The 57,671-nt window shown below is 46.9% G+C and carries 56 protein-coding genes, 3 tRNA genes and 2 pseudogenes (1 of these 61 running past the window's edge); 15 read left to right on the top strand and 46 right to left on the bottom strand.

Features of this window, described 5'->3' with window-relative positions; all coding sequences use genetic code 11:
* The 6 genes in view from C557_RS0120220 to C557_RS0120195 are tightly spaced (at most 45 nt apart) and all read right to left on the bottom strand, a layout consistent with a single transcriptional unit that may run on beyond the window.
* A protein-coding gene (locus tag C557_RS0120220) for a metallophosphoesterase family protein (RefSeq protein ID WP_018753679.1) crosses the window boundary here: on the bottom strand, positions 1-622 show its 5' portion. The gene continues 455 nt to the left of window position 1, outside the view; 622 of the gene's 1,077 nt are visible here — the first part of the coding sequence; the start codon lies at positions 620-622; its stop codon lies off the left edge, out of view.
* A gap of 6 nt (positions 623-628) precedes the next feature.
* Positions 629-952 (bottom strand): DMT family transporter, encoded by a 324-nt coding sequence (locus C557_RS0120215; RefSeq protein ID WP_018753678.1) that lies wholly within the window; start codon positions 950-952, stop codon positions 629-631.
* Positions 953-985: 33 nt separating this feature from the next.
* Positions 986-1,792, bottom strand: a complete 807-nt coding sequence (locus C557_RS0120210; protein WP_018753677.1) for an HAD family hydrolase — start codon at positions 1,790-1,792, stop codon at positions 986-988.
* Positions 1,767-3,128, bottom strand: a complete 1,362-nt coding sequence (locus C557_RS0120205; RefSeq protein ID WP_018753676.1) for an ABC transporter substrate-binding protein — start codon at positions 3,126-3,128, stop codon at positions 1,767-1,769. The genes C557_RS0120210 and C557_RS0120205 overlap by 26 nt, the downstream gene beginning before the upstream one ends.
* A gap of 45 nt (positions 3,129-3,173) precedes the next feature.
* Positions 3,174-4,016, bottom strand: a complete 843-nt coding sequence (locus C557_RS0120200; protein ID WP_018753675.1) for a carbohydrate ABC transporter permease — start codon at positions 4,014-4,016, stop codon at positions 3,174-3,176.
* Positions 4,017-4,041: 25 nt separating this feature from the next.
* Entirely contained in the window at positions 4,042-4,923 is an 882-nt protein-coding gene (locus tag C557_RS0120195) for a carbohydrate ABC transporter permease (RefSeq protein WP_018753674.1), read from the bottom strand.
* Positions 4,924-5,105: 182 nt separating this feature from the next.
* On the opposite strand from C557_RS0120195, the gene C557_RS0120190 reads away from it, so the two are divergent.
* The 4 genes from C557_RS0120190 to C557_RS0120175 all read left to right on the top strand — a co-directional run bounded on the left by C557_RS0120190 (position 5,106) and on the right by C557_RS0120175 (position 8,139).
* A complete protein-coding gene (locus tag C557_RS0120190; protein WP_018753673.1) occupies positions 5,106-5,675 on the top strand; it encodes a GbsR/MarR family transcriptional regulator in 570 nt (189 codons plus the stop codon).
* Between the two features lie 57 nt (positions 5,676-5,732).
* On the top strand, positions 5,733-6,500 hold the full coding sequence (locus C557_RS0120185; protein WP_018753672.1) for a polysaccharide deacetylase family protein: 768 nt from the start codon (positions 5,733-5,735) through the stop codon (positions 6,498-6,500).
* Between the two features lie 199 nt (positions 6,501-6,699).
* Complete coding sequence (locus C557_RS0120180; RefSeq protein WP_018753671.1) at positions 6,700-7,227, top strand: DoxX family protein; 528 nt, start codon at positions 6,700-6,702, stop codon at positions 7,225-7,227.
* A 231-nt stretch (positions 7,228-7,458) separates the two neighbouring features.
* A complete protein-coding gene (locus C557_RS0120175) occupies positions 7,459-8,139 on the top strand; it encodes a helix-turn-helix transcriptional regulator (RefSeq protein ID WP_018753670.1) in 681 nt (226 codons plus the stop codon).
* Positions 8,140-8,201: 62 nt separating this feature from the next.
* Here the strand turns inward: C557_RS0120175 and C557_RS0120170 are convergent, their stop codons facing one another.
* A complete protein-coding gene (locus tag C557_RS0120170) occupies positions 8,202-8,453 on the bottom strand; it encodes a YuzB family protein (protein ID WP_018753669.1) in 252 nt (83 codons plus the stop codon).
* Between the two features lie 193 nt (positions 8,454-8,646).
* On the opposite strand from C557_RS0120170, the gene C557_RS0120165 reads away from it, so the two are divergent.
* The gene (locus C557_RS0120165) at positions 8,647-9,264 is read left to right on the top strand and encodes a superoxide dismutase (protein ID WP_018753668.1); all 618 of its coding nucleotides are present in this window, start codon (positions 8,647-8,649) and stop codon (positions 9,262-9,264) included.
* Between the two features lie 49 nt (positions 9,265-9,313).
* Here C557_RS0120165 and C557_RS0120160 read toward each other — a convergent pair whose 3' ends face one another.
* Complete coding sequence (locus tag C557_RS0120160; protein WP_018753667.1) at positions 9,314-10,336, bottom strand: LacI family DNA-binding transcriptional regulator; 1,023 nt, start codon at positions 10,334-10,336, stop codon at positions 9,314-9,316.
* Between the two features lie 242 nt (positions 10,337-10,578).
* On the opposite strand from C557_RS0120160, the gene manA reads away from it, so the two are divergent.
* Entirely contained in the window at positions 10,579-11,523 is a 945-nt protein-coding gene (manA, locus tag C557_RS0120155; protein WP_018753666.1) for a mannose-6-phosphate isomerase, class I, read from the top strand.
* A 51-nt stretch (positions 11,524-11,574) separates the two neighbouring features.
* On the opposite strand, the gene C557_RS0120150 is transcribed toward manA, so the two are convergent.
* The 3 genes from C557_RS0120150 to C557_RS0120140 form a co-directional block, all read right to left on the bottom strand.
* On the bottom strand, positions 11,575-11,793 hold the full coding sequence (locus tag C557_RS0120150) for a DUF3006 domain-containing protein (protein ID WP_018753665.1): 219 nt from the start codon (positions 11,791-11,793) through the stop codon (positions 11,575-11,577).
* Between the two features lie 120 nt (positions 11,794-11,913).
* Complete coding sequence (locus tag C557_RS0120145; protein ID WP_018753664.1) at positions 11,914-12,864, bottom strand: ComEC/Rec2 family competence protein; 951 nt, start codon at positions 12,862-12,864, stop codon at positions 11,914-11,916.
* A 173-nt stretch (positions 12,865-13,037) separates the two neighbouring features.
* Positions 13,038-15,311 (bottom strand): Ig-like domain-containing protein, encoded by a 2,274-nt coding sequence (locus C557_RS0120140; RefSeq protein ID WP_020608493.1) that lies wholly within the window; start codon positions 15,309-15,311, stop codon positions 13,038-13,040.
* A gap of 402 nt (positions 15,312-15,713) precedes the next feature.
* On the opposite strand from C557_RS0120140, the gene C557_RS0120135 reads away from it, so the two are divergent.
* Entirely contained in the window at positions 15,714-17,228 is a 1,515-nt protein-coding gene (locus C557_RS0120135; RefSeq protein ID WP_240472996.1) for an FAD-dependent oxidoreductase, read from the top strand.
* Positions 17,229-17,342: 114 nt separating this feature from the next.
* On the opposite strand, the gene C557_RS0120130 is transcribed toward C557_RS0120135, so the two are convergent.
* The 3 genes from C557_RS0120130 to C557_RS0120120 form a co-directional block, all read right to left on the bottom strand.
* A tRNA-Leu gene (locus tag C557_RS0120130) sits at positions 17,343-17,428 on the bottom strand.
* A gap of 219 nt (positions 17,429-17,647) precedes the next feature.
* A complete protein-coding gene (locus C557_RS0120125) occupies positions 17,648-17,995 on the bottom strand; it encodes a YolD-like family protein (protein ID WP_018753662.1) in 348 nt (115 codons plus the stop codon).
* Positions 17,992-18,411 (bottom strand): DinB/UmuC family translesion DNA polymerase, encoded by a 420-nt coding sequence (locus C557_RS0120120; RefSeq protein WP_240472994.1) that lies wholly within the window; start codon positions 18,409-18,411, stop codon positions 17,992-17,994. Before C557_RS0120120 ends, C557_RS0120125 begins: the two co-directional genes overlap by 4 nt.
* 212 nt (positions 18,412-18,623) lie before the next feature.
* On the opposite strand from C557_RS0120120, the gene C557_RS0120115 reads away from it, so the two are divergent.
* From C557_RS0120115 to C557_RS0120100, 4 genes are all read left to right on the top strand, one after another.
* On the top strand, positions 18,624-19,883 hold the full coding sequence (locus tag C557_RS0120115) for a site-specific integrase (RefSeq protein WP_018753660.1): 1,260 nt from the start codon (positions 18,624-18,626) through the stop codon (positions 19,881-19,883).
* A 20-nt stretch (positions 19,884-19,903) separates the two neighbouring features.
* Complete coding sequence (locus C557_RS0120110; protein ID WP_018753659.1) at positions 19,904-21,745, top strand: helix-turn-helix domain-containing protein; 1,842 nt, start codon at positions 19,904-19,906, stop codon at positions 21,743-21,745.
* A gap of 109 nt (positions 21,746-21,854) precedes the next feature.
* Positions 21,855-23,486: a site-specific integrase gene (locus tag C557_RS0120105; RefSeq protein WP_018753658.1), complete on the top strand. Its 1,632-nt coding sequence runs from the start codon at positions 21,855-21,857 to the stop codon at positions 23,484-23,486.
* On the top strand, positions 23,483-24,073 hold the full coding sequence (locus tag C557_RS0120100) for a hypothetical protein (RefSeq protein WP_018753657.1): 591 nt from the start codon (positions 23,483-23,485) through the stop codon (positions 24,071-24,073). The genes C557_RS0120105 and C557_RS0120100 overlap by 4 nt, the downstream gene beginning before the upstream one ends.
* A gap of 474 nt (positions 24,074-24,547) precedes the next feature.
* Here C557_RS0120100 and C557_RS23855 read toward each other — a convergent pair whose 3' ends face one another.
* The 16 genes and pseudogenes from C557_RS23855 to C557_RS24745 all read right to left on the bottom strand — a co-directional run bounded on the left by C557_RS23855 (position 24,548) and on the right by C557_RS24745 (position 36,909).
* A complete protein-coding gene (locus C557_RS23855) occupies positions 24,548-25,033 on the bottom strand; it encodes a Mov34/MPN/PAD-1 family protein (protein ID WP_018753656.1) in 486 nt (161 codons plus the stop codon).
* The gene (locus C557_RS0120090) at positions 25,026-26,954 is read right to left on the bottom strand and encodes a ThiF family adenylyltransferase (protein WP_154656294.1); all 1,929 of its coding nucleotides are present in this window, start codon (positions 26,952-26,954) and stop codon (positions 25,026-25,028) included. Before C557_RS0120090 ends, C557_RS23855 begins: the two co-directional genes overlap by 8 nt.
* Entirely contained in the window at positions 26,839-27,945 is a 1,107-nt protein-coding gene (locus tag C557_RS0120085; RefSeq protein ID WP_018753654.1) for an SMODS domain-containing nucleotidyltransferase, read from the bottom strand. The genes C557_RS0120090 and C557_RS0120085 overlap by 116 nt, the downstream gene beginning before the upstream one ends.
* 13 nt (positions 27,946-27,958) lie before the next feature.
* On the bottom strand, positions 27,959-29,497 hold the full coding sequence (locus C557_RS0120080) for an SAVED domain-containing protein (protein WP_018753653.1): 1,539 nt from the start codon (positions 29,495-29,497) through the stop codon (positions 27,959-27,961).
* Between the two features lie 233 nt (positions 29,498-29,730).
* Positions 29,731-30,084 carry a hypothetical protein gene (locus C557_RS0120075; protein ID WP_018753652.1) on the bottom strand — a complete coding sequence of 118 codons (354 nt, stop codon included), beginning with the start codon at positions 30,082-30,084 and terminating at the stop codon, positions 29,731-29,733.
* 100 nt (positions 30,085-30,184) lie between these two features.
* Entirely contained in the window at positions 30,185-30,526 is a 342-nt protein-coding gene (locus C557_RS0120070; RefSeq protein ID WP_018753651.1) for a YolD-like family protein, read from the bottom strand.
* Positions 30,523-31,767, bottom strand: a complete 1,245-nt coding sequence (locus tag C557_RS0120065) for a DNA polymerase IV (RefSeq protein WP_018753650.1) — start codon at positions 31,765-31,767, stop codon at positions 30,523-30,525. Before C557_RS0120065 ends, C557_RS0120070 begins: the two co-directional genes overlap by 4 nt.
* On the bottom strand, positions 31,764-32,141 hold the full coding sequence (locus tag C557_RS0120060; RefSeq protein WP_018753649.1) for a YhjD family protein: 378 nt from the start codon (positions 32,139-32,141) through the stop codon (positions 31,764-31,766). The genes C557_RS0120065 and C557_RS0120060 overlap by 4 nt, the downstream gene beginning before the upstream one ends.
* A gap of 122 nt (positions 32,142-32,263) precedes the next feature.
* Positions 32,264-33,133 (bottom strand): DNA polymerase IV, encoded by an 870-nt coding sequence (locus C557_RS0120055; RefSeq protein ID WP_018753648.1) that lies wholly within the window; start codon positions 33,131-33,133, stop codon positions 32,264-32,266.
* Entirely contained in the window at positions 33,130-33,513 is a 384-nt protein-coding gene (locus C557_RS0120050; protein ID WP_018753647.1) for a YhjD family protein, read from the bottom strand. Before C557_RS0120050 ends, C557_RS0120055 begins: the two co-directional genes overlap by 4 nt.
* A gap of 729 nt (positions 33,514-34,242) precedes the next feature.
* The gene (locus tag C557_RS23850; protein ID WP_018753646.1) at positions 34,243-34,488 is read right to left on the bottom strand and encodes a phage terminase small subunit-related protein; all 246 of its coding nucleotides are present in this window, start codon (positions 34,486-34,488) and stop codon (positions 34,243-34,245) included.
* A gap of 85 nt (positions 34,489-34,573) precedes the next feature.
* A complete protein-coding gene (locus C557_RS25515; protein ID WP_018753645.1) occupies positions 34,574-34,897 on the bottom strand; it encodes a hypothetical protein in 324 nt (107 codons plus the stop codon).
* Positions 34,898-35,659: 762 nt separating this feature from the next.
* Positions 35,660-35,863, bottom strand: a complete 204-nt coding sequence (locus C557_RS0120030) for a hypothetical protein (RefSeq protein ID WP_018753644.1) — start codon at positions 35,861-35,863, stop codon at positions 35,660-35,662.
* Between the two features lie 2 nt (positions 35,864-35,865).
* Positions 35,866-36,052, bottom strand: a pseudogene (locus C557_RS25510) (PBSX family phage terminase large subunit); the annotation flags it as partial.
* A complete protein-coding gene (locus C557_RS24750) occupies positions 36,053-36,484 on the bottom strand; it encodes a hypothetical protein (protein WP_051082482.1) in 432 nt (143 codons plus the stop codon).
* 128 nt (positions 36,485-36,612) lie between these two features.
* On the bottom strand, positions 36,613-36,909 hold the full coding sequence (locus C557_RS24745) for a phage terminase small subunit-related protein (protein ID WP_240472993.1): 297 nt from the start codon (positions 36,907-36,909) through the stop codon (positions 36,613-36,615).
* Between the two features lie 159 nt (positions 36,910-37,068).
* On the opposite strand from C557_RS24745, the gene C557_RS23835 reads away from it, so the two are divergent.
* The 3 genes from C557_RS23835 to C557_RS25070 all read left to right on the top strand — a co-directional run bounded on the left by C557_RS23835 (position 37,069) and on the right by C557_RS25070 (position 38,793).
* Positions 37,069-37,242: a type II toxin-antitoxin system HicA family toxin gene (locus C557_RS23835; protein WP_018753642.1), complete on the top strand. Its 174-nt coding sequence runs from the start codon at positions 37,069-37,071 to the stop codon at positions 37,240-37,242.
* Positions 37,243-37,281: 39 nt separating this feature from the next.
* A complete protein-coding gene (locus C557_RS0120015) occupies positions 37,282-37,680 on the top strand; it encodes a type II toxin-antitoxin system HicB family antitoxin (protein WP_018753641.1) in 399 nt (132 codons plus the stop codon).
* Between the two features lie 939 nt (positions 37,681-38,619).
* On the top strand, positions 38,620-38,793 hold the full coding sequence (locus tag C557_RS25070; protein WP_018753639.1) for a hypothetical protein: 174 nt from the start codon (positions 38,620-38,622) through the stop codon (positions 38,791-38,793).
* 132 nt (positions 38,794-38,925) lie between these two features.
* Here the strand turns inward: C557_RS25070 and C557_RS0120000 are convergent.
* From C557_RS0120000 to C557_RS0119965, 8 genes are all read right to left on the bottom strand, one after another.
* A tRNA-Ile gene (locus C557_RS0120000) sits at positions 38,926-38,999 on the bottom strand.
* A 16-nt stretch (positions 39,000-39,015) separates the two neighbouring features.
* A tRNA-Met gene (locus tag C557_RS0119995) sits at positions 39,016-39,089 on the bottom strand.
* An 82-nt stretch (positions 39,090-39,171) separates the two neighbouring features.
* Positions 39,172-39,336 carry a hypothetical protein gene (locus C557_RS25065; protein WP_018753638.1) on the bottom strand — a complete coding sequence of 55 codons (165 nt, stop codon included), beginning with the start codon at positions 39,334-39,336 and terminating at the stop codon, positions 39,172-39,174.
* Positions 39,337-39,504: 168 nt separating this feature from the next.
* Positions 39,505-41,007: an ABC transporter substrate-binding protein gene (locus tag C557_RS0119985; RefSeq protein WP_018753637.1), complete on the bottom strand. Its 1,503-nt coding sequence runs from the start codon at positions 41,005-41,007 to the stop codon at positions 39,505-39,507.
* Positions 41,004-41,891: an ABC transporter ATP-binding protein gene (locus C557_RS0119980; protein ID WP_018753636.1), complete on the bottom strand. Its 888-nt coding sequence runs from the start codon at positions 41,889-41,891 to the stop codon at positions 41,004-41,006. The genes C557_RS0119985 and C557_RS0119980 overlap by 4 nt, the downstream gene beginning before the upstream one ends.
* Positions 41,892-41,893: 2 nt before the next feature.
* Positions 41,894-44,812 (bottom strand): ABC transporter permease, encoded by a 2,919-nt coding sequence (locus C557_RS0119975; protein ID WP_018753635.1) that lies wholly within the window; start codon positions 44,810-44,812, stop codon positions 41,894-41,896.
* Entirely contained in the window at positions 44,813-45,904 is a 1,092-nt protein-coding gene (locus C557_RS0119970) for an efflux RND transporter periplasmic adaptor subunit (RefSeq protein ID WP_018753634.1), read from the bottom strand. It lies immediately after the preceding gene.
* On the bottom strand, positions 45,867-46,706 hold the full coding sequence (locus C557_RS0119965; RefSeq protein ID WP_018753633.1) for an ABC transporter ATP-binding protein: 840 nt from the start codon (positions 46,704-46,706) through the stop codon (positions 45,867-45,869). Before C557_RS0119965 ends, C557_RS0119970 begins: the two co-directional genes overlap by 38 nt.
* A 217-nt stretch (positions 46,707-46,923) precedes the next feature.
* Here C557_RS0119965 and C557_RS0119960 point away from each other — a divergent pair, with 217 nt between their 5' ends.
* The gene (locus C557_RS0119960; protein WP_018753632.1) at positions 46,924-48,546 is read left to right on the top strand and encodes an S-layer homology domain-containing protein; all 1,623 of its coding nucleotides are present in this window, start codon (positions 46,924-46,926) and stop codon (positions 48,544-48,546) included.
* Positions 48,547-48,644: 98 nt separating this feature from the next.
* Here C557_RS0119960 and pyrE read toward each other — a convergent pair whose 3' ends face one another.
* The 8 genes and pseudogenes from pyrE to C557_RS25625 form a co-directional block, all read right to left on the bottom strand.
* Positions 48,645-49,292 carry an orotate phosphoribosyltransferase gene (pyrE, locus tag C557_RS0119955; RefSeq protein WP_018753631.1) on the bottom strand — a complete coding sequence of 216 codons (648 nt, stop codon included), beginning with the start codon at positions 49,290-49,292 and terminating at the stop codon, positions 48,645-48,647.
* Positions 49,289-50,041 carry an orotidine-5'-phosphate decarboxylase gene (gene pyrF / locus C557_RS0119950; RefSeq protein ID WP_040677390.1) on the bottom strand — a complete coding sequence of 251 codons (753 nt, stop codon included), beginning with the start codon at positions 50,039-50,041 and terminating at the stop codon, positions 49,289-49,291. Before pyrF ends, pyrE begins: the two co-directional genes overlap by 4 nt.
* Before the next feature lie 81 nt (positions 50,042-50,122).
* The gene (carB, locus tag C557_RS0119945; RefSeq protein ID WP_018753629.1) at positions 50,123-53,335 is read right to left on the bottom strand and encodes a carbamoyl-phosphate synthase large subunit; all 3,213 of its coding nucleotides are present in this window, start codon (positions 53,333-53,335) and stop codon (positions 50,123-50,125) included.
* A 4-nt stretch (positions 53,336-53,339) separates the two neighbouring features.
* A complete protein-coding gene (carA, locus tag C557_RS0119940) occupies positions 53,340-54,476 on the bottom strand; it encodes a glutamine-hydrolyzing carbamoyl-phosphate synthase small subunit (protein WP_018753628.1) in 1,137 nt (378 codons plus the stop codon).
* 54 nt (positions 54,477-54,530) lie between these two features.
* Entirely contained in the window at positions 54,531-55,817 is a 1,287-nt protein-coding gene (locus tag C557_RS0119935; protein WP_018753627.1) for a dihydroorotase, read from the bottom strand.
* A 75-nt stretch (positions 55,818-55,892) separates the two neighbouring features.
* Complete coding sequence (locus C557_RS0119930) at positions 55,893-56,804, bottom strand: aspartate carbamoyltransferase catalytic subunit (RefSeq protein ID WP_018753626.1); 912 nt, start codon at positions 56,802-56,804, stop codon at positions 55,893-55,895.
* A gap of 2 nt (positions 56,805-56,806) precedes the next feature.
* On the bottom strand, positions 56,807-57,352 hold the full coding sequence (gene pyrR / locus C557_RS0119925; RefSeq protein ID WP_018753625.1) for a bifunctional pyr operon transcriptional regulator/uracil phosphoribosyltransferase PyrR: 546 nt from the start codon (positions 57,350-57,352) through the stop codon (positions 56,807-56,809).
* A 130-nt stretch (positions 57,353-57,482) separates the two neighbouring features.
* Positions 57,483-57,671 (bottom strand): annotated as a pseudogene (locus C557_RS25625) (group II intron reverse transcriptase/maturase); the annotation flags it as partial.

The following is a 57,671-nucleotide window of genomic DNA, read 5'->3' as shown; positions in this document are numbered from 1 at the left end:
AGCCTTCCTCCGTCCCGAGGAAGATAAAATGATAGCCATTAACCCAGTGATCGTGGTAGATGCTCTCGGTATCCGTCTTCTCCAGGAAACGCTCCAAGCGTTCTTGCCAATGCTCCAGGCTGATATCCTCATTAACCTCCATGCCGACAACTTGCTGGAGAAAGTCGCCAAGTTGACCCTTCCATAAATCAGGATCGACTTCTGCCTGCTCTGAAGCACTAGCCCGTATTTCCTCCAGTCGCTCCTTCCAATTATCCAGCGTGATATCTTGTCCTTCCAGTCCAGACAAACGCAGAAACTGGTTAAGCCGTTCCTCCCAGTTGCCCAACCCCACATCATGATTGCCCATCGTCAGATATAGAGGAGGCAAAGAATCACCGTGCTCGGCCCAAATACGCTCCCATTCGGTATACTCTTCCGGCAGCCCATGATCGGTCACATCGCCAACATGCATGATTCCCGCGCTCCCCTGAGCCTGAACCTTCAAATCCTGCAAAGCACGAACCAAATTCATATTGTACGTATGATTCCGATCTGTTCGTACATGTGTATCGGTAATAATCTGGAAGGAAAGAAGCGGCCCTCCCCCCTGATTCGTACCTGTTTGACCTGGCATGTGCATTTCCCATCATCCTCCCTTGCTGCTTATATTTAACCCGATGACCCCCATGACAATCATGCCAATCCACAGCACCGAGGACAGTGACAGCTTCTCTTGAAACAAAAATCCACCAATCAGCGAGATCAACACGATCCCGACTCCCGACCATATCGCATACACAGTAGATACCTTCATATAACCCAGCGCAAAATTCAAGCAGGTGAAGCTGGCGCCATAAAAGATAAACATGAATATCGACGGCGTCAGGCGGGAAAAGCTATCCGACAGCTTCATTGATACTGTGCCGGATACCTCCAGCACAATCGCCAGAGCCAGGAATAACCATCCCATCTTGTTGTCCACCTTCCATTTTCACAAAACAAGCTATCCAAGCCTTAGCTCACCATATCCTTCGACCACGCTATGTGCTGCCGGATATCCCTTCTGTCCCGATACCCGTCCTTCATCCAGACCGATAGCTAATGCCGCTCCCGCAGCCCGGGCCATCTGCATATCTCCGTTCGTGTCACCGATGACAGCCGTGTGCTCCACCGCCAAGCCCATCTCCCGGCAGGCCAGTTCCACCATATCCGGATAAGGCTTGCCAAGGCGAACCAAATCAGCTCCGACCACTACATCAAAATAATCTCGTATCCCTAGCCAATCCAGATGCTTATTTGCCGCCTCCGTCTCGTCTGAAGTCACAATACCAAGCTTGATCCCACTTTGCCGACATGCTTCCAGAAATGACTGAACACCTGGCAGCAGACGGGCAACCCTTAGCCTTTCTAAGGCTTCGTCTGCTTCACAGCGGCACTGCTCAGCCAACATCTTGGCCTCTGCCCAGGATAACCCTGCCTTATAACCCTCCAGAGCCAGCAAAATCAAGAGATCATGGACCGTTCCCATCGATAATGGGCTATTACGATCATAACCGGAAATCTTGCCGTTCTCGTCATAATCAATCCCCCACATCCCGAGCAGATTGTCTGGAAGTACGGGGAGTCCTTGCAGATTAAGCGCGGTGGAGAAACGAGCGAGCAACTGCTCGCCCCAGCTCCCCCAGGTATAAATAAAATCCATCAGCGTGCCATCCTTGTCGAACAAAATCGCCTGAACTTCAGCCTCGCTACCCGGTGCGCTTAGCTTGATTGCGGGCAGCGACTTACTTATTGATCCGGTCAAGTTCACGCTGGGCCGTCTCCTTTGCTTCCTTCAGAGCTTCCGCGGCAGGCACATTGCTGATTTGAACCTTGTCCGCTGCAATGCTCAAGGCATCCTGAATCTTACCGCCCGTCGGGTCCTGGAACGGCTTGGAGGCATGAGTTGCCTGCTTGAGCGGAATAGTTGCTTGTGGATTTTGCTCACTGAAGGCTACAAATTCCGGATTGTCCAGTGCAGATTGACGTACTGCGATATAGCCTGTGTTCATCGACCAGAACGCTGTATTTTCCGCGCTCATGAAGAAGTTATACCATTTCATTGCCGCTTGCTGCTGCTCAGGGCTGGCCGCAGAGGGAATACCGGCCATGATCGCCTCAGCTACCGGCTTGCCTTCGCCAATCCCTTCCCAACCCGGTTGTTCCATTGCAGCAACAATTGAGAAGTCCAGATCGCCTTGGTCGCCGCTGGAGCCTGTATACCCTGCTGCTTGACCCTTCATGACGTCATCGATCGTTTTGTACCAATACTCCCAGCCTTGACCTCCGGAGTGAATCCGCATGATTTTATCCTCATGAATCCATTTGCGGAATAAATCCCAGGTCTCCACCCATTCGGCAGCGTCGATCAGCACCGTCTTCCCATCTTCACTAAGAATTGTTCCGCCCTTGCTATATACCGCATCGATCATATTGCCGGCGCCCCACATCGGCTCCCAGCCATAAAACGAGGTTTTGCCACCTTCCTTGACCGCCATTTTCTCAGCAGCGGCAGCCAGCCCTTCCCAGGTTTTCATATCATCTGGAGTCAGACCTTGCTTCTCAAGGGCATCCTTACGGTAGTACATGACCTGGGTTGTCCCATACATCGGAAGGAAGAATTGCTTGCCATCCACCTTGCCTTGCTCCAGGAATGTCGGTATAACATCCTCCGGATTAAAATCAGCCGTAGCAGCAATCAGCTCATCCAGCGGTGCATAATAGCCTTTGCGAGCCCAATCTACATTTGACGACAAAACTGCGCCTGGCACATTACCTGAGGCAATCGCGGCCTGAAGCTTGCGTTCGGTCTCCGTGTAATCGGCTTGTACAACCGGCTTGACAATAACCTCTTGCTGGGAATTGTTAAACTGGTCAATCAAGGTTTGCATGTTCTCTCCGAGCTTGCCGCCCAGACCATACCAGAATTCGATCGTTACCGGTTCTGCAGGAGCCCCGGTCTCCGTTCCGGCGTTTCCACCTGCTGCCGACTTGGTCGGCTCCGCCGTGTTGCTTCCCGCTGTACCGGCTCCACCACCACAAGCCGTAATCAATAGGAATGTACATGTTATCAAAAGGGCAAGGAACTTTCTTTTCGTCTTAAACATCTTATAGCCTCCGTCATCTTTATTTTGTTGATTCAAAATGGAGCATTACCCCTTGCTAGCGCCTGCGGACACATTGAAGCTCTGCATGATCGTTTTCTGGGTCAGCGCGAACAACACCAGCAATGGCGCAATAGTGAAGGCGCTGGCGGCCATAATAAGCGGCCATTTTAGCCCGTAAGCACCCCCTTCCACAAAGAAGCTGCGCAGCCCCGCCGATACAAGCTGCAAATCCTGACTTTTCGTAATCAGCATCGGCCAGAAGTAGTTATTATACTGGTCAATGAACGTAATCAAGCCCAACACAGCAAAGGATGAACGCGTAAGCGGCAAAAGAATCGTCCACAAAATCCGGAAATGAGAAGCTCCGTCAATCTGTCCAGCCTCAACCATCTCATGGGAGACTTGGAGAAAGGCTTGACGAATCAGAAAAATGGAAAACACACTCACACAGTTGGATAAAATCAAGCCGGTGTAAGAATCCAGCAAGCCCATTTGCCCCAATAAAATATAACCTGGCAAATACACGGCGGTACTCGGAATCATATAACCCACCAGCACCAGTCCCGTGAATATCCCCTTCAGACGAAATTTCATATGAGTCAGAGCATAGGCCATCATACCGGAGTTAATTATTTGCAGCACGATAATGGACAGCGCCACAAAAATACTGTTAAACATATAACGTTCAAAGGGAGCCGCCGCCCAAGCCTCAGCAAATTGCCCCCAGTTGGGCTTCTCCGCCCACAGGGTTGGCGGGGTTTGCCAAATCTCGTCATTACTCTTGAGCGCATTGGTTACCATCCAATAGAACGGAAAGGCCATAATAAGCGAGGCAGCGGCAAGCAAAATATGACGACATAAGGTACCGAGTTTATTCAAACCTTGCATACGTCTCCTTCTCCTTTACTGGCAATTAGTTATAGTGGACCGTACGTCGACCAATCCAGAACGAAAGTATCGACAAGGCTACACAGGCCACAATGAGCGTAATCGCCACCGCAGAGGCTTCGCCAATCTGGAAGGAATCGAAAGCGGCTTGATAATATAGATACAACAAGGTTCTTGTGGATCCCGCTGGCCCCCCTTGGGTCAGCACATTGATCTGATCGTAAGCCTGCAAGGCAGAAATGATCTGAACCACGACCAGAAAAAAGGTAGTCGGCGAGATAAGCGGCAATGTAACATTTATGAACTTGCGCCAGCTATTAGCCCCGTCCAATTCAGCAGCTTCAAGCAAATCAGCAGGGACATTGCGCAGAGCTACGAGATAGAACACCATTCCCCAGCCAGCCGACTTCCAAATGGTCACGATCAGAACTCCAATAAGCGCCCATTTGGGATCTTCCAGCCAACGAACTCCCTCCAAGCCAATCGCTCTGAGCAAGGTATTAGCCAACCCCACTTCAGGTTCATAAATCCAGGACCAAACGATAGAGACTGCAACCATAGGTGTGACCCAAGGCGAGAACATCAACAACCGATATACCGAGCCGCCCTTCATGTTTCGGTTCAGCAACAAAGCAAGTAATAAGCCGATAATCACAATAGGCAATACACTGCCAAGGCAGAACAGCAGCGACACTTTTAATGATTGATAGAAGGCCGGATTGCTGAATAGATTCGTGTAATTTTCCAATCCAACAAACAACTTGTCCGGGCTCATAAAATCCCATTCCATAAAGCTGAGATAAATGATCAATACCATCGGATAGAACCAGAATAGCGACAGCGGAATCATTGCGGGGAGCGTAAACAATACAGCTCGCACCTCTTCCCGCCATTTCAAACGTTTCATGAATCCTCCTCTTTTTTCATTCATTATTTTTTGAATATTTGTTATAATCGAGTTATAAGCAATGTTTCATCGCTTTTGTACAATAATTATTGTACGTTCAAAGCCTCGACAAAGGGTCATCGCTATGTGAAACGGCTATTAATTTTATGTAAAATCTCTACATTTCTGAGGCAGGTGTACTGATGAAAAAGTCAATTTTGGGAAAAATGGAAAACCCGATCGGTGTTCGCGAGGAATTGCGAGCCAAGGTCATTGACGCCATCGCACAAACGATGGATTTGTATGGCGTAAACTACTCTTACGGTCAGCTCTATGGAATTATGTTTTTTGAGGATCGCCCGATGACGTTAGAAGAAATGCAACAAAGTATGAATATGAGCAAAAGCAATATGAGTTACGCGTCGCGAGCTTTGATCGAATCCAAAATGGTGGCAAAATTAGATGAAAAGGACGCGCGCAAGGACCTTTATGTAGCGGAAACGAACTTCTATAAAGCTTTCCAGGCTTTCTTTGCCACAAAGCTCCAGAGGGAGATCAATGTCATGCGCGAGGCGCTTGATATCGCAATTCCGGTATTATCGGAAATGATCCTTGATATTTCTACAGCGGCAGAGGAACGGGAGCAATGTCTGGAGGATTTGCACAAGCTTAAGCACGCTGCAGAATATTACGATTGGCTACAGCAATTTGTGCATGGCCTGCAAAGCGGTGATTATTTCGCGGCAAGGAACGATTCTTTCAAGGAAGAATAAATACCACGTCCTCCAGTCAAACTAAGCATCAATGCTAAATGCCGGAGGACCTATTCAATGACAAAAATTAAATCGGGTGCTATGCTGGCCATCATGTTTACGGTCACAGTGCTATCCACCTCTGCCACAGCTTCGTCTACCCCATCTTGGGCGAAGGCGCGAAGCTACTATGAGGAGCGAGGCGATATCGTATGGGAGGTTCCTACCTCAGAGAAATACATCGCCTTCACATTCGATGACGGACCAGACCCCAACAAAACCCCTGAAATTTTGAATGTATTGGAACAGTATCAGGCGAAGGCAACCTTCTTCGTGGTAGGTGAACGTGTTGAACGTTTTCCGGAAATTGTACGTATGGAACTGGCCAAGGGACATGAGATAGGAAATCACTCCTACCAGCACCCCGCCTTTAACCGTCTCGCCTTAAGCTCGGTATCGAGGCAGCTTGATCTTGCGCAGGAAGCTATATATGAAGCAACTGGAACTAAGCCGGTGCTGTTTCGCCCTCCGGGAGGTTACTATAATGAAGGTATTGTAGAGTTATCCAAGCGCAGCAGATTGCAGATGATCTTGTGGTCTTGGCATCAGGACACCAAGGACTGGGCTGCACCTGGGGTATCCGCCATTGTGCGCAAGGTGCTGAACAACGCCAGAAACGGGGATATCATTCTAATGCATGACTATGTTTACAACAGTACACAAACGGTTGAAGCGCTAAAAGAGATTTTACCGGAGCTGAAAAAACGTGGCTACTCCTTCGTGACGGTCTCTGAGCTATTAACTCATAAAGTCACTCCGGATCACCATATTAAAGTTAATCAGTAAACTTATTTATAATAAAGCCATTTCATTAGCGGCTAAAAGCAGCAAGATACGAGAATTTTCGGTCCTGCTGCTTTTTTATTTAAAATTTTATTAATTGTGATTTAAATCACTTGATGTGTGAAAAAAATCACTTATTATAAGGACATCAAAGATGTTCTACTAAAAAAAGAAGAGAAAACAACCTAAGGAGTGGTAATTCATGTTTAACAATTTCCTCAGAACGAACAAAGTAGCTATGTGGTTCTTGACCTTCATTCGTATTTATCTTGGTTATCAGTGGATTACCGCAGGCTTCAAAAAGATTACTGGCGGCTTCGATGCTGCAGGCTTCCTGAATGGAGCCATTGCCAACAGTACCGGTGATCATCCTGCTGTTCAAGGCTGGTGGGCCGCTTTCCTGGAAAACTTTGCATTACCAAATGTGGACCTGTTCAACATCCTTGTTCCTTATGGCGAATTTCTGGTCGGACTGGGCTTGATTCTTGGTACCTTCACCACCTTCGCTGCTCTGATGGGCCTGGTCATGAACGCAGCCTTCCTCTTCTCGGGTACTGTCAGCACGAATGCACAGATGTTACTCCTTGAAGTTCTGGTTGTCGTGGCTGCCGCTAATGCCGGTAAAATCGGTCTGGATCATTATGTACTACCTTACCTGCGCAAGCAATTTGGCAAGAAGGACAAAGCTAAAACATCAATTAATGCACCCAAGCAAAGCTTGAACGTTTAATCACTTGGCTACATTGAAAATAGAGAAACCATACTACGAAAACGAGAGACCCGGTTGGGGTCTCTCGTTTTCGTATTCAAATGTTCCATTCATTGAATATGAACCTGACCCATGTTAATATACTTACTATACTTAAATATGTAATAAGCTTATGATGAGCCGACAATGCAGGAGAAGCTAGGTACAACAAAATGGCTCGCCTCATGAACAACGAGGAAAGGAACATCGCTTATGAATGCTAGCAAAGACCTCTCTACCCGGGAGCGCATTCTTCATATGATGAAAACGTCTGGTCCGCTCAGCGCCAAAGAAATCACCATTGAACTGCAAATTACCGAAATGGCCGTACGGCGGCATCTGGGTACAATGGAACGAGACGGGCTTATCGAATCCAAAATGATCCGTCCAACTCTGGGGCGCCCCACTGCTGTCTACGGACTGACAGATATAGCCGAAGGGCTGTTCCCCAAGAAATATCATTCCTTGACGCTCGATTTGCTGGATGAATTGGCGGAAGAGAGCGGTCAGCACATGGTTGATCGTTTGTTCGATCGCCGCAAGGAAAAGCTTAACCGCCGATATGTTCACGAAATGGAAGGCAAAGCCTTCCCTGAAAAGGTACAGATGCTGTCGCAAATCCAAAGCGATAATGGATATATGACTGAGCTTACGCAAAACGATCAAGGTGACTATGTTCTAATGGAGCATAACTGCCCGATTGCCCAAATTGCTAACCGCTATACCCATGCCTGCGATTGTGAGCTTCAACTGTTTGAAACGCTGCTTGACGCAAAGGTGGAGCGAACAGAATGCTTGGCTCAGCAAGGCAAGAAATGTGTATACATCATTCGGCAGGAGAACCGTGATGATCGGACAACGAAGGAAGGACAACTGTCCGATGTTCAGAAGTAAGCTGCTCCTGTGACTTAACGCTATGATGATAGAGGCAGCCCTGAGGCTGCCTTATTTGTATTCTACATCTCATAGATGCTTAACTCAGCTTCAATCGCTCGCTTGACGAGACTCAGACAGTCCTCTGTTGTCTTGGCGACAACCCGTTTGCCATTCACTAGTGCGTAAGGCTTTAATTTGCATAGACCACACAAGCTAAGGCAGTCCGCACGCATAACGGCAATCTCCGGATACTCTTGCTCCAGTTGCTCCAAATCAAGCGCGCTCATCAGGTTGCTATCGCATACCTCAACGATGACAATCCCCATTCCCATGCCACATTCACCCCAACTATAATGCCTTCATTTGAACATTCATTATGATGAACCCTTATGACTTTGTCAATGTTCACTCCGCTTAAACATACTTAACATACATTTATGTTGACTAAGTCTAGGCAACCCTTTATAATAAGGTTTGTCGGAATTACTATTACATATTACAAAATAAGAAAGGATTGATTTGAACATGGCACATCAATTACCTGCATTGCCTTACCCTAACAACGCTCTTGAACCTCATATCGATGAAACAACGATGATGATTCACCATGATCGTCACCATAATACCTATGTAACCAACCTGAATGCTGCTCTGGAGTCTGCTCCGGAACTGCAATCCAAATCTGTAGAAGATCTGATTGCTGACCTGGACAGCGTGCCGGAAAGCATTCGTACAGCGGTTCGGAACAACGGTGGCGGTCACGCTAACCACTCCCTCTTCTGGGAAACGATTGGCCCGAACGGCGGTGGCCAACCATCCGGTAAATTGGCTGATGCCATTAACAACGAGCTTGGCGGCTTCGACAAGTTCAAGGAAGACTTCACCAAGGCAGCAACTACCCGCTTCGGCAGTGGCTGGGCATTCCTTGCTGTAGACGCAAACGGCAAATTATCCGTATTCAGCTTGCCCAACCAGGATTCCCCGATTATGGAAGGCAAGACACCGATTCTCGGCCTGGATGTTTGGGAGCACGCCTACTACCTGAAATATCAAAACAAACGTCCTGACTACATCGGTGCCTTCTTCAACGTCATTAACTGGTCTGCAGTTGAGAAACGTTACGAAGCTGCACTGAACAAATAAGAAATACAGCAATCCCCCTGAATACCGAATGCCGGGTTTCAGGGGGATTTTATTTAGGTTGTACGGACTCACGAACTACTAATGTTGGCTGCACCTGCCAATGCAATGCCTCTCGAACACGGCCAAGATCAGATAATAGCAGCATCATAGCTGCGTCGCACATCTGCTCCTTCTCTACCCGCATGGTCGTCATCTTCATGCCTTCATCACTGAAATAATGCAGGTCATCAAATCCGGCGATGGAAATATCCTTTGGTACACATACTCCTCTCTCCTTAAGCAGACCAGCAAGCAAATACCCCATCCGATCATTTCCGCAGAAAAATGCCGAGGGCCATTCTGTAATACCCTCCAGAAAAGCAGCGATTTCCCTGGAGGTATAGTCATAGCCTTGCGAAGCCGTCAAGCAAAATTCCGGACGAATGCGAAGTCCTGCCTTCTGCATCGCCTGCTCGTAGCCAAACCAGCGTTCCTCATGGCTTGTTGATAAATTGGTTGGCCCAATAAAGCCGATTTCCCGATGGCCCATCGCAATCATATAAGCTACCGCGTCCGCAGCGCCACCCAAATTAGCCGAGGTAACCACCGGACAAGGCAGCTCCCGGTGATATGAGTCCATGAACACCAAGGGCGTATCCATCTCCCAAATCAGCCGGGCATAATTCAGGTGCGTAATACCAAATAATATAACACCTTGATACGGAATATCGGCAAATGGACCAGGTAAGGTCAGAGACGCTTCCATGGACTGAGCCAGCGGGGTAATCACGGCATTACAGCCTTTCTTTCTCGCGCTTTTCTCCAGCCCCCAAATCATATCATGAAAAAATTGAAAGTGATCGTTATCCTGGTAGCTCATAATCCGCTCCGGCACTACAATCAATATATTTGCATTCCCGCCAGCCTTGGGCGCGTAGGGACCATAGCCCATTTCGCGGGCGGTCTGCTGCACCAGATTGCGTACTTCCTCACTGACTCCCTTTTTGCCCATGAGGGCCAGTGACACAGCATTTTTCGAGATTTGCAGCCTATCAGCAATGCTTTGCATAGAAACTTGCTTTTTCCGGCCCATTCTTTTCAACCCTTCCGAAACATGCTAAACTTGACCTAACTATACTTTACAAAATTTATTTTTGTCAAGTTTGTCAAGTTTCAGGCTTGGGCCTTAGGTATTAGCTTCGGCGGGAACCAAGACAGCCATCGGACTGATTAGCGATACCGGCCGGGAGCCGCACAGGATACCGGTTTGATTGGCGCCGCCGCTCTAATTCATATTAACTATTAACCAACTCAGTGAAGGAGCTTGATCCAAAAATGAATGAACCTATTTTTTTACAGCCTATTTTTCAAGAGCGCATCTGGGGAGGAACCAAGCTAAAGGATTTGTTTGGCTATGAAATTCCCAACGAGCATACCGGCGAATGCTGGGCCATTTCCGCTCACCCCAATGGACAAAGCACAGTGAAGAACGGGCCATTCCAAGGCATGAAGCTGGGTGACCTGTGGACCTCTCAGCCCGAGCTGTTCCATTCCGAATCCAAAGTCTTTCCACTGCTCACCAAACTGCTTGATGCCTCGGATGATCTTTCGGTGCAAGTACACCCGGACGATGAATATGCAGGCAAACACGAAAATGGCGAGTTAGGCAAAACCGAATGCTGGTACATTGTCGATGCCGAGCCAGGTGCTGTGATTATCTATGGCCATGGAGCCCAAACGAAGGAAGAGCTCGTGCAAATGATCGAAAATGGCGACTGGGACCGTTTCCTGACCAAAGTTCCTGTTAAGCCGGGCGACTTCTTCTATGTGCCTAGCGGTACCCTTCATGCTTTGGGCAAGGGGATCGTCGTGTTGGAAACCCAGCAAAGCTCGGATACCACCTACCGGGTTTACGATTATGATCGCCGCGACAAGGATGGGAATACTCGCGAGCTGCACTTGAAGAAAGCGATTGATGTCACGGGTGTACCTCAGGTTTATGAGCCGGTTCACTACGAAACGGTTCAGCAAGACGGCCTCACGGTAACCTCCTTTGTCTCCAACTCCTTCTTCACCGTAGAGAAGTGGAATGTTGCTGGAGAAGCCAAGCCTGCTGTCAACAAGAAATATACGATATTCAGCGTTCTATCGGGCAAGGGCTCACTGGAAGTAAACGGCCATACCTACGAGTTGACCAAAGGGGACCATTTCATCCTTCCTGCAGGATTTGGACCTTATAGCCTTAAGGGTGAACTGGAATTCATCATGGCACACGAATAAATGAAACAAAACGGACGGGACCTCCTTCATGCGGAGATTCCGTCCGTTTCTTCATTCATCTTCTTCCCATACCGTATCCATCAGCTTGCGAATATGCTCGGCCCGCTGGCGCGTGGCTTCTGCATCGGCTACCCACTTGGAGCCGTTCCAGTCCACCACATCACCAACCTTGACCCCTGTATCCACCTGATCCCGGGGGATGTTGCGAGTCTTTCCATCCACTTCCAGAATGCATTGATTACCTTCAAATCCCTCGACAATATGGGTCATGCCCTCCTTCACCCCGTTTCCCTTTGATTTTCAATATCCTGAGGGGCTGTCGAGCGTTTTGCTTACCACACTTTTAATTTAATATGAAAGATAGACGCCTTCCTCCTCTCGGCTTTGGCCTTACCTTTCTGTGGTAATCTGGTATTCTCGCCCGTCCGTGGATATTTCCACCGTCCCCTGGGTATCGTTACGGTAAATTTGTACACCTTGCTTGTCCAAGCGATCCAGAATCGTCTGTGCAGGGTGTCCGTAAGAATTAGGTCCGACCTGGATGACCGCATATGTAGGCTGAACCAACTGCAGGAACCGCCGCGTTGTTGATGATTTGGAGCCATGGTGGCCCACCAGCATCACATCGGCCCGCAGATCGGCGCCACTTTCTATCATGGCCTGCTCGCTTTCACTTTCTGCATCTCCGGTCAACAGGAAGGTGCTACTCCCGTAGTTCAGCTTCACCACGGCACTCATATTATTGCTATCATCCATTGTTGCTGCCGGGGCCAGCAGCCTGACCCGCGCCTGCTCGCCAAACGCCAGATCAAGCCCGGCCTTGGCTGTCTTTACTTTCAATCCCTTGCGCTGGATTGACTCCAGCAAAGATTGATAGGTCTTCGTATTGGCCTGTACACGAGGCATATAAATGTCGCCAATTTCCAGGTGGTCGACGACCTTGTCCAAGCCCCCGATATGATCGGCATCCGGGTGCGTTCCAATCAGGATATCCAAGCGCTCTACGCCATAACGGGCTAAATAAGTGAGCATCAATTCTTCCTTGTCATTGTTCCCACCGTCGATTAGCATCGTCTTCCCCTCAGGGCTAATAATCAGTTGGGAAGCTCCCTGCCCTACATCGAGAAAAATCACTCGAAGCTTTCCTTCTCCATCCACCGGGGTTACAGCATCTTTCTGGGCAAAGCCTCCGATTTCACTGGATAGCCAGCTCTTCATGGAATCCCATTCCAGCGACCCTCCAGATAACCAGCTGCCCATCAGCAATACAATCGCAACCATTACCGTCATTAACCATTTGTTCTGCCGCTTGTTCTTCCGTCTCCGTCTCCGTCTCCTCATCCATGCCTTCCTTTTCCCCATGATGTCATTAAATCAATAGCTCACCACACAAGCACAATGCTCCAATTATATAAGATTCCTCACATAGGTAGCAACCCACTCAGCGGATAAGGAACAAAGAAAGAGCCCCCTTCAAGAAAAGGCAGGCTCTCTACTCTAGCTAGCATATGCGTTTATTTCACCTTCACCGAAACTCTGATCGTTACAGTTTTACCACCGTATTTGGCTTTAACCGAACTGGTTCCTTTGGCTACGGCCTCAATTTTCCCTGCCGTAACCTTGGCTGCCGCTGGCTTAGAGCTGGTCCATACTGCACTTGAAGTGACATCAGCTACCTTGCCGGTATCATACGTCGCCTTCAGCACTAAGGTTTTTGCAGAACCTGGGACAAGCTCTAATTTCTTCTCGCTAACTTCCAGCTTCTTCAATTTCGGAACTACGTTTACTTTCACCGTAACCGTTTGGCCTTGATACGAGCCGGTAAGTGTAACGGAGCCCTCAGCCACTGCCTTAACTGAAGAGGTGGACACGGTAGCAATCTTATCATCTGAGGAAACCCAGCCCATCTTGGTCGACAAGGTTACTTTTTTGCCATCTGTATAGTAGCCGGTTACTTTGATCGATTTCGATTTATTGATGTTCAATTCAATCGTTGTTGATGCAACTACAAGCTTCTTAATCTTTGGCTCAATGGTTAACGAAACGCTCACCGTTTTATTGGAGTAGGTCCCTTTCAGCGTTGCTGAGCCTTTCTTGAGTCCCTTGATTTTCTTGCCCTCTGCCGTTGTTTTCAATACCGCGTTAGCACCGGACAACGTCCATTCTATATCGCTTGGGTTGGCTACCTCTTCCCCGTTCTCATAAACGGCGGTGACGCTTGGGAGATCCATCTCCTCACCAATCACAATGCTTAGCTTGTTGTCTGGAACGAGAATGGTCAATACCTTCTCATTTACTGTCAGTCGGATAGTCACTTCGCTATCTGCCGTTCCACGGATCGGGAATGCAGGGTTAGGAGTCACGCCATCTCCCGCTTCAGAAAGCTTTCCCGTTATTGTAACTACATCGGAAAGCGCCGTGTCATCTGTATCCTTGGTTACAATCTTTCCGTCTTCAATGGTAGCGATATCTTCCCGATTTGAAGACCAGACGATTTCATCACTGAAATCGATTTTCTCTCCGTCAATTTTCGTTGCCGTCACTCCTGGCAATTTCACCGATTCGCCCTTGAACAATTCCAGTTCGTCCTTCTCCACTTCAAGCTTGGTGATTGTAGGAGAGACCACTAGTTTGAAGCTCTTGGTAATACCTTGGAAACTCGCCTTAATCGTCGTCGACCCTACTGCCTTGGCTACGACCAGCCCATCGCTATTTACCGTGGCGATCAATTTATTGGAGGAAGTCCAGGTTGCCCTGCTGCTGATATCTTCTGTTGTGTTGGCACTGCTTCTAACACCAGCCTCTACCTTCAACGTTTCCCCGAAAAATATCATCGCATCCTCCGAAGGCGTTAACAAAATGGCCTCGTAAGGCGCGCGAACATAAATATCTACTTGTGCCCGATTACTAAGATAGGAGGCCGAAATCGTCGTTTTCCCTATCGACAGCAGCTTCACCTTCCCGTCTTCGACGGTAGCCACCGCTGAATCCGAGGAAGCCCACACGGCCTTATCGGATACGTCGGCGGTTGTTTTATCATTAGCTAGAACCGTCTTGGCCAGCAATTCAATTTCACCGTCATCCATGATCAGTTCCAAATCTTCCTTCTCACCGATTTCTGTATTAGGTGATTCGCTGCGGTACAGCTTCAGACCGGAATAAGGAGAAGTTACCGTCACTTTAAAGGAGGCGGTCAAGCCGGAATATTTGGCTGTAACCTTGGCTTCGCCTGCACCTAACAAGGTAAGTTGTCCCTTGTCCACGGTCAGCACGGACGCATTGGAGGTACTCCACTCTGCTTCTGCAGTTACATCCTTTGGTTCTACCAAGGTACTGTCGATTTTAGCCTTGGCTGTCACCATCAGGTCGCTTTCATCCGTATCAAGACTGAACTTTCCGTCCAGCTTATAATCCAGCGTCAATCCCGAATAAGTATCAACTGTTTTAATGGTAATGATGGATACAGAACCGGAATAAGCGGCTTTGACTGTAGCCGTGCCACTCTTGACGGCAGTCACCAGCCCCTCATTTACCCTTAGGATACTCTCATCCGAGGAAGTCCACGTTACGGTTGCGGTAACGTCCTTCTTGGAAGTAGAGCCTTCCACGTTAGCCCATACCTTCAACTGCTTGGTCTTGCCGACAACCAGTTCAATTGTCGTATTCTCTCCCTCAATGGCGATGGAGTTAATGTCACCGGCAGCCGCCATAGCACCGGTCGGAAGGACCACCGAAAGGAGCAGCGCCATAATAAGCAGCCAATGTGTTATTTTCCTGTTCGTAATCATCAATTTCTCTCCTTTTTTATTGCTAGAATGCCGGGATTCCTTTCCCAGCCCTTTGCGTTTTATATCGGTATTTGGTAGGAATTTTATGACCCTTTTAAATGAAAATAATTCCTTTGGCCTATAAAATAATGCCGGACATAAAGTCATGTTGTCAGCACATAGCCTATTACTTGACCGCGGCAGGCCGAACATTCAGCAAATGGATGCGTGCAATGTGGCCACGAAGAAATATGGATTTAACTTTGCGCTGGTCATGTGGCATTTCTCTCCACAGTTCAAGCTCAATCGTCCACAAATCCCTCTTCCCGTTTAAAATTGCTGAAATCGCCAATCCTATCCAGTAAGTATATACATTTTGGAGGGATACAAGTGACTTTTCCCGAACCGCTGTGGCGAGATTCTATGGATTTTCCAGCGTTCAAGGCATTAGAAGAAGATGTACAGGTGGAGGCTGTTATTGTAGGTGGCGGAATGGCAGGCATTACCACGGCTTACCTGCTAGCCAAGGAAGGCGTCAAAGTCGCATTATTGGAAGCAGACACACTACTGAATGGCACAACCGGACATACGACAGCCAAGATAACTGCGCAGCATGATCTGATCTACGATGAGCTCATCCAGCATTTTGGAGCGACCAAGGCCAGACAGCACTATGACGCTAATATGGCGGCCAAGCAGTTCATTGAGCATACCGTTCAGGAGCAGCAGATCGATTGCGATCTTCTCAAGCAAGATGCGTATCTGTACGCAACGACTGAACAGTCTGCACGTAAGCTGGAGATGGAGTACAAGGCCTATGAACAACTAGGCATCGCCGGTGAACTGATTGACAGCATCCCCTTTGACCTCAAGATATACAATGCGCTAAAGATGCGCAACCAGGCCCAATTCCATCCTCTAAAATACTTGAAGCACCTTGTACAGCAGATGGTGGAGGCTGGCGGTCTTATTTTCGAGAACACCGCTGCGGTAAATGTAAAAGAAGATGGCAAACAGATCGCCGTCCTTACTCGCAATGGGCCGAAGGCAACGGGAAGCCATGTTATTGCTTGCTCACATTTCCCCTTCTATGAAGGGACTGGATTGTATTCGGCGAGAATGCATGCCGACCGCTCATATGTCCTTGCGTGTAAGACCAAGAAGCCTTACCCTGGCGGGATGTACCTGAGTGTCGACCAGCCAAGCCGGTCGCTTCGTTCAGTGCGGCATGGCGATGATACGCTGGTGCTCATCGGAGGCGACAGCCATAAAGCCGGACAGGGAGAAAATACGGTTACACACTATCAGGCACTGGAGGACTTCGGTCAGGAGGTGCTGGGACTTGCGAACATCATATTTCGCTGGTCGACACAGGATCTTGTCACCTTAGACAAGCTTCCGTACATTGGCCCAATCACCTCTTCCCAGCCGCGTATCCTGATCGCAACCGGCTTCCGCAAATGGGGAATGACAAATAGCACAGCAGCTGCTCAACTGCTCAAGGACCTTGTCTTGGGTAAAAACAATCCGTATGCCGATCTGTACACGCCGTTACGCTTCACCCCCGATCCCAGTCTCAAGAATTTGATCAAGGAAAATGCAAATGTCGTCAAGCATCTGATCAAAGGGAAGCTGGAGATCTCGCAAATTACGCCAAAGGATCTGGCGAAGGATCAAGGAGCCGTCATTACGCTGCATGGGGAACGAAAAGGAGCCTACCGGGATCAGGAAGGACACCTCCACATTGTCGATACGACCTGTACGCATGTCGGCTGTGAGGTGAACTGGAATGCCGGAGACCGGACATGGGATTGCCCTTGCCATGGTTCGAGATTCTCCTATACAGGGGACGTTATTGAAGGCCCGGCAGAGAAGCCGTTGCAGCGGAAGCATTACGATATGCTGGACAACCTTACAAGTCCGGATTCAGGGTACTGAACCTTGACTGGACTAAAATGCTGATAAATGAGTATAACCACTGCGAGCGGGGAGCCCTGAGCGCACTAAAAAAGGATTTCAGCCACATAAGCTGAAATCCTTTAATATTACTGATGCCGGGAACGGGGGTCGAACCCGTACGGTTGTCACCAACCGCAGGATTTTAAGTCCTGTGCGTCTGCCTATTCCGCCACCCCGGCAAAATATAATAAGGATTCTCAAAAAATCCCGTATCTATGATTATATACAGAAGTAAACTCAAATTCAACCAGAAAATAATGACCCCAGAAAATAATGAATTCCCTATCCGCAAGCTTCCTGCGGGTCAGACCGTGGCCACTATTGCAGACGTTATTTTATTTATAGCCGGACCTTCCCTTTTAAAAAAGACCGTCTGAACTGGTTGCTACTCCAAGCTTTTATTTGGAGGCTGACAGCCAGTCAGCGGATAAAATATCCTCCAGACGAACCCACTGCCATTCACCTGGCTCCGTCGTCAGCTTAATTTCGCGCAAATAAGTTTGTACCGTGGTGACCACTCCGCATAGCTCCTCATCCTCATATTCTCCCCAGATTCGTAGCCTGATCTTTCGCCGCTCCCGAAAAGAGCCCGCCAGCACCCGCTCGATCAGTTCTATCTCCTGAGCGTCCAGTTCCGGGTGGAGTTTGGATTGCCTGGTATACCGCTCTCGATTAATCGCTTCTTTATGCTCTGGCAGCATCATGCGGCTGGATTCCCACAATCCATTGCCTTCCAGCTTCTTCATCTGTAATGTCCCCCAATCATTTCCGCCCTTTGCTTGGCCTGACCGGCTGTGGTCAACGATACCGCCCGCAAAATAGCCGTTTCCCCAAAGCGACGTTTAATCTCATCTGTTACCTTCTCCAGCGCTTGGTACTTGGGCCGTTCATCAAATAAAGTTAATTGATATTCATCATCTCGAATAAAACCCGTCAGCGTAACACCAACCTTGCGGATGGGCTGATGATCCCAATGACGCCCGAACAACGCCATGACGCTCTCATATACTTGCTTGGTGGCATTCGTTGGATCAGGCAACTTCATTTGCCGATGGAAGCCAGAGGGATGATCCAAATCAATCCCCCTGCAGCTCACCATGACCACCCCACCCATATAGCCCTTCTCCCGGCAGCGGCGGCACACCAGTTCTGTCAGCTCCAAGAGTATCTATAAATCTATGAGCATAATTATATGTGTGCATTAATGAATAGTATAACCTCTGATTTATCAAAGATTTATACTATATTTATCACATTTTCTTTATGAGCATTATTGATGGCTTAACACGATAACATAGATGTGGTAACATACTATATTAGTATCGTTCATATATGAGCATAATTGTGAGCTGAATTAGATGCGGGGGTTTTGGAATGGACCATGATGGTTCAATCGTGCCTTTCTCCAGAAGAATTGATGAGTTGCGTTTTGGTGTACAGAGTGTAGGGATTGAGTTGTGGAAAAGGCATCGTGATAGCGAGCCTGTCATTAATAGGCATGCTGTAATCGTTTTGCAAAATAAAATGAATAGCAGACTATGCGTTCATCCTCTTACAGAATTTATTTTTCATTACTGGAAATACAGAGCTTATAATTCTCAGAGGCTACATGCTAATTACCTCTGCGCTTTCTTAAATTACATACTTATTGAAAATCGTATAAAATACAAACTTACTTCTTTAAAAGAACTACGTTTTTCTCACGCATCAGAGTTCTTGAATGATTTGACGAGAAAAGAAAAATCAAGAATGACGCTTAAAAAGGCGGAAAGGACTTTAACCTTATTTTTTGAGTTCTTAGCGAAGAAAAAACTGTTGGTGCATGTTGACGAAAGTGCCTTTAAAAAGAAGATCCTTTACGGGAAATCGAATCAACAATATACGGTTTCCCCATTTAAAGGAGTCATTATGCCGAGAAACAGGCAAGGCCATATAGCTCATGATTTACCTGAACGATATATTTTACCTTTGATCCAGTTGGCTGTGAAGACCGCAAATCCCATTGCTTTGGGGATTTATATGCAGTGCTTTGGCGGAATTAGACAAGGTGAACTTGTGAACATTCAAAGATCCGATATAAATTCTATAGGTTCTTTCGGAGAGTTTGGTTTAGTAGTTAGCCTACAACAAAAAAACTTGAGAACAGATATTAAAGATAGTGCCGGTGCAAGTGGCGTTAAAAAACCAAGAAGACAAATCGTATTCCCCATTCAAGATTGGCTACAACAGTTGTATCGAAACCACATTGAAAGTTATACTCCTGTGGATGCATCTGATGCACTATTTGTCAATCGGGATGGCAAAGCCATGTCGGGACAAAGCTATAGGGCATATTTCAGTAAATTAAAAAGAGAGTTTTTGAAGCAACTGCGGAAATCATCTAATCCAGATGATCTGGTTTACGCAGTCAAATTGGAAGAATATAAATGGTCCACTCATCTAGGCAGAGGCATATTTACAAATCTTTTAGCGGAAGAGGCTGATAACCCATACGATATTGCATTGCCAAGAGGAGATTCCAATCTTGCATCATCCCTTGTATATCAAGGGAATACGGAACGAATGAGAAAAAAACTTGAGGATCGGATGCAACATTTATATAAGGAATACTTACCGAATTTAATTAAAAAATAAATTATTGGAGTTTAAGAAACATGTCTTATTTGAGTCCTGCCGAAGCAGCAGAAAAGCTAGAAATGGGTTATAAAAGTTTACTACGCTTGGTGAAAAGCGGCGCGTTTACCGGGGCAATAAAAGTACATGGTTCGTGGCAAATCCCTCCCAAAGCCGTGGAGGATTATAAGGCATCGTTAAACATTCCTAAGGGATATTTAACTGTTGCCGAAATAGCTGGACAACTTAATCTTACGGAACTTTGGGTTGGCAGACTAGTTAAGAAAGGGACATTTGTTGGAGCGAAGAAACATAGAGGTTCTTGGATAGTGCCTTCCATGTCTGTGCAGGAATATATTCTTCAGTCGTCCTCTTCTCCCCAAGGATTTCTCTCTTTCCCGGAAGCCGCTGAATATTTATCCGTAGGTGAGTCATGGATCAGAAATTTAGTATTAAGAAAAATTTTGTCTGACGTGGAAGTCATTGATGGAATCCGTTACATTCGAAAAGAGTGTATCGACGAATATTTAAAATCGATTTCACCGCCAGAAGGATACCTCTCCGCCGCTCAAGCTGCACAAGAACTATCCCTTGGCAAAGGAGCCGTTAACTCCTTAGTAAAGGAAGGAGCATTTCCCGGTGCAAAAAAGCAAAAAATACCGTATCATCACGCAGGATGGATTATTCCAGTTGAATCCTTAAGGGAATATAAGGAGTCTCGTTCTTTTCCGAGCGATTATATTACTGGAACAGATATAGCGACGCAGTTAGAGGTTAGCAAAACCTGGATTACTAAATTAATCCGACAAGGCGTGATACTTAACGGTAAAAAGCACAACAACGAGTGGATTGTTCCGATCGATGAGGCGAACAGGTTTATTGAAAGGGAAAGAAAAAGACAACTATCGACACCGATTGAATTATTTGAATTTCGGTTGGCTGAACTGGATGTACCTGGCACTCTGCAAAAAACAGTTGCGCTCTACCGGGAATTTGTAACGTTAAAAATCAATAGCAGCCAAGGAAACATTCAAACAACTCACAATCGAGCCTTAGAGTATATCAGCACTTTAAAGCGATTATTCCTGTTGTTAGATACTGAAGTATTCTTAATGGATGCGGAACAACTAGAAGCTATCTTTCGAAGTCCAGGAATGGGGATTCGGGATAAGCGTACTTTTATTTACTTTTTGGAGTTTTGCACAGGCAAAGGGCTATGTTCATTCTCGAAAAGTTATGCAATCACTCCCCTTCCTGTTGAAAAAAGGGAGATGTACAGTCCGGAACAATTTTTAGCGTATTACAGTTATGTCAGGGATGTCGAAATTCACATTGAGCAGGCCATCCAAAGTAGGGATTACGCTGTAACATGGCTATATGTCTTAATGCATGTCATTGATGCGTGGAGACCGTCAGACATTGTTAAGCTGCCGAATATTGCGCTGGAGGTCTGCAATTTGCAGACTTTTGATCAACTTAGAGAAACGAAATTCTCTATGGAGCAAGCGCAAGCAGTCATTAATCATCTGTATAAACGAGTAGAACGAATGTATATTAGCAAGACCGGTGCCCTAGGGCATTTCCTTGTCAATCAGGACATGATTGTCCCTACGGCTACCGTTCTTGTAATCACAGAAATTCATCGCAGAAACAAAGGTGAGATGCCCGCCAAGCTGCAGCACGTACAATGCCTAACATACCCAAACTGCGCTTCTCCAACTGCTCTGACTTGCTTGCATTGTGAAAATTCAATACCAAAAATTTATATCCTGATTTCGATCCAACATGAACTTGAGCGATTAATCTTATCTATACAAAATACCAAGTATCCAGCCGTACGCGTCAGGGACCACAAATTTTACTTCAAATTCTGGATCTGTTAAGTCAGGCAGTACAGCAATTTGGCAGAACCCATGTCCAGACTTTTATTGATCTTAATAATGTAAAGGAAAAGATGATCGCTATTCAAAATTTACTCAGTGAGGAAGTTTAATGGCTAAATTCCACGCAGCATTACACAGAAGAAGAACCATAGAGGAACTAAGCGATCGAAATATTTTAGAAAGTATTGAGTCTGTCACCTATAGACTAGATGAACTTCACGAGTACAAGGAAATGTTCAGAGAATTGCAACACAAAGGGCTTATTGTAATGGGCGATTTTGAGGACCGTTTATGGTCGGCTCAAGGAAATTCCAGTAATTTTCTTTTTCGGTTTGATTGCGAAATCTATGGTGAGGTCAACTTAGTCTTGAAATGCTATACCGTACAAAAATTATATAATGGCATTAAAACACAAACCGTTCGACACAATGTAGGACAAATAAAAGAGGCCATACGAATTACCCGAGGTTTTCAAGTGGACAATCTCGCGCATTTAGAAGATGCATTTAATCAATTCGGGGTACATAAACAGTTCACCATGGCCACCAGTATCAGGGAATTTCTCGCTTATTATAATCATCCATATTCGGATGTGTACAGCGATTTGTGTTCAATTTTTAATACGAAAGTTTCGAATGTACGCGAATTACCCAAATTTCATGATATCCTGCTTTTCGATTATGCTATGGACGAATATTTTAAAACCTGTACTACAGACGATGAAAAATTGCAATTTTATCCGCTTCTGTTATGGTGGAGGATCACCCGTATCATTCCCATGCGCCCCGTCGAATTTTATTCATTACGCCGGGATTGTACATTCAGAGATAGTGAGGACAGATATTGGATGGTATTGCCGCGAAAAAAGAATCCATCTAACCTTCCAGGAAAACTCGAAATAACGGATACTGTTCAGGTAAATCAAGAAGTCTTTAAGTTTATTGAGGACTATAAACAACTTATATCAGCTTACGATTCTGAATCCTCCTATTTGATCTCGTACAAGGCATATCGGAAATACGTTAAAGTAAAAACGAAGGAAAAAGCACGAGATAAGATGGGCGCTTTCCAATTTATCAATATCATTGATCGATTTTATGATGATATCGTTACTCCGAAGTACGGTGATTTAGAAAGAATAAAGCCAGGTGATACCAGGCACTTTGCTTTTTGCAATATGATGCTGCAAGGGTTTAATATGCTAACTATTGCCCGTATAGGCGGGCATAGCCAACTGGAAACCCAATTACATTACCATAAACATTTGGATCACTTCGCTCAATCTTTCGTCCATTACGCGGCGCAAATGCTTCGAATAAACCGAAAAAACTTAATGAGATCAAATTGGGATGTTGGGACACAAGCCATAATTGCCAAAAGTAAGATCTACCGAATAGGCGATTTCCAAGAGACATACAAAGTGGAAAATGGCTATTGTACGGATCACCCATCTCGCTGTCAGGTCGGGGATTGTCGCTTTTGCGAATATTATTTTTTCTCGCCAGAGGACGAACAAAAGGGATTAGCGTGGTTGAAAGATTGTTCTGATGCACTGGAAAGTAGATTAAAGGAACAATTGGAGCTCATTCGATATGTTACAAAATCGATGAATTACGATTGTGCAACGTTGACATACCAGCAAACAGGCCAAGAAAGGCTATCCTCAGCTTGCAATGAACTGAGAAGATTGATGGATCAAAAGGCCATGATCGATTCCTATCTCCCGGAGGATGAATTGTGAAAAAAGGAGCACCCCCAAAATATACAGATAAGCAATTAAAAGACATCTTGCTGAAATATATCTCAAAGAATCCCGGTAAAAAGGTTAATCCTTCTATTTTGGAAAGAGAGACTGGAATAAACCGATTTATATGGACAAGAAGAATGTCAGAACAAATCGCGAAGGTCAATGAGCCTGTACAGCAAGAAGCTGCAAGAACTGAAGCTTTACTTCTCTTGCCAAATGTTGTTGAGCTCGTCGAAACATACTGGAATAATAAAGCTGGGATGATTAGCGCATTAGCTCATTACAATGAGATGATAAATGCTTTGCATCAAAAGGCTAAGGAGTACGATACAATTCATCAGCAAAATCAAGACCTAGTTGCTAAGCTGTCCTTAAAAGATGAGCAGATTAAAACGCTTGAGAACGAAATTAAATTACTCAAAAAACAGTATCTCGAGGTTGCAGTCAAAAGCTCATATAAAGCATTCCAAGATGAAGAAGGACTGGAAAAAGTCATATCCATTAATAAAAATAAAAAAACAGAGGAACGAGCCTTAAATGCTGATATCGTAAAAATGTATCCTGAGTTATTTGATAACTAATGTGGGGCACCCAAGATGAACCATTCTTTTCGCAGCACTTAGCGGCTTATGATATAATCATTATTGTGACTAAGCGTGGTCACTGAAAACAAGCGATCTTCGAGACGGCCGTCAAACCTTATCTCGATAGATCGCTTGTTTTGTCATGATCTATTGAATGGAAAAGGGATATTCGATGCGGGCGTGACCATTATTCAACACTCTTCACGGTAGACTAAGGTATACCTAAATCATTGTTGGTTTACCGTGGTTTTCCGGTTGACCGAGTAGACGGTCCAAATCCAAGTTGAGATGGCAAACGCGCGGCGGTTAGTCACCGACGTATGGACTCAATGACGAAGGTGACTGCTGAAGTGTGACGAGTCTTTTCGAATATTCAGGTATCGGGGGCGAAAGGACCTTTATATGTTTGTGAACGTCAAGTAGATTAAAATCCACTTACGAGACCGGATGAAGCCTACTTGATTTTTGCTTTCATCCATCTTCCCCCAACATTATCCAAAATTTTTTGTTCGGAAAAATTGAACAAGATGTTTGCCATTCTGCATTAGGATCGCCTCCTAAGATAAACAAAATAGGCTCTGGACAGTTATACTTGGAATTGGCGGCTATTTCCCTCATTTGTTTACGATCAATAAAACTAGGCGAAGGTAGAGAGTTGGGATGAAAGTGCCACTCTCCCAAATAATACTGACCTTCTTTCCATAAATCTGAAAGTAAAGCTTTTAATTTATGAGTCCCCCTGAAAAATTCGTGAGTTCGATGTTGAGAATCTTTTGGTGGCCCTGTTATATAATTTATGAAAGCAGAATAGCCATCCTCTGAATATTTACCAATCAATATTCCACCAGTTTCGAATGGCATTTTATCTCGACAAAATCCTAACATTTGTTCAATAATTTCACTGTTAACTACAACTGTGTACTTAATGTCATCATGATAATAAATCTTGTTATTCATTCCACTCCTCCTTATGAACCAGTTCAACTCCGCTAAACATGTCGCCATCCGAACGCTGCTCATATACAAGTAAAGTAGGTCGACTGGCTGGATTAAGAATATAATGCTCAATCCCTTTTACGACAATTGCTGACATTAACGATACGTCATCGATTCTAGCGGGAAAGACCGGATGCCAGCAACCAATACCATCTCTAGGAAGATCATTTTCTGAATAACTATTCTTTTCCTTCTCGATCCAGGGGTTAAGCATATTAAAAAAAGTGTTCGCAGAAAAATTCATCGTTCTATGAGTATAAAAAAATAACCGTTTTGCTGCATAGCCCAATGATACAGATATAAATATTTTAGGACTATTGAGAGAGTGTGTGTGAAGTTTGTATATAACATCATCTTCTCCAGTACAGTCTAGAATAACCCGATAATTTGCATAGTCTATGTCCTCAGAAGGAAAACGCCCCATGATGCCTTCTACCTTACTATGTGGTACTGAATCATTTAATTTTCTTGATAGAGACATTGCCTTGTTTTTTTCAAGAAAACGCATATCCAGAGTATGTCTCATTAGATTACCCGCTTGTAGAACATCAGAGTCAACAATCTGTAATTTCTGTAAGTCTGCTCGCACTAATTGTTCAGCAACCATGGAGCCTAAAGAGCCTGCTCCTATTTGAAGAATGGAGCATTGTGAAATACTCGAATCGAATCTTCCTCTATTTAATATTTCATTTCTATTCCAATTTTCGGTATCAATCCAGTCAATCTTATCATTTTTACGAAATAGCTGCGTTCTATCCCTATGCCAGTAACCTGCCTCGCCCTTTCGAAATCCCTTAGCAAATAAATTTCCATATGATAATATCGGGAGTTTAATTGCTTGCCAGTTTATTACCATAGCCTTTTCACCAAAAGTCTCTGGAATGGGGAAACCAAGAAAAATAAAGTGATGATTTCCATCACGAAATAAATGTGCCTTATTTTTTATAATATCCATTAAGTTTATGCCTTGAATTAGTAATATGCTTTGAAGTTCTCCCCATGTAAATGGAATCTGCCATGGTGTCATAGTTGGTACTTTTGATAACATCACCCAAACACCTTTTTTGATGTGCCCCTCCAAATTAGAAATTGTCGTTCCCCATTTGGGTTGATAGGAGTCATTGTTCTTCATTAAATATTTTTTGGTAATCCATATTTCTGGGTCGTTTTTCAATTTTGAAAATTCTACTATTCCATGCGTTTGTTTTAAGTCTTGCCACTTTTGAAAAGAGGTAGGACTTTCTGAAAAAGAAATTTTTTCAATTGACTCACTTGGAAAAGCGGGTAGTTCGTATGGATCTCCAGGAGAGAGTAGTTCATTTTTTGAAGCCAGTTCAATCCAGTGTACCGCTCGACTGAAATGCCAATACAGCCTGCTTGGAGCATCCTTGGGCTCAATGTGATCCCCATATCTTCCAAGCACTTTGACGGACGTATCAAGACATAACTTGCCTTTCCTCCACGGCCTATCATCACTATACGTTGTGTTATAGTTTTGATGGGGATATGTGACCTGAATCCCTTCTTGAATTGCAGGATAAAAATCGATCTTCCCTTGCGGATACTCCGGATCAATTAGAATGTACCAAAAGGTCCGCTTGTTGATATATTCGTTGGGTAAGATATCTACATTAATGGAGCAAAAAAGGACCCATTTTTGAAGCATTGGGTCCCAACAGAGATCTTTAAGTAATTCAACTTCCTTTAAAAATTCAATTGCCCTTCTACCGTTTAACAACAACTCATTCGGGGCTTCTATTTTTAGATTAAGCAAACCTTCCACCACCAGGGGTAGACTTTTCAGTTCTGGATGAAAACCCACCAACAGAACTACTGTCTGTGCTATTGGTATCTGCAGGGGGAGGAGGGAACTTAGTTCCAAATAATTCTCTCCATTTGTTTGCACTTTCCTTAACAGTCGTAGCATCTAAAGCTTCTCGTGCTATAATTGCAGCAGTTTGTACATTCTGATAAAATGCTTCATATTCTTCATCTGTGATTCTTGCAAAAACATCATGATCTGGCACACCATGATCAGATAAAAAGGGTTTTTCTGGATAATCAGCCACAATAGCTTCCAATGAAAGCGTCACACCTTCTGCTACGGAAGATATGTCGTCTGGACAAGTTTGACCTAACAGATGTTCAAGAGGGTAACTCTTAGGATGATTATCTGGATCGTTTACACGTTTCCACCATTTTAATGCCTTAACCACATTTATGTAATGCCCGTTACACGAAGCATTTTTGTTCCAAGTCCAGCGTATTTGTTCTAACGGATGTGTTTCCTTCCATTCCTGAACACTTCTATCCGGTATGTGTAGAGGGGAAGTTTTCCACTCGGCTTCATTATTTGCAAACGCTAAGAATCCTTGCACTTCACTGTTATATTGATTCGCAGATAAGGACTTTACAATTAATTCCAATTCTTCAATGGTAGAATCGGCTTCAACACTTTCATTTTCTAAAACTCCTGTCTCTGCTTCTGAAGGAGCAGAAGTAATTACCACATCCAGATCTACATAGCTAAGTTCAATGCCAATAGATCTACCTTGGAAACGATATTTGTCTTTATAGTATTTTTCCATAAATGGCTTAAAGACCTCCATCGCTTCCTCAGGTGTATACTCATCTTTATCTAATTTCGTAACTACAATCACATCCACGTCAGAACGTTGGTCACTCTTTGGTCTAACTGCCGTCGATCTTCTATAACTTCCTTGAAGGAATGTACTTACTATGATTGTGGAAAGTAGATCATCTGTCTCTAAACGTTCGCGTAAAGTCTTATGGCCTTTAATAAGATCATTAACTTGATTTTTTGTTAAACGGATATCACTCAAAAAATCACTAAAATAGGTTGGCAACTTCATCTCAACACACTCCTTAATATGGAAACGTTATGGTCGGCTGATATCCACCTGGCGTTTGTTTGGTGAAATCGTACTCATACATAGTGCAGGCTCCAAATGATTTAGATAATTGACCAATAAAGAAAATTAATCCATTAGGACCTGAGTAAAATATATGAAGATGTCCCATTCGCTCTTTAACCGAGCGACTTTTCATCTTCGTGCTAATTCGATTAGCAAGAAAGAATGCGTGATTTGCATCCGCTATTGATGTTGCACCTGGACCTCGTCCATTAATGTAGCAGGTGATCATACGTCCTATCGGTAAACCAGTTTGCTCAATATAATAGGCTACATCATCTGAAACATCGTGTGTTGCCGAGATCGCAATTGCTACATCAGATCCTTTGTCGATTGACTGTTCTACATAGGTCCAATCATTGTAGTTTCCGATGAGAGATTTATCCGTTGGTCGCCAGACTTGTTTTCCTGTAGTAAAACTTCTTTGAATTGGTGCTATATCTACCCCACACTTCACATCCAATTCGTATCCGGCAGCAAATACTATTGTAGAATGAGTATCGAGTTCAATGTTGTAAGCTCGTTCAGTGGAAACATTAGCTCTTAAAAAATCAATTAGTGCGGGAACTATATCGCTTTGCCAGCTGAAATTGTCTTTTAAGTACCGCCCATCAAAATATTTTGCAAAACAAACCATAGCATCTGTTTCATTTTCCATATTATCTGCCCAACGAGGGAAACTTCGAATACCTAACTTAGTCAATAACCCGCTCTCAACTTGCTTTCTTTCCGTATAGAGTCCTTCCGAACGGCACCACTCAAGCAATTCATCACGAGTAAATGTGAATCTACTTTTTTTTAACAAACCCTGTACTAAATCGACATATTTGTGAGTAGTTGAACCTACGTCAATTGGCATCAAGCCGGCCGAAATCAACTGTATATTGAGTTGGTCGCACAACATGTTCATGCTACCTGAATTGGGGTAAATCCTTAATGATTCCAGAACATTGATCAATTCATCGTCATTGTCTAATTGCAAGTGTTCCCGCCACATTTTTCTGATCTTACCCATTCGACTTCCGTCAGTTTTTCCGACCATTAATTTATCTAAGCGTAATTCACCACCAATATTACTTACTAGTTCAGCTAATGGATCTTGCGCGGCAATACTCCATGGCGTCACTAAAAAACAGCGGCATTCTTTTCCCTGAGCTTTCTCTAGCTCCACTGCGGATTTTAATCGCTGTAAAAAAGAAACGGATTCTGCATTGATAAAAGCTGGATTAATCAGGCTGGAACTCTCAATTGCACCATTTTGCGTTACGTGAAATTTAATTTGATAATAATCAGCATGAATTAATCTTCCTCGCTCATCCGGTATAGGGGCTTGGTATTCTAGTACAACATCATCGAATGATTTTGATGCATCATATTCATAAGAAACACTTTTTATTTTCGAGTGAGAATGAAATATATTACAAGCCTTGCTCCAAAAATACAATGCCTGATAATCATCACCAAGCATACGTGAAATAACTGATTTGCTCATAGACACCCTCATCTAATCAATTTAGGTATATTATACCATGAAATCTCTCACAGAAGGATGGTGAGAACAGAAATTCGAAACTTGAGTATTCATGACTTACTCTAAAATGAAAAAGATAATAGATTTGCCCTATTTGTGGTTATAGATGACGGATACGGAATGGAAAAGCAAGAATACTGTGGAGCTAATCGTTTGCTTGTCATGACCTTGAATCAAGAAACGCCAATCAGACTTCATTCCTCCGCATTTTTCCAATTCAAAATGTTTTTCCATCTTCTTTCTTCCTCGACTTTTTGAATTCGTTCATTGCGCCTATTTACTCTTTGGTGATAAGCTTCTCGCTCTGCGGGACTCATGATTCTTAGTTCTTGAATTGTCGCACTAATCTTTTTATGGTTGTTGTCACTATCAAGCTCTTTCGACCTTTGATAAGATCCCCATTCAACACCTTGATCCCAAGCAGTCTGGAGCTCAAATGCAACTTTATCCGCAAGTTCTTCTGTCGGTAATTCCATTATTGGGGTATCAAAAATGCCGTCGACTACAAGAACAAGATACTTACCTTCTCTAATTACCGATTTGTACAAAAGTTTCGATCTCCTTTTTTAAGTCATCTGAACATTCCTTATCGCATAAGGAATTTCTTTTATAATAGACAATAAGTACCCATTCGGTATAGGAGATTATCTATGAATCAATCAGCATAACGTCAATAATATCCATTACTCTTATCCATGTAAAATTGTTGCCTTGAAGAAACCCGATAGTTTTGTGTTGCAGATCAATTTTTGTTACAAGCCCAGTTAATTCCGAGGAATAAAACTCTCCGAATAATACCAATTTTATATTTTTCTTAAGATGCATTGATTCAGTAATGAGCATGGATATCCGTTCCATCTCTTGATCATCTAATTGTGGCGGCTGACTCTTTCGTAAGTTCTGCTGGTGCAGGATGTAAGCCTCCTTGTGTTCCGGAAGCATCATTCTGGAAGATTCGAATAGACCGTTTCCTTGCAGTTTTTTACTCATTTATAATGTCCTCCAATTTTTTGCGCTCGATCCCGCGCTTGGCCCGAAGTTTTTAAAGAAGAGGCCCTCATGATCGCGGTACTTCCGTATTTCTCTTTAATTCGGTCAGTGGTTCTTTCCAACGCTAACTTTGCCTCGCGGTCATTGAATAAAGTAAGTTGGTATTCCTGATCGCTTACCAATTGACTTAGAGTGACCCCGATTTTTCGAATGGGCAGCGCATCCCAATGTCGTTTAAATAGTTTTCTCGCTGTGTGGAAAACCTCATCCGTGAGATTCGTTGGATCAGGCAATTTCATTTGTCTGTAGAAGCCGGAAGGGTGATCAAAATCGGCTCCCTGATAACCTACCGAGACCACAGAGCCCATATAACCCTTCATTCGGGTTCGTTGGCATACTAGCTCCGAAAGCTCTAATAAGGGAACCATGATGTCGTCAAATTCACGATAATCGAATGGAAGGGTCATCTGATGGCCGATTGCTTTTTGCAAATCGTGTGTACTTGGAGTTACCGGGGAATTATCCTTGCCGTTGGCAATGAGCCACAGAACTTCACCATTAACTCCCCACTTGGCTCTCAATTTTGCCAGGGGAATCTGAGCTAACTGACCAATTGTATATATCCCCATTCTCGTTAAATGCCGGCACATCCGTGAGCCCACCATAAACATCTGATGAATTGGTAGCGGCCAAAGTACTTCCTGCAGGTCTTTCACAGGCAAGTGAAAAATACCCGAAGGATTACGTTTAGCAAAATTATCGCACGCCATTTTGGAGAGCACTTTATTTTCACTAATTCCAATGCGTACACGAACTCCGGTTTCTTTCACGACTTTATCCTGAATACTCTTAGCAATCTCATAGGGGTCGCCAAAAAGCCGTAGACTTCCCGTGACATCCAAATGTTGTTCATCTATGCTGTACGGCTCTACCAAGTCAGTGTAAGATTGATAAATTTCCGTAATTTGCAAGGATACCTTGATGTATTCCTCCATGCGTGGGCGAATGACCACTAGATCGGGACATTTTGCAAGTGCCTCTCCTAGCCGTTCTGCGGTAGTAATCCCATGTTGCTTGGCAAGGGGACACGCGGCAAGGATAATTCCGGATCGACGGGCCGGGTCTCCTGCAACAACGACAGGTTGATCTGCATATTCAGGGTGGGCGGCTTTTTCAACGCTTGCGTAAAACGACTGACAATCGGCCAACATCACGATTCGACCTTTGTAATCACTTTTCATAGGCTGCTCCTTAAGTCGACGTTCAGATATTTACTTAAGTATTTGTAAAGCTCCGCTTTCACCAAACCCCAAAGCATAGAGAACCTATGTTGATACCCCCTGCACAAATAACGGGCCTCGATGCACACCTCGGTTCGCCGCTGCTCATACACTTTTATTCCTCTGCTGCGCATTTTTTTTCGAAGCAACGTAACGTCTGCAGTAATTAGATCTTGCGCAGATCTTAAGGCCTTTACATATACAACGTCCATCTTTAGCTGTACTGTCCCTAATGCTTTAATATCCCTTTCCAACACATCCAAAAGAATAGGGAGTAAAATGTATTCTTTGACCAATTGGAGGTCTTTTTCAGTCTCCAAGGGCGCTTGTGTCATTACAATCAGCCTCCCGCCTAACTCCTCATTCGACACCCCCGCAAAATTGAGCATAAACAGACAGAATTATGCTCAATTTTTATTTATGCTCAATATTAATCCTCCCAAAAAACACTGTTTTTTCAGGCGATCAAAGGATTTTTAGTTTTATGCACACATATTCTAATGTTGATACCCAATAGAGGGACGGCCACCTCCTGCAATGAATAGAAATCTCGGGGCAAGGTCATTTCATGGCCGATGGACTTTTCGCCAGCATGGCTACCGGGATCGACCGGTGAATCATCCGGACCATGAGCCAGCCGCCATAATACCTCCCCATTGATTCCCCACCGCTGGCGCAACTGAACGAGCGGCGTATTTGCCAAGGCCCCGATCGTGTGGATACCCATCCCCTTCAAATGGCGCTCCATTCGGGAGCCAACCATGTACATTTGCCGAATTGGCAGCGGCCACAGCGCTTGAGTTATCTGTTCCAGAGGCAGCCAGTACAAGCCGTCCGCATTCTTCTTGGCGAAATTATCGCAGGCCATTTTACTAACTGCCTTGTTATAGCTGATGCCAAAACGGCTGTATATCCCGGTCTCACGTTTGATCTCCTGTTGAATTCTCTGCGCCAGGGCGATTGGATCGCCGAACAAAGATAAGCTTCCTGTCACATCCAGATGCTGCTCATCAATGCTATACGGCTCAACCAAGTCGGTAAATCGCAGCAAAATATTCGTGATTTGCATGGAAACGGCAATATACCGCTCCATCCGCGGTCGCATGACGACCAACTCTGGATGTTTGGCCAACGCCGAGCCTAATGTTTCCGCCGTAGTCACGCCGTACCGCTTGGCCAGCGGACAAGCAGCCAACACGATGCCAGACCGTCGCTCCCGGTCTCCGGCAACGATTAACGGCCGGTTCCGATACTGCGGATGATCTGCCTTCTCTACACTTGCGTAAAAAGATTGACAATCCGCCAACATAACAACTCTTTTTTTCACGGTGAGATTCCTTCTTTCGTGATGTCGATCCCCGAGTAGTCGCCTAGTAACTGAAAGATTTCTGCTCTTACCAATCCCCAGAGCATGTCAAACTCATAGCGGTACCCGCGGCATAAATAACGAGCCTCCAGACCGAAAGTCGTTCGCCGCTCCTCAAAAACTTTGATTCCATGCTTACGCATATCTTTGCGTACCTGGGCCAGTTCATTCATCGCCGCAGTCTGCAATAAACCAATGAATCCCTTATAAATTTGCGGCATCTTTAACGGAATATTCGCCAATGCTTGTCGATCCCTTTCCAGAAGATCCAATAGCACAGGCAGCAAAATTGCTCGCTTCACCATCTCCGCTTCTGCTTCGGTTTGCCAGGATGCAGGCATAAACATCCCTCCCTAATTAAAGCTCCGTGATCGTACAACTGCCTATATAGTCTGGTGACATTATATGCGAACACACGTTCTTTATTCAACAAGAAAAAAATTCCTTCACCCGCGCCATAATATTCTTTTTAGGTAATTTTAAATAATCCCTTGCTATTTTACTAGAACCAGCTTCATCGCCTAATGCAGTGGATTATCATTAGTAAATGTGGTAGCATTTAGTAAAATCATCCAACACGGGGTGTTCAAATGAGACATCAAAGAACTAAACTCATAACATGGGCTGATGGACTAACATGGATTTCAGAATTGTTATGGTACTTGCCAAGATTGATTATTAAAATGCTCACTTAGCATCAAGATCATCATCTAGCGATATACTTTCGCAATTTGCTGCCGCTCTCTTCGAGCAAAATAAAGAGCCTGCAGCATTGGCAGACTCATGGTATAATTTGGCTTGTACAACTGAGCTTGGGTGGGAAGTATTGCCTCCAGACGGAGGTGATGCTTATGAAATTTTCGTTTTCAGAGGTCATGATGCTTGGAATGTTTGTCCTCGCACTTCTCACTTATCTGAATAAACGAAAATAACCCGCCCAGGTTAGCGCCAAGGGAACGGGTTATTTTCAAGCTCATTCTTGGAGGTATTCCACCCAAGTGTTGTACCGGGGAGGCTGTGGCGCAGCCTCCTTGTTTCTATTGTTATCTTAACACAACGAATGGCATACCTCAATTACACGTACTACAAAAAGTCTTAATGAACAGCTTATACTTTCCTGACCAAGTACTGAAATCGTCACTTCTGGACAGAAGGCTACTATGTGAGTTGGTGCCGACTGGTGCTGACTCTTCCGGACCAATGTCTTGCCTATATATAGAAAGAGCAGCGGCGATGTTTTTAAGCTTCATCGTACCGCCGCCCTCCATCCACATCCGCTTTGCCTTGTCCCGTTCCGGGCTGCATTCTCTAGCCATTACATGAATCACCACCTCCAACAAAAGAAGGGATGAGTTCACATAATGAATTTATCCCTATTTCCAAACAATTAATACAAAAAGCTTATGGAAACTGTTGAACGATGCCAGTCGTCATCACATTAGCCATTTCAAGTGCCTGTGGTTCAATTTGATCATTTGTTGCAACGTTCTTAACATAGTCCTTTGCAAGACGAGTAGCAGCCTCGTCAGTAAGAAGTCTCAGATGCTCATAAAGCATGTGTTGCCACTCCGTCTTCGACCAATAAGGATTAATCCTCGCAAGAAATTCAGCAATCGAATCCGCATTCGCATACCATCTCCTTTGAGCATCCTTGGCAGCCTGGGAGTCGCCAGATTTTAAATCCTTAACCAACTCAGCAGCGATCGTGAGATGACCCCGTAACAACTTGGCAAACTCACTAGCAATCGCTGGACCATATACAGTAGCTAAAACAGCAGCAAAATCTTCGGAGAAGCCTTTCTGTTGTACTGCTTACATCAGGAAGGCCTTCGGCGATGCTATTCACCGTCAACCTTGTCCAATACACATGTTGCTCCCACAAAGCTCTAAGTTTTCTGTTTAATTCCACCTTAGATGGTGTCCACTCCCAGTAATGGTCTTGTCGAATAAAATACATCGGGGAATAACTGTACATGTGGCAGCCAACTCCTTCAATTTTTCAACAGTGTACAGGCGAATTGCTTATTTTGTGCTTATCTTTCCGACAAGTTTAGAGAAAACTATACTACTCTGGCCTATACTCACGGAAGATCATTATTTTGATTAATGAATAATTCAGTTAACATATGGAGTTAATATAAACAAAAAAATGTCCACACCTACAAAGAGCCCGGTAAAACAAAATTGTAAATGGATACCCTACACTCCCCCATAAGATATAAAGTATGATATTCCTTCTTGGGGAGGACATCCTGCCTTGTTTGGTGCAACCGAGTCAATCTTTGACTACAATCGATAGGTCTGTGAAACAGTCATACCTATCAATATAGAGTCAAGTTGTGTTCAGCTTGTGGTCATTTTCTTGTAACATTTTCATTCCTTACAGTTATTCTGTTTATAGCCTGATACCAACTTGCTACAAACAGATGGCTCTATCGGTCTCCCACAATTAATGCATGGTTTCCTTATTCATCCTTTTCGTCCTCCTTAAAGCTCCGCATCATCCTGCTCAAAGAGCCCCATGATCTTCAGCGACTCAGCTACACTCTCCATTCCCTCGCCAATCTTCCGCCGAATAGTGCTGTCACTCAGGCTTCTCCGGAAGAACAGTAACGTCTCCTTATATGAGTAACCCTGGATATAACGATAGTCAACTGCCTGTTTGGCTTCCGGATCCCGATCAGTCCCCACGCCCGCCGGAGCGCACCGATCGTTTTGCTGGCCATGCCAAACTGTTCACCGTTGAAACTCTCCATAGCCCAAAAAAACATAGCTCAGTGACATAGCTACTGTTTTTCCAGCCCGGACGGATCCGTCACATATCAGGCCGTCCATGTCATGATGTGGACTTTCCTGCATTCACCAAGTTAAGACACAGATCTACTTCTCGCTGAAAGGTTGCCATTTGAACGGAGGCGGCTTAAGCTTCGTCTTGCCATCAGCCCACACCTCCGCAGTTCGTCCACGTAGTGCTTCTATGAATCCGTCATCCTTGGTATCATCAACTTTACCGCCTCGCAACATCTGCAGCTCAAACTTCAGTTTTTCAATTCGAACCTGTCGTTCCTCGTCCAGCAGATGGGCCTTCAATTCGATAGCTTTGATCTTTTTGTCTTGAACCCGTATCAGTGCCTCTTCAAACTTGATAATGTCGTCAACCTTACGGAAGCTCTTTTCTTCAATCTGGGACTCTACCAACTCTATCCGAGTAATAGGAATGGTCTTGGTTACGCCAGATTTTTCATCATGAACCGTCATCGCTTCCTTGATAGCCTTGAGTTCATACAGCACCTGGCGTTCCTGCTCAGTCAACCCGTTCTTCAGGGTCTAAATCCTAAGCATAATCTCCTTTTCTCTCCACGAGTAAAGGATGACCGAATCATCGATAGCAGAAATCGGATCAAGTTCTACCCTTTCAAGCTGCTCTTGCTCTTCGGAACTCAATGCATCCATCCATAGTGTTTGAAATTCCCTGTCTTGACGGCTTTTGTATTACGCGGCGGACCGCCTGATCCGCCTCGGTTACCCTTGGCATTCTGATTACCCGGCGGCGCTCCCCCCCCCCGATTGCCTACAGCATTTTTGTTCCCTTTGGGTACGCCGCGACGTGGGGCGCTCCCTTTCGGTTCAGATGGAGCGATCCCATTGAGCGCGGTGTCCCAATTGTCCAGCGTCTTCCACTTCCGAACCTCATTATCGGGAACAGAAAGAGCAGCGGCGATGTCTTTAAGCTTCATCGTCCCACTGCTCTCTAACCACATTTGCTTTGTCCTGTTCCGGGCTTCGTTCTCTAGCCATTACATGTATCACCACCTCCGGAATACAAATGAACAATTCACCGATCTTGATTTATACGCATTAAATACGTATAATATATAAGTAAGAGGTGAGGGGGAATGAAACGCAAAGACCTAATCGATATGTTAGTCAAAAATGGTTGGAAATTACACCGAAACGGTGCCAACCACGACATCTACACAAATGGGGAAAAATCCGAGCCTATTCCCAGGCACCGCGAAATCAACGAAAGACTAGCACAAGCAATCATCAAGAGGCAGGGGCTACAATAAGCCATCCAGTCCTCTCAAAATACATGGAGGTGCATCACATTGAAAAAGGTCTATCCTGTTGTTTTAAGTCCCACAGATAACGGCTATGTTGTTTATGTGCCCGATCTTGATATTAATACGGAAGGTACCGATCTTGCGGATGCCATTTATATGGCACGCGATGCCATCGGCATCTGGGGCATTTCCGAGCAAGATATGGGGCGGTCCATCCCTGAGCCTTCTTCTCTAACGCCCACAGCTAGTAAGGATGAAATCGTGACGCTTGTGGACATTGATTTCGAGGAATATCGTCGCAAGCACGATAATCGAACCGTCAGGAAAAACCTTACGATACCCAGCTGGCTAAATGTAGAAGCGGAGCATGCCGGAATTAACTTCTCATCCGTTTTGCAAAATGCACTCAAGAACGAACTGGGTATAACAGAAAAACGACCGTGACACGTCGCACCCCACACGGGTGTGTAGACTAAAATCTTATGTTGAGTTGGTTTCACGTACACAGGCACGATAAATAAGGCCGTACAGCAACGCTGCGGCCCCGTCCTGCCCTTCTATGATCTTTTGCCTACAAAACTTTTGGACATCCAGAACATAAGTGCCTATAGAAGGCAAAAGAAAAAGCACCGAATGTGCTATGTAAGGAGTGGCTAACTGTGTTATAAACTGTATTCAATAAGCCAACTAAAGTTTGTATTGACTCTACTGTTGTTCCAAGGTTGCTTATCTTACCCATGCCCTAGTGAACTTACTTTGAGCTTCTTCCTTCGTCTTTGCTGATTGTAAGTATTTATTGATACGCTAGTGCTACGGGTTCCAGCGGTTTGACTGCATAATTTTTGTGGATTATAATATGTAAATCCAAGGCCTCTGTAATTAAACTATCGGAGGTTATGCAAAATGAAAAAATTCGAATATAAGTTGGTTTTGCTTTTTGGAACATATTTATTTTTAATAACGATAGGGTTACTGGTGACGTATACTTTGGTAAATATCGTCTCCTGATTCTTATGATTTTGTAATGTCGTAACGCTAATATTATATTGTTTCTTCGGAGCCTTGGCTATGGCAGATTCTTTTTTTGGATCTGACCATGGCTTTAAAAATAAACAATACAAATTGAATGAAAACTTTGATCATTTTAATTCTGGAGGTCGTAACCCAATTTCCCCCTTCCTCATTTCTGCCTCGGCCATAATCAATAACTACAGCAAAGGTAGTTGCTGTAAAATTGATCCTTGCAAACTCATGTTCCACTCACCCTTCCCGCATTAAATGTCTCAAATATGATATTTCTAGAGCTCTCTGCGTTAGTCTGCATCTCTATTCCTTAGATACTTGAAACTGATATTCGTAATATTATGGTAAGGAGGTGTCGAATTGAACAAACAATCTCTTGTAACTGGCATCTCTTTAGGTTTGTGTTTTATCGGAGCTGAGCGACTAGGTCATAGCAGTGTCCAAATTTACCTTGACCGCTACTCCCATCTGCTGCCTGATATGCAGCGTGGCGCTGTAGATTTGGTTGAAGCGAAAATGAAGAGTTTTGACTGAATCAAAATCAACTTCGTGACCATTTACGTGACCAATCCGGTTGACTCAGCACTAAAATCGTACGAATCCCCCCATCTCTACCACCCTACCAAAAAGCAAAAACCCCTTGCTAGGCAAGGGGTTCACGCACTATGGGCCCTGAGGGACTTGAACCCCCGACCAATCGGTTATGAGCCGACCGCTCTAACCAACTGAGCTAAGGGCCCGCACGACTTAAATGGATTGCGGGGGCAGGATTTGAACCTGCGGCCTTCGGGTTATGAGCCCGACGAGCTACCGGGCTGCTCCACCCCGCGTCAATAAACAGCGACAATTAATAATATACACGATTTCCGTAGTCCACGTCAAGCCCATAGATCGATCGATATAACTCATCGATCAGACAATAAAGCGTACACCATATTTGCCCTTACGGGAACGGTAAATTTCAATTTGCCGCATATCTTCGAAGCCGTAAATCCATCCATCCTGTTCCAGTCGGCGGGCCAGGCATCCGGCTTGAAATTTTGTTCGATACAACTTGTTAAAATACACCCAACGCATACGTCTCGCCATCATCCTTTCACCAGAGTACCTTTCTTCCTCAACTTGGGCCTGATTATAGAATACCCATTAATAGCAAAAAAAGCCGTCGGGTTAGCCCCGTACGGCTTTTTATAAGCTGGTAAATTTTCCAATATGCACAAATCAAGCAAAGGATGGCTTAGCGCATTATCCTGCCACAGCCGCATCGGCCGGAACAAATGGCGTACCGTCCTGCTGGAACAGGGTTTTCGGATTATTCTTAATTTCCTGCAGCATGGTATTTCCTTTCTCTTCCCAGGCCTTCAAGGCTTCCTCAGGCGTCTTCTTATTCTCCAGCACCTCTTGGAAGAACTGGCGTCCTATATCGTCGATGCTGTACAGTCCTTGTCTTTCCGCCATTAATTTATCGAGCTTGGAATCACTAGGCGGTACCGGCTTCAACAAATAAAATGCTTGAATGTTGTAATCCAGTCCGTTTTTCGGTTTAATATAGGATTTACGGGCCAGCATTTCATAAGAATTGCTGCGGGATTTTAATTTAGCCCAGTCTTCGCCATTAATAAATTTAATGAAATCCCAGGCCGTCTCCGGATTAGGTGCAGCGCTATTGATAGCAAACAAACCATTAAGCCAAATCTTGCCTCCCACACCCGGCTTCTCCGGATGAGAGGGAATCGTAACAACATCCCAATCCACCGGCTTAAAATTTTTAATTTTTGAGGCGTTGCTATTAGCGTCATAGATTTCATTGACATAATAGTTTTCGCCAATCGTCATCGCTACTTTGCCTGACAGGAACATATCACTGTTAACAGGAGTCCAGTTGTCCTCCATTTCCTCCATCATGGAGTTGCTATCCGGAATAATTTTTTCCTTGTACAGCTTGCTGGCTGTCTCCCAGACCTTCGTCCATTGCGGCGTGTTCACCGTCATCGTTTCGGCTTTGTCATCAAAGGTTTTGAGCTGAAGCGCCGGGAGATAATCGGATCGTATATCCCAGAATAGATCATTGCCCATATAACGGCTAAAGTTGAAGCCGTAAACCCGCTCCTTCCCCTCGCCCTTCGTTACACGGCGAGCCAGATTGAAGATATCGTCCCAAGTCATATTGTCCGTCGGTGGCTCAACCCCGGCATCTGCAAAGATTTGTTTGTTATAGTACAGCGCCGAGGAGGAGAAGGATGGTGCCAAAGCATACAGGCTGCCTTCTCCCATATCCTTAATTCCTTCAATTACCGCCGGAACAAAATCTGTCGTATCAAATTTATCTTCCTGAATCAATGGGTCCAAGGCCTTAAGCATGTTTTCCTTGATTAATTGATTAATCACATCGGTATCGGCCATAACAATATCGACCGGGTTGCTGCCGCCCGTAATCTTCTTCATGCTCTCCACATAATCGGGCTGAACATAAGGCTCTGAACTTTCCCGATACCGATATTCAGACTCATCAATCGCTGGAACAATTTCAATACGGACATTCTGATTTGCAAACTCAAAGACATCCGTGTATTGCTGACGGAAGTAAGAGTCATTATATCCCCCGGACAGCACCCCGATACGCAAAACCTGCTCCTGCTGACTATCCCCGGCTTTACCGCTGTTGCAGCCTGCGAGCAGGCCCAGGGCCAACGTAGCCATCAGCGTAATCGACACTACCTTCTTCAGCCTCCCAAATTTCTTCATCATGATTGTTCCTCCTCCAATGATTTAGGTGCCATTATCACAATCTTCTCCCCATCAAACTCCATCGAAGCCCGGCCGCTAATCCCTAAGGATTCCAGATATTCCTTAGGAACTTGAAGCCGGCCTACGCGGTCAACCACCACAAACGCCTCATGCACCTCCTGGAGCCCGCCAGCTCCAAGCCCTGCCGCAGCCAAATCCAAATTGGGATTACGCTTCACGAACTCGGTGCTGGTCAGACCGTCGCGAATGGCTACCACCCGGTCTACCTTGCCCGCCAACGTTAAGTCATGCGTAACAATCACGACCGTAATGCCAAGCTCCCGATTCACTTGCCGGAAGATTTGCATGATTTGATCGGAAGTCGCCGTATCCACCGAACCCGTAGGTTCATCGGCCAGCAACAGCTTCGGGCGATTAGACAGCGAAATGGCAATCGCCACACGCTGCTGCTCCCCGCCCGAGAGCTGATGCAATTTATTGTGCATTCTATCCTTCAGCCCTACACGCTCCAGCAGTTCTTGGGCATAGGCCCGGTCTAGCTTGCCAGTCAACAGCATCGGCATTTCTACATTTTCCAGCGCGGTCAAATACGGCAAAAGATTGCGGCCATTATTTTGCCAGACAAACCCCACCGTATTGCGCTTGTACTCCACCAATTGAGCATCCTGAATCTTAAGCAAATCCCACCCTCCGACAGACACTTGCCCTGCCGAGGGATGATCCAGCCCCCCCAGAATATTCAGAAGTGTTGATTTACCGCTACCACTGTTGCCGATGATCGCCATCATCTCGCCCTGCTCAACGGATAAATTCAGGCCTTGGAGCGCCACAACCTCGATGTCTTCGGATTTGAAAATTTTGACGAGTCCTTCGCATTGAATCATCTTTAACGCTCCTCTCCCATTTTAACGGCCTGATGCACCCGCAAGCGACGGATTTGCCAAAGCAGCAGCCCGGCACCCAGAAGCAGCATAACGAATACAACCACATATAGCTGAAGCGTATCCTGGGAATCAAACACAATGCGAAACGGTGGTACTTGCGTCGTTACATTATCAGCCGTTTGCAGGAAGGGCAGATACAGCTTACCGGCAATCTTCCCGATAACGATACCTAATGCAATGGACAGCCCTGCCGTCAAAATCTGCTCAGCCAGCAGCATAAACGTGAGTTGCCTCCGCGATAAGCCCATGGCCCGCAATATCCCGAACTGAACAACCCGCCCTGACAGATTAAAGAACCAATACAGGATGTAGCCGATCAGTGAGACAATGACCGAAACAAGGAAGCCCAGACTCAAAATACCAAATACCCCGCCCCGTGTCGGGTGCTTACTTTGTATTGCCAGTTCGCTGCGCACGTCATCAACCGAATAGAGATCGATGCCTTGCTCGGCCAGCTTGGTAATCAGCGGAGCCACCTTGGCTCCCGGCTTCATTTTCAGCCATACCTCATAAGGAATCAGCGGAACCTGGTCATAAATATAATCCAGATTGGCAATGACAAACGGGGCTTGATCCGGGTATTGACTAGGCCAATACGGCAAAATACCGTAGACAGCAAATTCCACCGTCTGATCGCCGAGCGCAATCGAAAATACATCTCCCGGTTTCAGCTTGTATTTCTCTGCCAGGTTAGAAGGTATTAACGCTGCACTCTCATTCATGCCAAGGAACTGCAAGTAACGGAATGGATGGGTAGGGAACAAGTCATTTCTGAACCAGGCTACCTTGGAAAAATCCAGGTTGTCGATCCCCATCACATTCCCTTGCCCTGCTGAACGTCCAGCTATAATGATATTCCCCTTGGTTTGCAGCACGCGCGCTGCATGCTCAACCCCATCCAGCTCCCGGAAAAATTCAAACGGAGGTTCGGAGTAGATGACCTTGGATGGCGGCCGGTTTTGACCGCCTCCCGGAGCACCGCCGCCTCCACCTGGAGCACCCGGATTTCCGCCACCTCCCGGCTGCCCGGAGTTCCCGCCTTGACCGGGATTTGAATTCCCTCCGGAACCACCTCCTTGGACTGGGCGAGTAATCTCCGCGGTTCCCTCCCATACGGTTCGCATAATGACATCGGAGCCATATTTGTAGAGAGTCCGCTCCGTTGAGTTCAAATCGATCGTCCGAGCCGCTGAGGCGTTATACACACCAAGCCCCAGGGTCAACACGAGCAGAATCATCAGCGGATAATAAGACGAAGAAGAACGGGATAGCTGGGTCAAGCTCAAATAATAAGGCACCGGCAACCACTTCTTGCCAAGCCAGCCAATCAGCTTCAACAACCATGGGAATACCCGCAGGAAGAATAGACCGATAGAGAAAATCGCCAGTGCAGGCACGAAGAACAAGAATGGCTGCACCTGTAATTCATCCGTGGTCATGCCGGTTTGGAAGGTCAGCATCTGCCGTTCATTGAACAGATAGTAACCATAGCCAGCGACGGCCATCAAGACGATGTCGATGAACCACCGTTGCCAGAACGGTGCACGATCAGCACGCGCTTGCTTTTGCTTTGCCTTCACAATAGATGAGCGGGCATAGGATATCGCCGGCAGCAAGGTGGCCAGAATAGCGATAACCACCGCTGCCCCGCCTAATGCCAGAGCGTCCAGATTAAATCCAACCGGGATGGATTTACGATTTACGAAGGTCAGGAAACCGTCTGCCGACCCGATGCTTTTGGACATAAACCACCCCAGCAGTGGACCGGCAATCAAAGAAACGGCCCCAAGTATCAAGCTCTCCAGCAGATAGATAAAAACAATCTGCTTCGTCGACGCCCCGCGGCTTCGCAGAACCGCGATATCGCTCTGTTGCTTATCCAGTGCCTGGCGCGCATTCATCACGATATAGTAGAATACCATCGCAATCATCGGAGCGGCCAGCGTGAACAGCAAGGTCTGCATCTGCAAGCTCTGCTTCCGGAAGTCATTCAGCAAGCTGCCGAATGAAACATCGACCTTGGTATCCTTAAGCTTTTGATACAGACTCACATTCAGCCGGTTCAGTGTATCGGATAACGGCGACAACTGGCTGGTTTGAATGTCAGATAAATTAAAGGCATAATACCAGCTTGAATTATGCAAGGGTATGGATAATTGCTTTAATAATACATCATTAAACGCTTTCTCTGAGATGTAGAAGCTATTCATCATCCCTTCAAAGCCCTGGTACCAATAAGGATCGCTCTCATTTTCAGGCTGGAAAACACCGACGATTTTGACCTTGAGCGTGATATCCACCCCGCTGTATACTGGGTACTCCATCACATCACCGACATGGAGGTCCTGGCGATACATCGCCTCCTCCAGCATGAGAGCCTCAACCATATGGTCGTTCACGGTATCCAAAAACATTTGGCCGCCCGAAAGTGAAATATGCTCCTGCAACCCGCTCATCGACAGGATCGACATAGTTCTTGTCCGGCTGGCATCCACCTTTGTGGGATCTTCCGGGAATACCTCAGTACCGCGAATGGCACGCGTATTCGTATAGGCATCGTATGGAAAACCAATTTCATGAGGAACCTCGTCAACAATATATTGGTTAACGGCCTCCAGGGCGCCCAGGTCCGTTTTTGTCCCGCCCGCCGCCTGATAGCTCATGATTAAGGAGCCTGCCGGCAGCCCTTCGCTTTCGCTCTTCAGCGTTGTAGCGACCACTCTCTTCAGCGATCCATCGGAATACATCGGGATGCTGACCGTAAACGAGACGGCGACAATCAGGCCCAGCAAAGTGCTCAGCGTTAACCATTTCGTGTTCCACATTTTACGGAACAGCAGACGTAATAAAGGAATACCCATCTAGCGACCCACTACTTTCTGTCCCGGGGTAAGTCCCTTCACAATTTCAATATCCGTTGAGGTTTGCAGCCCAACCTCGACATCCACCTCGCGTTTGGAGCCATCCGCTTCAATAACCTGAACATAAGTCCGTGAGCCAATGGTACGCAGGGCAGATGCAGGAATCAGCACAGCATTTTCCTTACGTTCGGTGACGATGGCCACGCTAAGCGGGCGGCCCCGTTCAATGCCTTCCGGCCATTTGGCCAGTTCGATAATCACGTACTTATCAATCGAATCCTTCTCCGGCTCGTTCGGATTTCCGTTACCATTATCATTGTCCGAGCCCGTGCTCACCGGCATAACCTTAATCTTGCCCTCGTATACGCCAGACGCATTAATATCGACCTTCGCCTTCATGCCTACGGCAATTTTGGTCAAATCCTCTTTGGCAAAAGCGGCCGCAACCACCAGCGAAGATGTGTCGGAAAGGACGGCTACCGGATCATAGGATTTAATCGAGCTGCCCTTTTGCGCGGAGATGGACACAACTGTACCCGAGAACGGCGCTTTGAGCGTACCGTCCCCGATGGTTTTCTCCAAATCAGCCAAATCCTGACGCTGCTCTTCGAAGACGATAGACGCCTCTTCAAACTCGATCGGGTCCTTCTCATCCTTAGTCCGCAGCAGCTCTTTCATAGCGATTTCCTGCTTGCGGAACTCTAATCTTTTCTTGCGGAGGTCCTTTTGCATATCCTCCACATCCAATTGAATCAGCACATCGCCTTTTTTCACCTTATCTCCAGCCTTGACTAGCACCTCTTTGACATGCAGATCATCCTCTGTAAAAAATAAAGGCTCCTCCCGTTGACTCATAATTTTACCGACCGCAGTTGCATTTAATTCAATCGTTTCCGTGCGAACCACATATTCCGGTTTCTTGGATATCGTCGGCGGCGTGATTACCGGCAAATCCTCTTCCGCCTCTTCATCCGGCAACAAAGCGCAGCCGGATGCGGCTACTAAAGATAAGCTCAAGGTCAAGCTACCCGCCAGCCGAACAAGCCTCCCCCCTTTACCTGATAAATTTGCCATCCACCATTTCGTAAACATGGTCTGCTACCTCCAGGATTGTAGGATCGTGTGTGGTCATACAAATCGTGACATGCTCGGTTTGTATAATATTTTTGAACACTGCCATAACTTGTGCTCCCATTTGCGAATCAAGGTTAGCTGTCGGTTCATCCGCCAGCAACAGCTTTGGACGGTGTGCAATCGCCTTGGCAATCGCTACCCGCTGCTGCTCCCCGCCGGATAACTCAAACGGCCTGTGAAACATTCGCTTACCCAGCCCAACAAGCTCCAGGCAATAGGTCACGCGGGGCTTCCACTCCTGAGAAGGAACCCCGGCCATACGCAGCGATAGCTCCACGTTCTCCCAAGCAGACAACAAAGGGAGCAGAGCGTAGGCCTGAAAGATAAAGCCTATTTGACCACGTCGCAGCAACGTCCGTTTGTCATCATTTAATTGATGCAGAGGCTGCCCGCGAAATAAAATTTCACCGGATGTCGGCTGATCCAAGCCGCCTAGCATATTCAGAAGTGTCGTTTTCCCCGAGCCGGATCGTCCCTTAAGCATCACCAATTGGCTGGGAAGCACCTCCATATCAATCCCTTTCAGGACTTTGATTTCTCCATTCCCCACCGGGAAAGACCTATGTACGTCCCTAACCGACAATATCGGCCCCCTATCGCGCTCATCCTCTCCCCGTCTCTCATCAGCTACAATGCCCTCCGGTCCAGCTTCCTCCACAACACTTTCATCCAGTGTCACAGCAATCTGGGTCCGTGAAGCGCGTGACTCTTTTTGGGAATTCCCCTTCACTTTTTTGGTTTTGCGAAGCCATCGCATCATCGTGTATCGGTCTCCCATTTCTTGATTTGCGGTGCGTGACTTGCCCTGTCCGGCAAGTCATTTATGTCTTGCATTATAAACGAAATATGATGTCAAAAAGTTACAATACTTTTTACGATATTGATCATATATTTCCATATTTTGAGCGCTGATGAAAGATTACAATTCTGTTAGAATTAAGGACAATTCTACTAAATTCACCAAGGAGCTCTACTTTATGAAAAAAATATTTTGGCTTATGCTCATAGGAACGTTGCTTTTTACATATACCACTACTCGCCAAATACCTGCAACAGCCGCCATGCTTCCCTATCATGATATCTCAACAAGCTATGCTAGTGAAGCCATTTCTCGCTTGCACGCCAGCGGCATCATGCAAGGAACCACAGCAACCTCTTTTTCCCCGAAGCGTCCCGTCACCAGGGCTGAGTTCATGACTGTGTTGATGCGGGCCTTCGGAATCACTCCTACTTCCTCTGCCATTCCCGCTTATACGGATGTGCCGAGAAGCACCTGGTATTATGGAGCGGTTCAGGCCGCTACCGAGCTTGGCATAACCAATGGCTTGGGGAACGGGACCTTTCGGCCTGAACAAACACTCAGCCGGCAAGAGGCCGCGGTGTGGCTGACCAAAGCACTCAAGCAAGCCATACCCGCCGCAAGCTCCATTTCTTCCTATCGGGATAGCTTGAGCATCGCCGCATGGGCCAAGCCCTATGTAACCGCCATATCAGCGTTAGGATTGATGCAAGGGAGCGAAGGCCGTTTCGATCCGGCGCAGTCCATAACTCGTCAGGAGACCGCTGCTATTTTCGATCGCCTGCTGGAGGATGCCCGTTGGAAGGATACCCTGACAGCAAGCGCCGGGCCTTCTCCGTCCTCGGCTATCCATATCGGCTGGCAATACGGTCAATCTACTGAGGCGTATCAGAAGTCCGTAATGGAATCTAACGTCAACGTGTTGTCGCCTAGATGGTATTTTCTCGAAAGCTCGGGCCGCATTTCTGATTCCAGCATTCCTTCATTAAATACATGGGCCCAAAATAACGACAAACAGGTGTGGGCCATGGTGGGGAACCGCTTTGACCAGAAAGCCACACACCAGATGCTCAACTCACCTTCGTTATCGTCCACGGCAATCCAGAGCATAAAGTCCTATGTGCAAAAATACAGCTTGGCCGGGATAAATATCGACTTCGAGAACGTTCACGCCTCGGATCGCGATCTGTTCACCAGCTTTATTGCCACGCTCGCCAAGGAACTGCATAACATTCAAGCGGTTTTATCGGTGGATCTGCCGCCCGATCTTGGCAGTGACTGGTCCGCAGCCTATAACTATGCCGAATTGGCCAAACATGCCGATTACTTGGTTATCATGGCCTACGACGAGCATTGGACGGGATATAAGGCCGGTTCAGTAGCATCCTTAAACTGGGTAGAGCAACATCTCGACAAGCTGCTCACCCAAGTCCAAGCAGACCAACTGATACTCGGAATGCCATTGTATACCAGAGATTGGGTTGTCAATGCCCAAGGCAACACCCTCTCGTCGGAGGATCTCTCTTTGCCGGAGCAGAACAAACGAATCCGGGCAACCGGAACCTCTCCGAGATGGAACCCCGAAGCCGGCCAATATCTGACAGAATACTGGAAGGGAGACACCAAACACCGCATATGGCTGGAGGATGCCCGCTCCCTGTCCACTAAGCTCCAGCTAGGGATGGACCGCGGCCTTGCAGGTTATGCTTATTGGCATATCGGCGGTGAATCTCCGGACATTTGGACCAGTCTGCGCAATGTGGAGAAATACGAGAGTTATAGATTTGACCACAGTAAATAAAGAAGACCATTTGCAGGAGAAGGACTAATCCATTATCCTGCAGATGGTCTGTTTGTTTAGGCTGCTTATCGCCATGCTGTCCTCTGTTCGTGGCTTGCCTATTTCCCGAACGCTGCGGGATTCTCCCGCCAGGATTGCAGCAACGCCAAATCCTCCGGTTTGATGTCCCCACGCTCGATAGCTACGTCGATCAGCGCCGTGTAATTGGACAAGGTTTGCAACGGAATGCCGGCAGCCGCAAACGCCGAGACTGCCTTACTTAGCTGATAGCTGAAGATGGCCAGTACAGCCAATGGCTCTGCCCCGGCATTGCGTACGGCCTCAGCAGCCTTGATTGAACTGCCCCCCGTCGAGATCAGGTCCTCGATGACAACCACTTTCTGCCCTGGCTTGATCAACCCTTCGATTTGGTTCTCCTTGCCGTGGCCTTTAGCCTTATCGCGGATATAAGCCATTGGAAGCCCCAGCTTTTGGGCTACGAATGCGGCATGCGGAATCCCCGCAGTCGCAGTTCCGGCAACCACTTCGGCCTCCGGATATGCTTCCCGAATGAGAGCCGCAAACGAGTCGGCAATCAGATCACGTATCTCGGGATAAGACATCGTGAGCCGATTATCGCAATAAATCGGGGATTGAATGCCCGAGGTCCAGGTAAACGGTTGATGTGGACGAAGCGCCACCGCTCCGATATCAAGCAAGCTGGCGGCAATTTTGGCCTCTACGGAAGTGAAAGAGCCTTGAGTCATTGTTGCATCATCTCCTGAATAATAGTTTCGGCCGCTTCGCGCGGCTGCGCTGCCGCAGTAATCGGCCGCCCTACCACAATATAATTCGTTCCTTGCTGTATCGCCTCGCCAGGGGTCAGCGTTCGCGACTGATCTTCCATGGCACTGCTTACCGGTCGAATGCCCGGGGTTACCGTCAAGAAGGCTTGTCCACAGCGTTGCTTGATCGCCTTGACTTCGAGCGGTGAAGCGACTACACCATCCAGGCCGGCCTCGCGGGCCAAGCTTGCGTAGTGTACTACAGCATCCTCTACATTGCCGGGAATACCGATTTCTTCATTTAATGTCCGCTGATTCGTACTGGTCAACTGGGTTACCGCAATGATCCGGGGAGTCGGCAGCGAAGCATCGGCCTTGAGTGCAGCCAAAGCGCCTGCTCTCGCCGCCCTCATCATATCAAGTCCCCCGGCCGCATGAACGTTGAACATATCTACGCCCAGCCGCGTAACACTATTTGCTCCACCCTTGACAGTATTAGGGATATCATGCATTTTCACATCTAAAAAAACGGAGTAGCCCTGCTGCTTCAACTCACGGATGAAATCGGGTCCTGTCGCGTAAAAGAGTTGCATCCCTACCTTCATATAGCAAGGGATTCCTGCAAGCTCCTTTAAGAGCTTTCTTGCCTGCTCTGCCTCGGGAAAATCCAATCCGACGATCAACCTGCCAGCCGCTTCTTCAAATGAACGCAAATTTGCTCCTCCAGTCATGCGCGCGGCTCCGAAGCTGTTTGCTTCCGAGCCGCCGCTTAAATGTAATTCGTTCTTAAAGTCGAGTTTTGGAACACGCACTTATAGGGACGGCATCGCCTGGGAGGAGAAATTAATCGTCTCCAGCATTTCCAGCAAGGCGCGGACCGTATCCAGCGAGGTCATGCAGACTATCCCGTTTTCTACCGCTTCACGGCGAATACGGAAACCGTCGCGTTGGGGCGTCTTGCCTTTGGTCAGCGTATTGATGACAAAGTGGGCTTCGCCGTTCCGAATCAGATCGAGAATGTTCGGTACCCCTTCCGACAGCTTGTAGACGGTCGTAACATGAATGCCTGCCTCAATCAAAGCCGAAGCCGTACCGTCTGTAGCAATAATCTTATAGCCTAACTTGTAGAAGCCGCGTAAGAGCTCAACCGCTTCTTGCTTATCTTTATCGGCTACTGTTGCAATGATCGCGCCTGTTGCCGGAATCTTCATACCAGCCCCGATCAAGCCCTTGTATAATGCCTTGGCATATTGTGGGTCCCGTCCCATCACTTCCCCGGTGGATTTCATTTCGGGTCCCAGGGTCGGCTCTACCCGGCGCAGCTTGGCGAAGGAGAAGACCGGAACCTTGACCGCTACCTGATTGCTTTCTGGCCATAAGCCGTCCTTGTAGCCCAGATCGCTAAGCTTTGTACCCAGGATACACTGCGTGGCCAGTTTAGCCATCGGTATATTAGTCACTTTGCTCAGGAACGGAACGGTCCGTGAGGAGCGTGGGTTCACTTCGATGACATACACTTCACCTTTGTAGATGACAAACTGGATATTGACCAGCCCAACCGTATTCAATTCGCGAGCAATTTTAACGGTAATGAGCGCAATCTTTTCCTTTAATTCATCTGACAAATGCTGTGGTGGATAAACAGCGATCGAGTCTCCGGAATGAATCCCTGCCCGTTCGATGTGCTCCATAATCCCTGGAATCAGCACCGTTTCTCCGTCGCAGATCGCATCCACCTCAACTTCCTTGCCAAGCATATAACGGTCAATGAGCACCGGGTGCTGTGGATTGATATTCACCGCTTCTTCCATATATTTCAGCAGCTCGGCATCCGAGTAAACGATCTCCATGGCCCGGCCTCCCAGGACATAGGAAGGTCTGACAAGCACCGGATAACCCAGCGATTGTGCCGTGCCTACGGCTTCTTCTACTGAAGTCACTGTGCTGCCTTTAGGCTGGGCAATGTCCAGACGCGACAGCAACGCCTCAAACCGCTTGCGATCCTCGGCTTCATCGATGCTTTCCAGGGAAGTGCCGAGAATCCGCACACCCGCCTCTTGCAGAGGTGCCGCAAGGTTAATCGCTGTCTGTCCGCCGAATTGCACGATAACCCCAACCGGCTTCTCTTCGTTAATCACGTTCATAACATCCTCGAAGAACAACGGCTCGAAGTAGAGACGATCCGAGGTATTAAAGTCCGTAGATACGGTCTCCGGATTGTTATTAATGATAACTGCCTCGTAGCCTGCCTTCTGGATCGCCCACACGGCATGGACTGTCGAGTAATCAAATTCAATCCCTTGCCCGATACGGATCGGACCGGAGCCAAGCACCACAATCTTCTCCTTATCCGTCCGCAGCACTTCATTTTCCGTCTCATAAGTTGAATAGTAGTAAGGTGTAGAAGCCTCAAATTCGGCTGCACAGGTATCAACCATTTTGTATACAGGACGCAACCCATGCTCGTGACGGTAATTTCTGACGTCCGCTTCGGTCAAATGCGTTCCGGCTGGCTGAGCCCCGGCTCGAAGCTCCGCGATTGCCCGGTCCGTGAAGCCGAGACGCTTGGCCTGATACAGCGTATCGTAATCAAGCTGTGCATCACGTGTGATTTTCTCCTCGAAGGCAACCAGTCTCTCGATTTTGTCGAGGAACCACCAATCAATCTGGGTCAAGTCGTGGATTTGTTGCAAATTATAACCGCGGCGGAAGGCTTCGGCAATCAGGAACAGACGCTCGTCATCCGCCTTGATCAGCCGCGTGTTAAGCGTCTCATCATCCAGCTTGTCAGTCCCCTTCAGATAAAGGCGATGCGTGCCGATCTCCAGAGAACGAATAGCCTTTTGGATCGATTCCTCAAACGTTCTGCCGATTGCCATTACCTCGCCTGTCGCCTTCATTTGCGTCCCCAGCTTGCGGTTGGCATGGATGAATTTATCAAACGGCCAGCGTGGAATTTTGCTGACGATATAATCAAGTGTAGGCTCGAAGCAAGCATAGGTTTGGCCGGTTACCGGGTTAATAATTTCGTCCAGCGTGTAACCCAAAGCGATTTTGGCCGCCATCTTGGCAATCGGATAGCCCGTAGCCTTGGAGGCCAAAGCCGAAGAACGGCTCACCCGTGGATTCACTTCGATCACATAGTATTGGAAGCTTTGAGGGTCCAGTGCGAACTGTACGTTGCATCCGCCTTCGATATTGAGCGCACGAATGATCTTGAGCGAAGCCGAGCGCAGCATTTGGTATTCGCGATCAGAGAGCGTCTGGCTTGGCGCTACGACAATGCTGTCCCCGGTATGTACACCGACAGGATCGAAGTTCTCCATGTTGCAGACCACGATGCAGTTGTCGTTAGCATCCCGCATAACTTCATATTCGACTTCCTTCATTCCGGCAATCGATTTCTCGATCAGGCATTGCCCAATGGGACTATAGCGGATACCCGAAGCAACCGTCTCTCGCAGCTCCTCTTCCGTGGCGCAGATGCCGCCGCCCGTACCCCCCAGCGTATAAGCTGGCCGCACAATGAGCGGATAACCGATCTCTTCCGCAAAATTCAGCGCTTCCTCCAGCGAAGTGATAATCGTACTATCCGGCACTGGCTGCTCCAATTCACGCATCAGCTCGCGGAACAAATCCCGGTCCTCTGCCTTCTCAATGGAGGTTAACTGCGTTCCCAGCAGCTTCACGTTTTCCCGCTCCAGCACGCCTGCACGAGCCAACTCCACTGCCATATTCAAGCCCGTTTGTCCACCGAGCGTTGGCAACAGGCCGTCGGGACGCTCCTGCCGGATAATTTGGGTAACAAACTCCAGTGTAATCGGTTCAATGTAGACCTTATCGGCCATATTTGTATCTGTCATGATGGTAGCCGGGTTGCTGTTAATCAACACAACCTCGACGCCTTCCTCTCTGAGCGCCTGGCAGGCTTGCGTTCCAGCATAGTCAAACTCGGCCGCCTGACCGATAACGATCGGCCCGGAGCCGATAACGAGAATTTTCTTTAGGTCTTTTTTGATCGGCATGGAATTACAATTCTCCTTTCGCAGCGGCCATAATCTCGGCCTGACGAGGCTTTTGCGGGTACAACCGCTTGTGCTCACGAATCATTTCGATGAATCGATCGAAAAGATAGCTATTGTCGTAGGGCCCTGGAGCTGCCTCCGGATGGTATTGCACCGAAAATGCCGGATGCTTCTTATGCTGCAAGCCTTCTATAGTCTTGTCATTATTGTTGATATGTGTGACTTCCAGCTCCGTACCGGAGATAGAAGCTTCGTTTACGGTATAACCGTGATTCTGTGAAGTGATGTAGCAGCGTCCTGAGGCCAGCTCTTTGACCGGGTGATTGCCACCCCGATGTCCGAATTTCAGCTTCTCGGTATCCGCACCCGCAGCCAGGGCGAACAATTGATGTCCCAGACAAATGCCAAAGATCGGATACTCGCCAAGCAATTCGGAGATCATATCTACGGCATAAGGAACATCCTTGGGGTCTCCGGGTCCGTTTGATAATTGGATGCCATCAGGATGCAGGCGGCGAATTTCTTCGGCCGTTGTATTATGCGGCACAATGACTACATCGCAATCACGTTTGTTCAACTCGCGCAAAATACCACTTTTTGCTCCGAAGTCCACCAGCACAATCCGCTCCTTGGAGCCCGGACTGCTGTAGACATGCTGGGTTGAGGTTTGCGCCACTTGATTGCGCAGCTCAGAAATGCTCGTCGCAAGCATCATTTCTTGCAATTCCTCGACCGGCTTCGCTGAGGTCGTCAAAATCCCTCTCATCGTCCCTTGATGGCGAATCAACCGGGTCAGCATCCGTGTATCGATGTCGGTAATGCCGGGAATGCCGTGCTCCTTGAGCAAATCACCCAAATTGTACTGCGCCCGCCAATTACTTGGGGTTGGTTCATAACGACGGACAACAAAACCATGGATCGACGGTGCAACGGACTCGAAGTCATCACGCGAAATTCCGTAGTTTCCGATTAGCGGATAGGTCATCGTCACGATTTGACCGCAATAAGAAGGATCGGACAGAACCTCTTGATAGCCTGTAATTCCTGTATTAAAAACGACCTCGCCTGTTTTGTCCCCTTCTGCTCCAAACGAGGTTCCGGTGAACAACGTGCCGTCCTCCAATAACAATCTTGCCTGCATCCTTCAGCACTCCTTTATGCATCACTTTAAAAGGTATTTATATTTTGTCTTCAATCACTCTGACCAAACGAGCTTGCCCTTGACGATAGTCGCCACAGGCCAGCCCTTGAGCTTCCAGCCAGTGAACGGAGTGTTGCGTCCCTTGGAAGCGAAGGTCTCAGGATCAACCACCCGTTCCTGCTCCAGATCCACAATCGTTAAATCGGCTGGAGCACCTGGCTCCAATTTCCCCGTACTTAAGCCAAAGACACGGGCCGGATCGGCTGTCATTCGTCCGACCAGGAAATCCAGACTCCAGCGTCCTTCTGCTACAAATTTGGTGTACAGCAGCGGGAAGGCGGTCTCGAAGCCAACGATGCCGAACGGGGCAAGCTGCATGCCCTTCGCCTTCTCCTCCGCACTATGCGGAGCGTGGTCGGTAACCAGGATATCGATGGTTCCATCCTCCAGTGCGGCAATACATGCTTCCACATCCCGTTTGGAACGCAGGGGCGGGTTCATCTTCCAGTTGGCATCCGGTTCGGGAATATCCTGCTCCGAGAGCAGCAAGTGGTGCGGACATACCTCAGCCGTGACATGAATGCCGATCTCCTTGGCCTGACGGATCAAGCGAATCGATTGCTCCGTGCTGACATGGCACACATGATAGTGCACTCCAGTTGCTTCTGCGAGTAAAATATCCCGGCCCACATGGATGGCCTCTGACTCGTTTGGAATGCCCTTCAGCCCATGCTTGCGAGCGAATTCTCCTTCAGCCACTGGCGCACCTTCCACTAACGAGTTATCCTCGCAGTGCGCAATGACCGGCATATCCAGGGAAGCGGCCAGCTTCATGGCATCCTTCATCATCTGCGCGTTTTGCACACCAACCCCATCATCCGTAAAGCCGATAGCTCCCGCTGCTTTCAACGCTGCAAAGTCTGTAAGCTCGCGGCCCAGTTCGCTTTTGGTGATAGCGGCATAAGGCAATACGTTAACCAAGCCCGCTGCATTCCCTTTTTCCTTGACCAACCTCACCGTCTCGGGGTTATCCGTGACCGGCTTCGTATTCGGCATACAGGCAATCGTAGTAAAGCCGCCTTTTGCTGCCGAGCGCGAACCTGTTTCAATCGTTTCCTTATGCTCAAAGCCAGGCTCCCGCAAATGCACGTGCATATCGATGAAACCCGGAGTGACCAGCCTGCCTTTGGCATCCAGCACCTGCGTCGTGTCATCTACCGAAGTTCCAGCCTCAGTCGATCTCTCGATGCTGACGATCAAGCCATCCTCTATAGCAATCCGGGAGAGCTCCTGCTCTCCGTGCCCGTTCAAAATATTTGCATTTTCGATTATAAGCTTCATTCCTGCTCACCCTTCGCTCTAATATGTTCCAATTCGCTCCTCGCTTACTCGTTCTCCATCTGGCATGGCCTAGGCCTATAACAAAGCCCGCTCCATGACCGCCATGCGAATAGGCACGCCGTTTTGCATCTGTTTAAAAATCCGTGACTGCGGATGTTCCACAACCGCATCATCAATTTCCACACCCCGGTTCACCGGAGCCGGATGCATGATCAGTGCGTGTGGGGCCAGCCGTTCAGCCCGTTCCTCTGTCAGGCCGTACTGCAAGCGGTAATCCTCTGCCCGGCTGAAAATGTCACCATGATGCCGTTCCAGTTGAACCCTGAGCATCATCACCACATCAGCGCAGAGCGCTTCATCCATCGTGACGTAAGGAGCGTAAGCAGCCAGCTCCGGCGCCTGCATATTTGGCGGCGCGCACAGCTTGACCTCAGCCCCGAACTTTTGCAAGGCCCACAGATTAGAACGGGCTACCCGGCTATGCTGGATGTCTCCGATAATAGACACCTTCAGGCCGTTCAATTCTCCAAACTGCTGCTTCATAGTGTACAAATCCAGTAAGGCTTGCGTAGGATGCTCATTATTGCCATCTCCGGCATTCACCAGAGGCACACTTACCTTCTTCGCCAGCTCAGCCAGCATACCGATGGGCTTCAAGCGAATAACTCCGGCATCAATTCCCATGGATTCCAGCGTTCTCACCGTATCATAGATCGATTCACCCTTCTCCACGCTGGAGGCCGCTGCCGCAAAGTTCAACACTTGAGCGCCAAGCCGCTTCTCTGCCATTTCGAAGGAAAACCGGGTTCGTGTGCTATTCTCAAAAAACATATTAGCTACAAAAAAATCCTTCAGCGCCGGGATCATCTTCTCTTCTCTTGCATCCCAATAAGCCGCCCGATTCAGGATGGCATTGATCTCATCCGCACTCAGATCCTTTAACCCCAGAAGGCTGCGCTCCTTCACCGCGTTTGCTGTCATTCCCATGCTCAGTTCCCCTCTCGCGTATGCAGGATACGAACCATGTCACTGCCATCATGCTCTGTCAACAGCACTTCTATTTCTTCCGAGCGGGAGGTTGGAACATTCTTCCCGATATAATCGGCCCGTATCGGCAATTCGCGATGTCCCCGATCGGCAAGGACAGCAAGTTGAATCGATTCTGGCCGACCGCAATCCATAATTGCATCCATCGCCGCGCGGATTGTCCGTCCCGTGTAGAGAACATCGTCAAACAGGATAACCTTCTTCCCGTGAATGGAGACCGGAAAGGTCGCTTTATTTGTTCCACGTACAGAGCTCTCCGTGTCATCGCGATAGTTCCTTACGTCAAGCTCCCCCCAAGGAATTGCCGTTCCCTCAATGTCTTCCAGCCGCTCGGCCAACCGCTTCGCCAAATGTACTCCCCTTGTTTTAATTCCTGCCAGCACGCAACCTTCAATTCCTTTATTACGTTCCAAAATTTCATGTGCAATTCTTGTCAGTGCCCTGCGAATCGCCGTTTCATCCATAATGATATGACTTTCGATGCTCACAGTTACGACCTCCTCAAGGACGATATTCACCTAGTCCGGTCCGTGACGACGATCGAGTAGGAGGGGGCGGCAAGCCCCCGTCCTCTCACACCACCGTACATGCGGGTCCGCATACGGCGGTTCCAAAAGGTTAACAAAGCTCTAAGTAACGTGAAAGCAAACTTTTCAGCCCTCTCGCTTCCCAGTAGGAAGTGGGAAGGGCATTATTTGTGTTCCGAGACATTTCCCATGCGCCTCGCCGCGAGTTTGCCATCCTAAAGCAGGCCCATTCGGGTACTCCAAGCGCTCGGAGTTCGCGGATTCGTGTGCGTACTCGTTT

It is taken from the genome of Paenibacillus sanguinis 2301083 = DSM 16941, from assembly GCF_000374825.1.
In the GTDB taxonomy this organism is placed as follows: Bacteria; Bacillota; Bacilli; order Paenibacillales; family Paenibacillaceae; genus Fontibacillus; species Fontibacillus sanguinis.
Note: the sequence above shows the minus strand (reverse complement) of the source record. Positions and strands in the feature narration are given on the sequence as shown.

Bases quoted from the DNA above. Each gene is read 5' to 3' on its own strand.
- C557_RS0120215 (WP_018753678.1), bottom strand. From the start codon at position 952: ATGGGATGGTTATTCCTGGCTCTGGCGATTGTGCTGGAGGTATCCGGC.
- C557_RS0120205 (WP_018753676.1), bottom strand. From the start codon at position 3,128: ATGTTTAAGACGAAAAGAAAGTTCCTTGCCCTTTTGATAACATGTACA.
- C557_RS0120200 (WP_018753675.1), bottom strand. From the start codon at position 4,016: ATGCAAGGTTTGAATAAACTCGGTACCTTATGTCGTCATATTTTGCTT.
- C557_RS0120195 (WP_018753674.1), bottom strand. From the start codon at position 4,923: ATGAAACGTTTGAAATGGCGGGAAGAGGTGCGAGCTGTATTGTTTACG.
- C557_RS0120190 (WP_018753673.1), top strand. From the start codon at position 5,106: ATGAAAAAGTCAATTTTGGGAAAAATGGAAAACCCGATCGGTGTTCGC.
- C557_RS0120185 (WP_018753672.1), top strand. From the start codon at position 5,733: ATGACAAAAATTAAATCGGGTGCTATGCTGGCCATCATGTTTACGGTC.
- C557_RS0120180 (WP_018753671.1), top strand. From the start codon at position 6,700: ATGTTTAACAATTTCCTCAGAACGAACAAAGTAGCTATGTGGTTCTTG.
- C557_RS0120175 (WP_018753670.1), top strand. From the start codon at position 7,459: ATGAATGCTAGCAAAGACCTCTCTACCCGGGAGCGCATTCTTCATATG.
- C557_RS0120170 (WP_018753669.1), bottom strand. From the start codon at position 8,453: ATGGGAATGGGGATTGTCATCGTTGAGGTATGCGATAGCAACCTGATG.
- C557_RS0120165 (WP_018753668.1), top strand. From the start codon at position 8,647: ATGGCACATCAATTACCTGCATTGCCTTACCCTAACAACGCTCTTGAA.
- C557_RS0120160 (WP_018753667.1), bottom strand. From the start codon at position 10,336: ATGGGCCGGAAAAAGCAAGTTTCTATGCAAAGCATTGCTGATAGGCTG.
- manA (WP_018753666.1), top strand. From the start codon at position 10,579: ATGAATGAACCTATTTTTTTACAGCCTATTTTTCAAGAGCGCATCTGG.
- C557_RS0120150 (WP_018753665.1), bottom strand. From the start codon at position 11,793: ATGACCCATATTGTCGAGGGATTTGAAGGTAATCAATGCATTCTGGAA.
- C557_RS0120145 (WP_018753664.1), bottom strand. From the start codon at position 12,864: ATGAGGAGACGGAGACGGAGACGGAAGAACAAGCGGCAGAACAAATGG.
- C557_RS0120140 (WP_020608493.1), bottom strand. From the start codon at position 15,311: ATGATTACGAACAGGAAAATAACACATTGGCTGCTTATTATGGCGCTG.
- C557_RS0120135 (WP_240472996.1), top strand. From the start codon at position 15,714: ATGGATTTTCCAGCGTTCAAGGCATTAGAAGAAGATGTACAGGTGGAG.
- C557_RS0120125 (WP_018753662.1), bottom strand. From the start codon at position 17,995: ATGAAGAAGCTGGAAGGCAATGGATTGTGGGAATCCAGCCGCATGATG.
- C557_RS0120115 (WP_018753660.1), top strand. From the start codon at position 18,624: ATGGACCATGATGGTTCAATCGTGCCTTTCTCCAGAAGAATTGATGAG.
- C557_RS0120110 (WP_018753659.1), top strand. From the start codon at position 19,904: ATGTCTTATTTGAGTCCTGCCGAAGCAGCAGAAAAGCTAGAAATGGGT.
- C557_RS0120105 (WP_018753658.1), top strand. From the start codon at position 21,855: ATGGCTAAATTCCACGCAGCATTACACAGAAGAAGAACCATAGAGGAA.
- C557_RS23855 (WP_018753656.1), bottom strand. From the start codon at position 25,033: ATGAATAACAAGATTTATTATCATGATGACATTAAGTACACAGTTGTA.
- C557_RS0120085 (WP_018753654.1), bottom strand. From the start codon at position 27,945: ATGAAGTTGCCAACCTATTTTAGTGATTTTTTGAGTGATATCCGTTTA.
- C557_RS0120080 (WP_018753653.1), bottom strand. From the start codon at position 29,497: ATGAGCAAATCAGTTATTTCACGTATGCTTGGTGATGATTATCAGGCA.
- C557_RS0120070 (WP_018753651.1), bottom strand. From the start codon at position 30,526: ATGAGTAAAAAACTGCAAGGAAACGGTCTATTCGAATCTTCCAGAATG.
- C557_RS0120065 (WP_018753650.1), bottom strand. From the start codon at position 31,767: ATGAAAAGTGATTACAAAGGTCGAATCGTGATGTTGGCCGATTGTCAG.
- C557_RS0120060 (WP_018753649.1), bottom strand. From the start codon at position 32,141: ATGACACAAGCGCCCTTGGAGACTGAAAAAGACCTCCAATTGGTCAAA.
- C557_RS0120050 (WP_018753647.1), bottom strand. From the start codon at position 33,513: ATGCCTGCATCCTGGCAAACCGAAGCAGAAGCGGAGATGGTGAAGCGA.
- C557_RS23850 (WP_018753646.1), bottom strand. From the start codon at position 34,488: ATGGCTAGAGAATGCAGCCCGGAACGGGACAAGGCAAAGCGGATGTGG.
- C557_RS24745 (WP_240472993.1), bottom strand. From the start codon at position 36,909: ATGAAGCTTAAAGACATCGCCGCTGCTCTTTCTGTTCCCGATAATGAG.
- C557_RS23835 (WP_018753642.1), top strand. From the start codon at position 37,069: ATGAAACGCAAAGACCTAATCGATATGTTAGTCAAAAATGGTTGGAAA.
- C557_RS25065 (WP_018753638.1), bottom strand. From the start codon at position 39,336: ATGCGTTGGGTGTATTTTAACAAGTTGTATCGAACAAAATTTCAAGCC.
- C557_RS0119985 (WP_018753637.1), bottom strand. From the start codon at position 41,007: ATGATGAAGAAATTTGGGAGGCTGAAGAAGGTAGTGTCGATTACGCTG.
- C557_RS0119980 (WP_018753636.1), bottom strand. From the start codon at position 41,891: ATGATTCAATGCGAAGGACTCGTCAAAATTTTCAAATCCGAAGACATC.
- C557_RS0119975 (WP_018753635.1), bottom strand. From the start codon at position 44,812: ATGGGTATTCCTTTATTACGTCTGCTGTTCCGTAAAATGTGGAACACG.
- C557_RS0119970 (WP_018753634.1), bottom strand. From the start codon at position 45,904: ATGTTTACGAAATGGTGGATGGCAAATTTATCAGGTAAAGGGGGGAGG.
- C557_RS0119965 (WP_018753633.1), bottom strand. From the start codon at position 46,706: ATGATGCGATGGCTTCGCAAAACCAAAAAAGTGAAGGGGAATTCCCAA.
- C557_RS0119960 (WP_018753632.1), top strand. From the start codon at position 46,924: ATGAAAAAAATATTTTGGCTTATGCTCATAGGAACGTTGCTTTTTACA.
- pyrE (WP_018753631.1), bottom strand. From the start codon at position 49,292: ATGACTCAAGGCTCTTTCACTTCCGTAGAGGCCAAAATTGCCGCCAGC.
- pyrF (WP_040677390.1), bottom strand. From the start codon at position 50,041: ATGACTGGAGGAGCAAATTTGCGTTCATTTGAAGAAGCGGCTGGCAGG.
- carB (WP_018753629.1), bottom strand. From the start codon at position 53,335: ATGCCGATCAAAAAAGACCTAAAGAAAATTCTCGTTATCGGCTCCGGG.
- carA (WP_018753628.1), bottom strand. From the start codon at position 54,476: ATGCAGGCAAGATTGTTATTGGAGGACGGCACGTTGTTCACCGGAACC.
- C557_RS0119935 (WP_018753627.1), bottom strand. From the start codon at position 55,817: ATGAAGCTTATAATCGAAAATGCAAATATTTTGAACGGGCACGGAGAG.
- C557_RS0119930 (WP_018753626.1), bottom strand. From the start codon at position 56,804: ATGGGAATGACAGCAAACGCGGTGAAGGAGCGCAGCCTTCTGGGGTTA.